Annotated in this window: 77 protein-coding genes and 2 tRNA genes (2 of these 79 cut by a window edge); 35 read left to right on the top strand and 44 right to left on the bottom strand. The window is 48.9% G+C overall.

Annotation, left to right across the window (positions count from 1 at the left end; translation table 11 throughout):
* Positions 1–14, top strand: partial view of a 4Fe-4S dicluster domain-containing protein gene (locus tag NGAR_RS19130; RefSeq protein ID WP_015020350.1) — the 3' end only. Its footprint begins 526 nt before the window's first position; the window shows 14 of its 540 coding nt (coding positions 527–540); the start codon falls outside the window, past its left edge; the stop codon is at positions 12–14.
* 61 nt (positions 15–75) lie between these two features.
* Here NGAR_RS19130 and NGAR_RS13585 read toward each other — a convergent pair whose 3' ends face one another.
* Both NGAR_RS13585 and NGAR_RS13580 read right to left on the bottom strand, forming a co-directional pair.
* Positions 76–435: a DUF488 domain-containing protein gene (locus tag NGAR_RS13585; RefSeq protein WP_015020349.1), complete on the bottom strand. Its 360-nt coding sequence runs from the start codon at positions 433–435 to the stop codon at positions 76–78.
* A 61-nt stretch (positions 436–496) separates the two neighbouring features.
* Positions 497–1,906 carry a multicopper oxidase domain-containing protein gene (locus NGAR_RS13580; protein ID WP_015020348.1) on the bottom strand — a complete coding sequence of 470 codons (1,410 nt, stop codon included), beginning with the start codon at positions 1,904–1,906 and terminating at the stop codon, positions 497–499.
* 425 nt (positions 1,907–2,331) lie between these two features.
* On the opposite strand from NGAR_RS13580, the gene NGAR_RS13575 reads away from it, so the two are divergent.
* Positions 2,332–2,895, top strand: coding sequence for a hypothetical protein (locus NGAR_RS13575; RefSeq protein ID WP_228369190.1), 564 nt, complete (start codon positions 2,332–2,334; stop codon positions 2,893–2,895).
* A 23-nt stretch (positions 2,896–2,918) separates the two neighbouring features.
* Here the strand turns inward: NGAR_RS13575 and NGAR_RS13570 are convergent, their stop codons facing one another.
* Entirely contained in the window at positions 2,919–3,302 is a 384-nt protein-coding gene (locus NGAR_RS13570) for an antibiotic biosynthesis monooxygenase family protein (protein WP_148681485.1), read from the bottom strand.
* 492 nt (positions 3,303–3,794) lie between these two features.
* On the opposite strand from NGAR_RS13570, the gene NGAR_RS18905 reads away from it, so the two are divergent.
* The gene (locus tag NGAR_RS18905; protein WP_266190271.1) at positions 3,795–3,923 is read left to right on the top strand and encodes a hypothetical protein; all 129 of its coding nucleotides are present in this window, start codon (positions 3,795–3,797) and stop codon (positions 3,921–3,923) included.
* Between the two features lie 83 nt (positions 3,924–4,006).
* Positions 4,007–4,225: a hypothetical protein gene (locus NGAR_RS13565; RefSeq protein ID WP_015020345.1), complete on the top strand. Its 219-nt coding sequence runs from the start codon at positions 4,007–4,009 to the stop codon at positions 4,223–4,225.
* 356 nt (positions 4,226–4,581) lie between these two features.
* On the opposite strand, the gene NGAR_RS13560 is transcribed toward NGAR_RS13565, so the two are convergent.
* The 8 genes from NGAR_RS13560 to NGAR_RS17840 all read right to left on the bottom strand — a co-directional run bounded on the left by NGAR_RS13560 (position 4,582) and on the right by NGAR_RS17840 (position 9,566).
* Positions 4,582–5,232: an ArsR/SmtB family transcription factor gene (locus NGAR_RS13560; protein ID WP_015020344.1), complete on the bottom strand. Its 651-nt coding sequence runs from the start codon at positions 5,230–5,232 to the stop codon at positions 4,582–4,584.
* 69 nt (positions 5,233–5,301) lie between these two features.
* Positions 5,302–6,945, bottom strand: a complete 1,644-nt coding sequence (thsB, locus tag NGAR_RS13555) for a thermosome subunit beta (protein WP_015020343.1) — start codon at positions 6,943–6,945, stop codon at positions 5,302–5,304.
* 89 nt (positions 6,946–7,034) lie between these two features.
* Positions 7,035–7,409, bottom strand: coding sequence for a response regulator (locus tag NGAR_RS13550; RefSeq protein WP_187147522.1), 375 nt, complete (start codon positions 7,407–7,409; stop codon positions 7,035–7,037).
* A gap of 72 nt (positions 7,410–7,481) precedes the next feature.
* Complete coding sequence (locus tag NGAR_RS13545; RefSeq protein ID WP_015020341.1) at positions 7,482–8,021, bottom strand: MEDS domain-containing protein; 540 nt, start codon at positions 8,019–8,021, stop codon at positions 7,482–7,484.
* Positions 8,022–8,124: 103 nt separating this feature from the next.
* On the bottom strand, positions 8,125–8,535 hold the full coding sequence (locus NGAR_RS13540; protein ID WP_015020340.1) for a response regulator: 411 nt from the start codon (positions 8,533–8,535) through the stop codon (positions 8,125–8,127).
* A 114-nt stretch (positions 8,536–8,649) separates the two neighbouring features.
* A complete protein-coding gene (locus NGAR_RS13535) occupies positions 8,650–8,859 on the bottom strand; it encodes a hypothetical protein (RefSeq protein ID WP_228369189.1) in 210 nt (69 codons plus the stop codon).
* Positions 8,860–8,981: 122 nt separating this feature from the next.
* Positions 8,982–9,194, bottom strand: coding sequence for a hypothetical protein (locus NGAR_RS13530; RefSeq protein ID WP_148681482.1), 213 nt, complete (start codon positions 9,192–9,194; stop codon positions 8,982–8,984).
* Between the two features lie 213 nt (positions 9,195–9,407).
* Entirely contained in the window at positions 9,408–9,566 is a 159-nt protein-coding gene (locus NGAR_RS17840) for a hypothetical protein (RefSeq protein WP_015020337.1), read from the bottom strand.
* Positions 9,567–9,923: 357 nt separating this feature from the next.
* On the opposite strand from NGAR_RS17840, the gene ahbA reads away from it, so the two are divergent.
* Complete coding sequence (gene ahbA, locus NGAR_RS13525; RefSeq protein WP_015020336.1) at positions 9,924–10,922, top strand: siroheme decarboxylase subunit alpha; 999 nt, start codon at positions 9,924–9,926, stop codon at positions 10,920–10,922.
* Here ahbA and NGAR_RS13520 read toward each other — a convergent pair.
* The 8 genes from NGAR_RS13520 to NGAR_RS13485 form a co-directional block, all read right to left on the bottom strand.
* Entirely contained in the window at positions 10,919–11,467 is a 549-nt protein-coding gene (locus NGAR_RS13520; RefSeq protein WP_015020335.1) for a hemerythrin domain-containing protein, read from the bottom strand. The two genes, ahbA and NGAR_RS13520, sit on opposite strands and share 4 nt — an antisense overlap.
* On the bottom strand, positions 11,464–12,462 hold the full coding sequence (locus tag NGAR_RS13515) for an aldo/keto reductase (protein WP_015020334.1): 999 nt from the start codon (positions 12,460–12,462) through the stop codon (positions 11,464–11,466). Before NGAR_RS13515 ends, NGAR_RS13520 begins: the two co-directional genes overlap by 4 nt.
* Entirely contained in the window at positions 12,459–13,013 is a 555-nt protein-coding gene (locus NGAR_RS13510; RefSeq protein WP_015020333.1) for a DUF1802 family protein, read from the bottom strand. The genes NGAR_RS13515 and NGAR_RS13510 overlap by 4 nt, the downstream gene beginning before the upstream one ends.
* A gap of 172 nt (positions 13,014–13,185) precedes the next feature.
* A complete protein-coding gene (locus NGAR_RS13505; protein ID WP_015020332.1) occupies positions 13,186–13,896 on the bottom strand; it encodes a chlorite dismutase family protein in 711 nt (236 codons plus the stop codon).
* 108 nt (positions 13,897–14,004) lie between these two features.
* A complete protein-coding gene (locus NGAR_RS13500; protein ID WP_015020331.1) occupies positions 14,005–14,226 on the bottom strand; it encodes a hypothetical protein in 222 nt (73 codons plus the stop codon).
* Positions 14,227–14,341: 115 nt separating this feature from the next.
* Positions 14,342–15,109, bottom strand: coding sequence for a Fe-S cluster assembly ATPase SufC (gene sufC / locus NGAR_RS13495; protein WP_015020330.1), 768 nt, complete (start codon positions 15,107–15,109; stop codon positions 14,342–14,344).
* A gap of 338 nt (positions 15,110–15,447) precedes the next feature.
* On the bottom strand, positions 15,448–16,164 hold the full coding sequence (locus NGAR_RS13490) for a hypothetical protein (RefSeq protein ID WP_148681481.1): 717 nt from the start codon (positions 16,162–16,164) through the stop codon (positions 15,448–15,450).
* Positions 16,165–16,506: 342 nt separating this feature from the next.
* The gene (locus tag NGAR_RS13485; protein ID WP_015020328.1) at positions 16,507–16,893 is read right to left on the bottom strand and encodes a response regulator; all 387 of its coding nucleotides are present in this window, start codon (positions 16,891–16,893) and stop codon (positions 16,507–16,509) included.
* A 371-nt stretch (positions 16,894–17,264) separates the two neighbouring features.
* On the opposite strand from NGAR_RS13485, the gene NGAR_RS13480 reads away from it, so the two are divergent.
* Complete coding sequence (locus tag NGAR_RS13480) at positions 17,265–17,522, top strand: hypothetical protein (RefSeq protein WP_228369188.1); 258 nt, start codon at positions 17,265–17,267, stop codon at positions 17,520–17,522.
* 298 nt (positions 17,523–17,820) lie between these two features.
* On the opposite strand, the gene NGAR_RS13475 is transcribed toward NGAR_RS13480, so the two are convergent.
* A complete protein-coding gene (locus NGAR_RS13475; protein ID WP_015020326.1) occupies positions 17,821–18,591 on the bottom strand; it encodes a hypothetical protein in 771 nt (256 codons plus the stop codon).
* A 4-nt stretch (positions 18,592–18,595) separates the two neighbouring features.
* Complete coding sequence (locus NGAR_RS13470) at positions 18,596–19,273, bottom strand: hypothetical protein (protein ID WP_015020325.1); 678 nt, start codon at positions 19,271–19,273, stop codon at positions 18,596–18,598.
* A gap of 654 nt (positions 19,274–19,927) precedes the next feature.
* On the opposite strand from NGAR_RS13470, the gene NGAR_RS13465 reads away from it, so the two are divergent.
* Entirely contained in the window at positions 19,928–20,110 is a 183-nt protein-coding gene (locus NGAR_RS13465) for a response regulator (protein ID WP_148681480.1), read from the top strand.
* A 23-nt stretch (positions 20,111–20,133) separates the two neighbouring features.
* Positions 20,134–20,265: a response regulator gene (locus tag NGAR_RS18900; RefSeq protein WP_148681479.1), complete on the top strand. Its 132-nt coding sequence runs from the start codon at positions 20,134–20,136 to the stop codon at positions 20,263–20,265.
* Between the two features lie 154 nt (positions 20,266–20,419).
* Here NGAR_RS18900 and NGAR_RS13455 read toward each other — a convergent pair whose 3' ends face one another.
* The 3 genes from NGAR_RS13455 to NGAR_RS13445 all read right to left on the bottom strand — a co-directional run bounded on the left by NGAR_RS13455 (position 20,420) and on the right by NGAR_RS13445 (position 23,081).
* The gene (locus tag NGAR_RS13455) at positions 20,420–21,343 is read right to left on the bottom strand and encodes a cupredoxin domain-containing protein (RefSeq protein ID WP_148681478.1); all 924 of its coding nucleotides are present in this window, start codon (positions 21,341–21,343) and stop codon (positions 20,420–20,422) included.
* A gap of 111 nt (positions 21,344–21,454) precedes the next feature.
* The gene (locus tag NGAR_RS13450) at positions 21,455–22,663 is read right to left on the bottom strand and encodes an ATP-binding protein (RefSeq protein ID WP_187147521.1); all 1,209 of its coding nucleotides are present in this window, start codon (positions 22,661–22,663) and stop codon (positions 21,455–21,457) included.
* Positions 22,664–22,868: 205 nt separating this feature from the next.
* The gene (locus tag NGAR_RS13445) at positions 22,869–23,081 is read right to left on the bottom strand and encodes a hypothetical protein (RefSeq protein ID WP_148681477.1); all 213 of its coding nucleotides are present in this window, start codon (positions 23,079–23,081) and stop codon (positions 22,869–22,871) included.
* 1,036 nt (positions 23,082–24,117) lie between these two features.
* Between NGAR_RS13445 and NGAR_RS13440 the strand changes: the two genes are divergently transcribed.
* Both NGAR_RS13440 and NGAR_RS13435 read left to right on the top strand, forming a co-directional pair.
* Positions 24,118–24,384, top strand: coding sequence for a winged helix-turn-helix domain-containing protein (locus NGAR_RS13440; RefSeq protein ID WP_015020320.1), 267 nt, complete (start codon positions 24,118–24,120; stop codon positions 24,382–24,384).
* 26 nt (positions 24,385–24,410) lie between these two features.
* Positions 24,411–24,665: a hypothetical protein gene (locus NGAR_RS13435; RefSeq protein WP_148681476.1), complete on the top strand. Its 255-nt coding sequence runs from the start codon at positions 24,411–24,413 to the stop codon at positions 24,663–24,665.
* 236 nt (positions 24,666–24,901) lie between these two features.
* On the opposite strand, the gene NGAR_RS13430 is transcribed toward NGAR_RS13435, so the two are convergent.
* Positions 24,902–25,405 (bottom strand): cupredoxin domain-containing protein, encoded by a 504-nt coding sequence (locus NGAR_RS13430; RefSeq protein ID WP_148681475.1) that lies wholly within the window; start codon positions 25,403–25,405, stop codon positions 24,902–24,904.
* A gap of 82 nt (positions 25,406–25,487) precedes the next feature.
* Between NGAR_RS13430 and NGAR_RS17835 the strand changes: the two genes are divergently transcribed.
* Entirely contained in the window at positions 25,488–25,658 is a 171-nt protein-coding gene (locus NGAR_RS17835) for a hypothetical protein (RefSeq protein WP_015020317.1), read from the top strand.
* Positions 25,659–25,692: 34 nt separating this feature from the next.
* Complete coding sequence (locus tag NGAR_RS17830) at positions 25,693–25,863, top strand: hypothetical protein (RefSeq protein ID WP_015020316.1); 171 nt, start codon at positions 25,693–25,695, stop codon at positions 25,861–25,863.
* 29 nt (positions 25,864–25,892) lie between these two features.
* Here the strand turns inward: NGAR_RS17830 and NGAR_RS19435 are convergent, their stop codons facing one another.
* Genes NGAR_RS19435 through NGAR_RS18540 form a run of 3 tightly spaced genes read right to left on the bottom strand, consistent with a single transcriptional unit; the run spans position 25,893 to position 26,983 of the window.
* On the bottom strand, positions 25,893–26,171 hold the full coding sequence (locus tag NGAR_RS19435) for a zinc ribbon domain-containing protein (RefSeq protein WP_407637207.1): 279 nt from the start codon (positions 26,169–26,171) through the stop codon (positions 25,893–25,895).
* Positions 26,152–26,808, bottom strand: a complete 657-nt coding sequence (locus NGAR_RS13420) for an RNA-guided endonuclease InsQ/TnpB family protein (RefSeq protein ID WP_015020315.1) — start codon at positions 26,806–26,808, stop codon at positions 26,152–26,154. The genes NGAR_RS19435 and NGAR_RS13420 overlap by 20 nt, the downstream gene beginning before the upstream one ends.
* Positions 26,714–26,983: a transposase gene (locus tag NGAR_RS18540; RefSeq protein WP_266190415.1), complete on the bottom strand. Its 270-nt coding sequence runs from the start codon at positions 26,981–26,983 to the stop codon at positions 26,714–26,716. The genes NGAR_RS13420 and NGAR_RS18540 overlap by 95 nt, the downstream gene beginning before the upstream one ends.
* Before the next feature lie 155 nt (positions 26,984–27,138).
* Here NGAR_RS18540 and NGAR_RS13415 point away from each other — a divergent pair, with 155 nt between their 5' ends.
* On the top strand, positions 27,139–27,387 hold the full coding sequence (locus NGAR_RS13415) for an Lrp/AsnC family transcriptional regulator (protein WP_015020313.1): 249 nt from the start codon (positions 27,139–27,141) through the stop codon (positions 27,385–27,387).
* Positions 27,388–27,408: 21 nt separating this feature from the next.
* Here the strand turns inward: NGAR_RS13415 and NGAR_RS13410 are convergent, their stop codons facing one another.
* Together NGAR_RS13410 and NGAR_RS17825 are read right to left on the bottom strand one after the other, a co-directional pair.
* A complete protein-coding gene (locus NGAR_RS13410; RefSeq protein ID WP_015020312.1) occupies positions 27,409–27,603 on the bottom strand; it encodes a hypothetical protein in 195 nt (64 codons plus the stop codon).
* Complete coding sequence (locus NGAR_RS17825; protein ID WP_015020311.1) at positions 27,603–27,758, bottom strand: hypothetical protein; 156 nt, start codon at positions 27,756–27,758, stop codon at positions 27,603–27,605. The genes NGAR_RS13410 and NGAR_RS17825 overlap by 1 nt, the downstream gene beginning before the upstream one ends.
* 107 nt (positions 27,759–27,865) lie before the next feature.
* Here NGAR_RS17825 and NGAR_RS13405 point away from each other — a divergent pair.
* The 3 genes from NGAR_RS13405 (at position 27,866) to NGAR_RS18895 (ending at position 28,757) form a co-directional block, all read left to right on the top strand.
* Positions 27,866–27,940 (top strand) — tRNA-Arg (locus NGAR_RS13405).
* Positions 27,941–28,014: 74 nt separating this feature from the next.
* Positions 28,015–28,161 (top strand): hypothetical protein, encoded by a 147-nt coding sequence (locus NGAR_RS17820; protein ID WP_187147520.1) that lies wholly within the window; start codon positions 28,015–28,017, stop codon positions 28,159–28,161.
* A gap of 470 nt (positions 28,162–28,631) precedes the next feature.
* Positions 28,632–28,757 (top strand): hypothetical protein, encoded by a 126-nt coding sequence (locus NGAR_RS18895; protein WP_187147519.1) that lies wholly within the window; start codon positions 28,632–28,634, stop codon positions 28,755–28,757.
* Positions 28,758–28,809: 52 nt separating this feature from the next.
* Here the strand turns inward: NGAR_RS18895 and NGAR_RS13400 are convergent, their stop codons facing one another.
* From NGAR_RS13400 to glmS, 4 genes are read right to left on the bottom strand one after another with little or no spacing between them, the layout of a single operon-like run.
* Positions 28,810–29,778, bottom strand: coding sequence for a 2-oxoacid:ferredoxin oxidoreductase subunit beta (locus NGAR_RS13400; RefSeq protein WP_015020310.1), 969 nt, complete (start codon positions 29,776–29,778; stop codon positions 28,810–28,812).
* Positions 29,768–31,738, bottom strand: coding sequence for a 2-oxoacid:ferredoxin oxidoreductase subunit alpha (locus NGAR_RS13395; RefSeq protein ID WP_148681474.1), 1,971 nt, complete (start codon positions 31,736–31,738; stop codon positions 29,768–29,770). The genes NGAR_RS13400 and NGAR_RS13395 overlap by 11 nt, the downstream gene beginning before the upstream one ends.
* A 43-nt stretch (positions 31,739–31,781) precedes the next feature.
* Positions 31,782–31,925: a hypothetical protein gene (locus NGAR_RS17810; RefSeq protein WP_187147518.1), complete on the bottom strand. Its 144-nt coding sequence runs from the start codon at positions 31,923–31,925 to the stop codon at positions 31,782–31,784.
* 38 nt (positions 31,926–31,963) lie between these two features.
* A complete protein-coding gene (glmS, locus tag NGAR_RS13390) occupies positions 31,964–33,739 on the bottom strand; it encodes a glutamine--fructose-6-phosphate transaminase (isomerizing) (RefSeq protein ID WP_015020308.1) in 1,776 nt (591 codons plus the stop codon).
* 225 nt (positions 33,740–33,964) lie between these two features.
* Here glmS and NGAR_RS13385 point away from each other — a divergent pair, with 225 nt between their 5' ends.
* The gene (locus NGAR_RS13385) at positions 33,965–34,948 is read left to right on the top strand and encodes a transcription initiation factor IIB (RefSeq protein WP_015020307.1); all 984 of its coding nucleotides are present in this window, start codon (positions 33,965–33,967) and stop codon (positions 34,946–34,948) included.
* Between the two features lie 149 nt (positions 34,949–35,097).
* Here the strand turns inward: NGAR_RS13385 and NGAR_RS13380 are convergent, their stop codons facing one another.
* A complete protein-coding gene (locus tag NGAR_RS13380; RefSeq protein ID WP_015020306.1) occupies positions 35,098–36,576 on the bottom strand; it encodes a spherulation-specific family 4 protein in 1,479 nt (492 codons plus the stop codon).
* 118 nt (positions 36,577–36,694) lie between these two features.
* Here NGAR_RS13380 and NGAR_RS13375 point away from each other — a divergent pair, with 118 nt between their 5' ends.
* The 7 genes from NGAR_RS13375 to NGAR_RS13345 all read left to right on the top strand — a co-directional run bounded on the left by NGAR_RS13375 (position 36,695) and on the right by NGAR_RS13345 (position 41,921).
* Positions 36,695–37,009: a hypothetical protein gene (locus NGAR_RS13375; RefSeq protein WP_228369186.1), complete on the top strand. Its 315-nt coding sequence runs from the start codon at positions 36,695–36,697 to the stop codon at positions 37,007–37,009.
* Between the two features lie 44 nt (positions 37,010–37,053).
* Positions 37,054–38,994 carry an aconitate hydratase gene (locus NGAR_RS13370; RefSeq protein WP_015020304.1) on the top strand — a complete coding sequence of 647 codons (1,941 nt, stop codon included), beginning with the start codon at positions 37,054–37,056 and terminating at the stop codon, positions 38,992–38,994.
* A gap of 11 nt (positions 38,995–39,005) precedes the next feature.
* Positions 39,006–39,539 carry a hypothetical protein gene (locus tag NGAR_RS13365; protein ID WP_015020303.1) on the top strand — a complete coding sequence of 178 codons (534 nt, stop codon included), beginning with the start codon at positions 39,006–39,008 and terminating at the stop codon, positions 39,537–39,539.
* Between the two features lie 27 nt (positions 39,540–39,566).
* Positions 39,567–40,538 carry a pyridoxal 5'-phosphate synthase lyase subunit PdxS gene (pdxS, locus tag NGAR_RS13360; RefSeq protein ID WP_015020302.1) on the top strand — a complete coding sequence of 324 codons (972 nt, stop codon included), beginning with the start codon at positions 39,567–39,569 and terminating at the stop codon, positions 40,536–40,538.
* The gene (pdxT, locus tag NGAR_RS13355) at positions 40,535–41,185 is read left to right on the top strand and encodes a pyridoxal 5'-phosphate synthase glutaminase subunit PdxT (RefSeq protein WP_015020301.1); all 651 of its coding nucleotides are present in this window, start codon (positions 40,535–40,537) and stop codon (positions 41,183–41,185) included. The genes pdxS and pdxT overlap by 4 nt, the downstream gene beginning before the upstream one ends.
* A gap of 72 nt (positions 41,186–41,257) precedes the next feature.
* Entirely contained in the window at positions 41,258–41,500 is a 243-nt protein-coding gene (locus NGAR_RS13350; protein ID WP_015020300.1) for a hypothetical protein, read from the top strand.
* 55 nt (positions 41,501–41,555) lie between these two features.
* Positions 41,556–41,921, top strand: a complete 366-nt coding sequence (locus NGAR_RS13345; protein WP_015020299.1) for a hypothetical protein — start codon at positions 41,556–41,558, stop codon at positions 41,919–41,921.
* Here NGAR_RS13345 and cax read toward each other — a convergent pair.
* Together cax and NGAR_RS13335 are read right to left on the bottom strand one after the other, a co-directional pair.
* Entirely contained in the window at positions 41,918–43,027 is a 1,110-nt protein-coding gene (gene cax / locus NGAR_RS13340; RefSeq protein WP_015020298.1) for a calcium/proton exchanger, read from the bottom strand. The two genes, NGAR_RS13345 and cax, sit on opposite strands and share 4 nt — an antisense overlap.
* A 325-nt stretch (positions 43,028–43,352) precedes the next feature.
* On the bottom strand, positions 43,353–43,586 hold the full coding sequence (locus NGAR_RS13335) for a hypothetical protein (RefSeq protein WP_228369185.1): 234 nt from the start codon (positions 43,584–43,586) through the stop codon (positions 43,353–43,355).
* Between the two features lie 143 nt (positions 43,587–43,729).
* Here NGAR_RS13335 and NGAR_RS19430 point away from each other — a divergent pair, with 143 nt between their 5' ends.
* From NGAR_RS19430 to NGAR_RS19425, 3 genes are read left to right on the top strand one after another with little or no spacing between them, the layout of a single operon-like run.
* On the top strand, positions 43,730–43,954 hold the full coding sequence (locus tag NGAR_RS19430) for a winged helix-turn-helix transcriptional regulator (protein ID WP_148681471.1): 225 nt from the start codon (positions 43,730–43,732) through the stop codon (positions 43,952–43,954).
* Entirely contained in the window at positions 43,902–44,225 is a 324-nt protein-coding gene (locus NGAR_RS13325; RefSeq protein ID WP_015020296.1) for a hypothetical protein, read from the top strand. The genes NGAR_RS19430 and NGAR_RS13325 overlap by 53 nt, the downstream gene beginning before the upstream one ends.
* Positions 44,226–44,255: 30 nt before the next feature.
* Positions 44,256–44,369 (top strand): winged helix-turn-helix transcriptional regulator, encoded by a 114-nt coding sequence (locus NGAR_RS19425; RefSeq protein ID WP_187147516.1) that lies wholly within the window; start codon positions 44,256–44,258, stop codon positions 44,367–44,369.
* Positions 44,370–44,864: 495 nt separating this feature from the next.
* On the opposite strand, the gene NGAR_RS13315 is transcribed toward NGAR_RS19425, so the two are convergent.
* Positions 44,865–45,110 carry a hypothetical protein gene (locus NGAR_RS13315; protein WP_148681469.1) on the bottom strand — a complete coding sequence of 82 codons (246 nt, stop codon included), beginning with the start codon at positions 45,108–45,110 and terminating at the stop codon, positions 44,865–44,867.
* 469 nt (positions 45,111–45,579) lie between these two features.
* Entirely contained in the window at positions 45,580–45,909 is a 330-nt protein-coding gene (locus NGAR_RS13310) for a hypothetical protein (protein WP_015020294.1), read from the bottom strand.
* 537 nt (positions 45,910–46,446) lie between these two features.
* Here NGAR_RS13310 and NGAR_RS17805 point away from each other — a divergent pair.
* Genes NGAR_RS17805 through NGAR_RS13305 form a run of 3 tightly spaced genes read left to right on the top strand, consistent with a single transcriptional unit; the run spans position 46,447 to position 47,310 of the window.
* Entirely contained in the window at positions 46,447–46,596 is a 150-nt protein-coding gene (locus tag NGAR_RS17805) for a hypothetical protein (protein ID WP_187147515.1), read from the top strand.
* 10 nt (positions 46,597–46,606) lie between these two features.
* Complete coding sequence (locus tag NGAR_RS17800) at positions 46,607–46,771, top strand: hypothetical protein (protein WP_187147514.1); 165 nt, start codon at positions 46,607–46,609, stop codon at positions 46,769–46,771.
* A complete protein-coding gene (locus NGAR_RS13305; RefSeq protein ID WP_015020293.1) occupies positions 46,768–47,310 on the top strand; it encodes a hypothetical protein in 543 nt (180 codons plus the stop codon). Before NGAR_RS17800 ends, NGAR_RS13305 begins: the two co-directional genes overlap by 4 nt.
* A 206-nt stretch (positions 47,311–47,516) precedes the next feature.
* Here NGAR_RS13305 and NGAR_RS13300 read toward each other — a convergent pair whose 3' ends face one another.
* Both NGAR_RS13300 and NGAR_RS13295 read right to left on the bottom strand, forming a co-directional pair.
* A complete protein-coding gene (locus NGAR_RS13300) occupies positions 47,517–47,717 on the bottom strand; it encodes a CDGSH iron-sulfur domain-containing protein (protein ID WP_015020292.1) in 201 nt (66 codons plus the stop codon).
* Between the two features lie 255 nt (positions 47,718–47,972).
* Complete coding sequence (locus NGAR_RS13295; RefSeq protein WP_015020291.1) at positions 47,973–48,164, bottom strand: hypothetical protein; 192 nt, start codon at positions 48,162–48,164, stop codon at positions 47,973–47,975.
* Between the two features lie 64 nt (positions 48,165–48,228).
* Between NGAR_RS13295 and NGAR_RS13290 the strand changes: the two genes are divergently transcribed.
* The 3 genes from NGAR_RS13290 to NGAR_RS17795 all read left to right on the top strand — a co-directional run bounded on the left by NGAR_RS13290 (position 48,229) and on the right by NGAR_RS17795 (position 49,590).
* Positions 48,229–48,408: a hypothetical protein gene (locus NGAR_RS13290; protein WP_015020290.1), complete on the top strand. Its 180-nt coding sequence runs from the start codon at positions 48,229–48,231 to the stop codon at positions 48,406–48,408.
* A 254-nt stretch (positions 48,409–48,662) separates the two neighbouring features.
* Positions 48,663–49,115: a hypothetical protein gene (locus tag NGAR_RS13285; protein WP_015020289.1), complete on the top strand. Its 453-nt coding sequence runs from the start codon at positions 48,663–48,665 to the stop codon at positions 49,113–49,115.
* Between the two features lie 316 nt (positions 49,116–49,431).
* Positions 49,432–49,590, top strand: coding sequence for a hypothetical protein (locus tag NGAR_RS17795; protein ID WP_187147513.1), 159 nt, complete (start codon positions 49,432–49,434; stop codon positions 49,588–49,590).
* On the opposite strand, the gene NGAR_RS13280 is transcribed toward NGAR_RS17795, so the two are convergent.
* The 3 genes from NGAR_RS13280 to NGAR_RS13270 form a co-directional block, all read right to left on the bottom strand.
* A complete protein-coding gene (locus tag NGAR_RS13280) occupies positions 49,571–50,602 on the bottom strand; it encodes a site-specific integrase (RefSeq protein WP_015020288.1) in 1,032 nt (343 codons plus the stop codon). The genes NGAR_RS17795 and NGAR_RS13280 overlap by 20 nt on opposite strands.
* A complete protein-coding gene (locus tag NGAR_RS13275) occupies positions 50,599–50,853 on the bottom strand; it encodes a hypothetical protein (RefSeq protein ID WP_015020287.1) in 255 nt (84 codons plus the stop codon). The genes NGAR_RS13280 and NGAR_RS13275 overlap by 4 nt, the downstream gene beginning before the upstream one ends.
* Before the next feature lie 82 nt (positions 50,854–50,935).
* A tRNA-Leu gene (locus NGAR_RS13270) sits at positions 50,936–51,082 on the bottom strand.
* A 151-nt stretch (positions 51,083–51,233) separates the two neighbouring features.
* Here NGAR_RS13270 and glmM point away from each other — a divergent pair.
* Together glmM and rpl7ae are read left to right on the top strand one after the other, a co-directional pair.
* Positions 51,234–52,607: a phosphoglucosamine mutase gene (gene glmM / locus NGAR_RS13265; RefSeq protein ID WP_015020286.1), complete on the top strand. Its 1,374-nt coding sequence runs from the start codon at positions 51,234–51,236 to the stop codon at positions 52,605–52,607.
* 70 nt (positions 52,608–52,677) lie between these two features.
* Positions 52,678–52,796: the beginning of a 50S ribosomal protein L7Ae gene (rpl7ae, locus tag NGAR_RS13260; RefSeq protein WP_148681467.1), read on the top strand. It continues 268 nt past the right edge of the window; only the first 119 of its 387 coding nucleotides appear in the window; the start codon lies at positions 52,678–52,680; its stop codon lies off the right edge, out of view.

Genomic DNA, 52,796 nt, shown 5'->3' with positions numbered 1-52,796 from the left:
CTCATGCGCACTGACCTCCAAAGCGAATCATACACGAACCGGCGCAATAGTAGTAGAGTAGGTAGGTAGTAGTAGTCACGCAGTTCTTTCCAGATACTCTTTCAGAGCCACAGCATTGTTGTACAGCTGGTCTTTAGCACCATACAAAAGGGTCACAACGCCGACCTCCGCTTCTTTGGTGCGTATCTGTTGTAGGAGGTCTTTTTTATCATGCTTTGCAAATTCTTGAAAATATCTTGATTTGAACTCGCCCCATCTTTCAGGCCGGTGGTTGAACCAGCGCCTCAGACTATCGCTTGGGGCAACATCTTTGAGCCACATGTCTACTTCTGCGTCACTTTTGCTGATGCCTCTAGGCCAGAGCCTGTCCACTAGGATCCTGTACCCGTCATCTTTTGAAGGCAGGTCGTACACCCGCTTTGTGAGGATCGTCAACCGGATCACTTAATGCTGCTCAAAAAGAAAAATATTTTTGGAGGAGTACTTAGTAGCCTCATTACTTCTTTTCCTCGACCTGAACGGTGCCCTCCATCCATGGATGCAACGTGCAGTAGTATTCGTACGTCCCGGCCTCTGTGAACGTGTACTTGAAACTCTGGCCTTTCATGATATAGCCCGAGCTAAAGGTTCCGTCCGTGGAATCCACAGTATGGGGGATGGAATCGTTGTTTGTCCATGTGATGGTGTCGCCTGTACGCGCTAAGACTGTTTCCGGAGTGAACGTGTTGCCAGAAGACCTTACTCCTGAGTCCTGCGAGATGAGTATCTCTGTGGTTTCTGTCGATTCACTGCCTGCGTCTTCTGCGGCTGGCAGCCCGTGGTGGCCTACTCTTTCATTGCCGCCAGCGGCTGGGCTGAACGAGACCTTGCCGCCGGCGTCTGCCTTTTGCAGATCCTTTATCAGCTTGTTCTGCCACGGCACCATGTCGATAGATTTTGATCTGGCGACGTCCACGCCGTCCACCGCGTCCACGCCTGCATCCGTCACATCAAAGTAGGCCATCGTCCCCTTCTCTTCAGGCATGCCGTGCAGGTGGAAGAGGTACCTGCCTTCCCACGGCCACCTTGCCTCAAATATGGCAGCGTTGCCCGCGCCAACCTCCCATGTCTGCACCTTCAGTGGTTGGTTCTCCAAGATTCCAGAGGGGTACGTGTCAAATATCGTGCCGTGTATGTGGAACCCAAACGCCGGCGAGCCTCCAAGGTTGACGTAGTATATCCTCACCGTCTCGTTCGTCCTTGCCGGGAGCGGGTTGTTCCAGTACTGGTCAGCATAGCCATTGAACAGTATGTATTCCGGCTGATCTGTCATCTGGTTTTCAGTGTCGTATTCGCCGGTTACAATGACGTACTCCCTTGCTGGCGGCAGCGGGGTCTCTGGGTCGACAATGAATGCGCCGTACAGCCCCATTCTTATGTGCTGCGAAACAGGCATCACATGGCAGTGGTACATGAGCGCGCCGGCGGGCCCTGCAACAAAGTCATAGGTGTACGTTCCGTTTGGCTGCACTTCTTGAAAAACACCGTCATCCTGCTCGTCGTGGTCGCCGTGCAGGTGGATGGTGTGCGGAAGCGGCGTTTCATTGATAAAGTGCAGGACTACCCTGTCTCCTTCAGTGGCCCTGAGGGTGGGGCCGGGGATCGTCCCATTGTATGTCCACGCAGGGACGCGGACATCCGGCGCAATCTCTAGTGTAGTCTCTTGCGCTATCAGAGTGTAATGTATTGTCGTCTTTTCTTCGCGTGCGGCTGCGTGCATGTGATCATCGTCGCCATTTCCGGCGGCGGTGATTGCGCCAGCTATTGATACCAGTGCAGCGGCGATTCCTGCCATAACAAGCGCGGACGCCAGCGCCGCGGATATGACCAGCTTCTTGCTCTTTTTCCCATAATATCTCCATCCCATGCGGGTTTGTCGCAGGCCTGTCCTTTTATGGAGGACGTTTATGTTGCAAATGATGCAGGTGCACCGGGTACCGACAGCTTCGCCGCGGTGCGATCAGATTGCAATGCAATGTGTGTTCGTTCACCAAGACCTCCTTCGAGTCCTGAGCGGAAGACCGCAGCACGGGCACCTGACGCCAGGTTCCCGGATATAAAGCTCACAGACTGCGCACCTCTTGTATCCTCTCTTGTACGCAGATTCCTTTCCACCGCCCATCGTATCATACCGTGTGCAAATCCCTCTACAGGTTGAAGCCAAGAACACGATCTTGATGCAGGCCAGGGTTCTTATCGGTTAGGTACCGGTTGCAATCGCTTGCAAACACAATTTCCTTCGCTTGTCGGATCATTCTTATAATTGCAAACGAAAATAGTGGATGAGCCTACGTGCCAAACAACACCCGATCTGATATGTCCGGCGATACTACCAAGCATTCTACAGTGACAATGACATTTAGGATAGAGGAGGGCATCATGGACGTGCTCCGGTCTGAATCTGAAAAGCGCGAGGTCAGCCTGAACACAATGGTGAACCAGATCCTCAGGAGATATGCTGAGTGGGACATGTACGAGCCAAAGGTAGGCATGATACCTATTGCAAGGCCGCTGGTTTCAGCATTGTTTGAGCACATGGACGAAAAAGAAATCGTGGAGATAGCCTGCAAGGTCGGCAAGAATGCGGTGCACGATATCGCCTTGTTCATGAAGACCAGAATGGACCTCCAGTCGTTCCTGTCCTGGTTTGAGATGCGCATCAAGACATCCTCGATCGAGTTCAGCCACAGCAGGCTGGCAAACGGCAGGCACACATACGTCATAAAGCACGATCTTGGCTACAACTGGTCGCTGTACCACAAGACCCTGCTTGAGCTAATATTCAACGAGATACTGCAAAAGCGCATCGATATAACAATAACACCGACAACAATGACTTTGATGTTTGATGAATAGTAGAGTCGAGCCTGCTGCTACTACTACCATGCGGCTATGCTGTAGAACGAAAGTGACGGAGGCTTTGTCATGAATGTAAGCGCTTTTGCGTGTAGCTCTCTGTGTTGCCGGCTTGCACGCATCGCCAGAAACGATTCTTTGTCTGCAGCCATGATGATTATTCTGTGCCTGCCGTCAGGCGATTCTATCAGGACTCTTCCGAGAAAACCTTTGTAGTGCGAAAGGATTTTGCTGTTGACCTCGGAAAACCACTTTTTGAACTCTGCAATACATTCTCTTTTCAATTCAACATCTGCTATGGCAACAAAAGTACATTTCTGGTCTGCTCCTATATGCTGCATAATTATGGGTATTAGTTTCAAGGGAGCTTTTGTAGTCTGCGGAGTGGTTACGTCACGCCTATCCACCGCCGTCACCAGCCACCAGACATGTTGACGTCATGATCAATTCACTTGAGTTGTTCTACTACTACTTCAAAAATTGTTTTCAATATATATTAACTGGCGAGTATATAGTGCAATCAATAGCAATCGACTGGAATTATAAAATCAGGCCGAGCTTGGCATCAAAATATCGTGTCCAAAGTTGCAGATCCTTCGTGAGATTAGCCATCAGCGCAGCAGAAACCACAATCGCAGATTTGGTCTCCATAAGATTCACATGTTGTCATTTCTTGCATAGTAGCTTTTCTTTACAGAAATTTGTAATATTAGTTGCTCAAACCTTCTTATGATTAGTCAAAAGAAATTCTGATGCGTTTTTCAGAGGTCAGCGTATTGACGTATATTAAAGTCATCTCCATCAATTGCAGATCTTTGCGATATGCTGCAAGAAGTTACAAACAATGCTTTTAGGTGGATAAACGTGGTCAAGCCAACCAAAGAGGAGACAGGCTGGAAATGAATGATGACGCAAAAGTGAACAGCAATTTATCAAAGGTCATAGAGGAAATACTTGCAGCTGATGCCCAATCGCACTGCATTGTAATATACAAGGATCTTCTTTCGTTCAGAGAGATATACACTTAATGCACAAGAGAATTTCTTGGAAGAAACGAAATTGTAATATTGTGGCCGTTCTATGAAGCAGTAGAGAATACAAATTATTCTGGTTGGAAAACTGTGGAATAGATGTACCAGAATATAGCCGAAAGACGCAGCTCCTGATAATTGATGCATTGGATGTCTATTCTAACAAGGAAGAAGACATTGTTGACCTAATCGAGCAATTTGCCCTGTATGCAAGAAGGAATGGCAAGGGCAGAGTAGTAATCATAGGCGATTTGGGGGCGTTCCGCCTCATACAAAAGATAGACAGGTTGATATCATAGGAGGGATGGATTGGAAAGAAAATCATGAGCAACGTCAAGCTATTTTGCTGCTATCCTGCAGGCGACATTAGGGATTTGAATTCTGATCAAATAGCACATCCATGTGGTGCCCATTCACGCAAATTGTATATAATAAGAGATAATATCTGCGAGAGTGAGAATCTAGCTCCTGCTTAGCAAACAGGCAAAAATAAAGCAACAGTAGTGCCTGATAATTCAAAAAATGATCTTTGAATCATGTCAAAACATGATCTTGGCTGCAACTGGTCGTCGTTGTATGTCACAATTCTTGAACCAATATTTTGACGAGATACTACAAAAGCGAATAGAGATGTCACGATGACTTGAGTGCGCAGCTAGTCCAAGTCCTCGAACAGCAGCCGCGCGCTCTTTTCATCTATCTTGTTTGCAATGCTGGCAAGCATGGCCCGGAGGCTGGACTCTTTTTCATCGACCAAGTCTGAAAGTTCAGCCACTGACTTGGGCGATTCTTCAATTATCCTGTAAAGCACCCTTCTTTCAGAACTGTCAAAGTTGTCCCTGCCCACCTGGTGCAGCCTGTGCAGTATCTGCTGCCTGAGCGCGTAAAGGTCGCGCAGGCGGTCTTCAATGCTAGATATCTCTTTCTCCACGTCCAGCAAGCTTGTTTGCAGGTGCGACAGAGCTTCGCCTGCGGATTTGGGCGTTGATTCGTACCTTTTCTGCCGGGTTTCTGAAATAGCCTGATTCTCTATCGTGAAGTCGTCTTCTGAAAGCGATATCCTCAGCATGAACGAGCTGTTGAGCTTGTAGTACTTCCTGTCCGGCGCGCCAAGGTCGCTTTTCTTAGAGTACGTCTCGATGATCCCTCCCTGCTCTAATGCTACAAGGTGTCGCAGTATTGCCTGCTGCCCTACGCCTATCTCTTTCGCCAGCTGGTTGAAATACATCGGCTCTTCAGAAAGCAGCTGCAATATCCTCCGGCGAGTATCGTTTCCCAGAATGTCCAGAATTACCCCGGAATCCAACTGTCGCTGTTCAGCTATAGCAAATCACCTGTCAAAATAAAAAGGGATTGTTGTTGGACATTTTCCTTATTACATGTCCATATCGCCCATGCCGCCACCACTACCACCATGGCTGCCGGGCTTGGGCATGTCCTTTGGCTTTGAAGCGGCTATCACCTCGTCTATCCGCAGTATCATGCATGCTGCTTCTGTTGCAGCATTTATGACCTGCTCCTTGACTGCAAGTGGCTCATAGATGTCCTTTGCTGCTAAATCCGCTACCTTGCCATTAAAGACATCGATACCAAAGCGCGCCTTTCCAGTTGCCGTGCTCTTGGACCGGAGCTGCACTTGCGTATCAAGCGGATCCATGCCGGCGTTCTCTGCCAGCACCAGTGGGATGGTCTCGATGCCGTCTGCAAATTTCTCGGCCGCCAGTTGCGCCCTTCCAGACAGGCTGCTGGCCCACTCCCTCAGCTTCAGCGATGCCAGAGCTTCTGGGGCTCCGCCTCCTACCAGCACGTATGGGTATTCTACAACATCTTTGACAGCCATGATTGCATCGTGCACCGAGCGCTCTGCCTCATCAACCACTCTCTGAGAGCCTCCACGCACAAGGATGCTTACAGACTTTGGGTTTTTGCACTCTTCAACAAAGACCCACTTGTCGGTCTCTACCTTGCGCTCTTCAACTACTCTGGCAAAGCCCAGATCTGCTGCGGACAGCTCATCAAGGTTGTTGACAATGCGTGCCCCTGTAGCCCTTGACAGCTTGTACATGTCGCTTTCCTTTATCCTACGTACTGCAAGAATGCCTGCCTTTGCCAGATAGTGTTGCGCAATGTCATCAATTCCCTTCTGGCACAGCAGGACATTGGCACCTGCCGCTATCACTTTATCGACCATCGATTTCAGCATGCGGTTCTCTTCGTCAATGAATTTCTGCATCTGGTCAGGCGAGTTGATGTTTATCTTGGCGTCAAACTCGGTCTTTTCAATTTCAAGGGCACTGTTAATTACAGCTATCTTGGCGTTCTCAATCCTCTTTGGCATGCCTCCGTGCACGACTTCTTTGTCCAAGACGATGCCATGAATAAATTTGGTATCGCGTATGCTTCCACCTGCCTTCTTTTCTACCTTGATATTGTCGATGTCTACCCTGTATTGGTCTCCTGACTTCTCTGCGACTGCCAACACCGAGTCGACTACAATGTCGGCCAGCTCTTGCGAGTTTGCAGAGACCACCTTGGACGCCATTGATGTTCGTGCAATTTTTCTGAGGAATGCCTTATCTGTTGGGTCCACCTTGATGGCGATCTCTTTGAGCGTCTCGATCGCCTTCTCCGATGCCTTCTTGAACCCTTCTACGACCACCGTCGGGTGCACGTTCTTTGTGATCAGCTCCTCAGCTTTTTCAAGCAGAGACCCTGCAAGCACCACGGTAGAGGTCGTGCCATCTCCAACTTCATTGTCTGTTGCCTTGCTTATCTCTACCATCATCTTGGCAGCAGGATGCTGAACATCGATTTCTTTTAGAATTGTAGCACCATCGTTGGTGATGGTCACATCACCAAGGGTGTCTACAAGCATCTTGTCCATTCCCCGGGGTCCCAGCGATGTGCGGACTATCTCAGCGACTGCCTTTGCTGCAGTGATGTTGTTTCTCTGTGCTTGGTTGCCTTTTGTTTCAGTTGTCCCTTCTTTTAAAACGACTATAGGAACTTGAGCAGACATAGTTTGTTTCACCTATGTTAGTAACAATATGTGTGTAAGTGGATATTTATCTTTTTCTCAGGATCGCCCGACGACAGACTACTTGGTTCCTATTTTGCTATCAGCGCCATGATCTTGGCCGCCACAACATCGGGTGAGAGCGGCTTTTGTATAAATTCGTCTGCGCCGTATCTCAGGATATTGACTCGATCGTCATCTCTATCCGCTACAACAATGACCCTGACGTTCCTGCCAATGGTTCTTGCCCTTGAAATCAAAAGCCCACCCCTTTCGGACGCAAGCCTGCCATTGATGCAGACAAGGTCGATTGCCTCCTTGTATTTGTCAAGCAAATTCAAGAGTTCCTTAGGAGTGTTTGCTGCAACAACGGCTACTCCTTGCCGTTTCAGCATGCCCGTAAGGGCAGCATCCATCTTCTTGTCGCTCTCGCCCAGAAGCACAAGCGGCTTCCAATCCAAAGGCATATGATATAAAATAATCATATCCAGTATCTGTAATAACTCGGAACTAGCTTTTTTGTAGTGAAATCCTAAACGCTACTTAACTACCTTGTCGTGCTTGTTGATTACAAAATCCTGATCTTCTTTTGAGAGCGCAGCAAAACTCTCGGCGTGGTACATGCATATTATCGAAGTGTTTTTCAAATTCTTGGACAGCGAAAGATTGTTCTCATATTCCCTCAGGTCCTTGACTTCCCTGTGAAGATGGAACGCGTCAGCGCTTGCCAGCACGCAGACTCCTTTCTTTCCCTGATGGATCGCCCCCTCATCAAGGATCTTCAAAAACTTGTAAAAGTCCGAGCTTGTGCCAAAGAACTGTTCGACAGAATCTTCCACAAAGAGGTTGTGGGCTTTTTTGTACCTTGCCACGTCGATGCCAGCGTTTTCCAAAAACGCATAGACGTTCTTTACAGGCTCGTAGTAAGACAGCAGCACCACGACATCGTTGTCCTCAAGCGCACGCTTTGCAAAGCGTGAATAAAACTCCCTGAGGATATCTAGTGTCCCAAAGATTAGTACATTGTGCTTGCCATAGGCGCAATCCAGCTGCTGCAAGATCTGGTCGGCCGAACTCATGCGCCTTTCTCCGTCATTTCACGTGACAGGATTACGTTTCACATCCGATATTAAATAACTTTCCTCCACTTTTTGTACATACATATATGTATGTGTGCGTGACTCACTGGCTGGCAAGTTGCCTTTCCACGGCCTTGCAAATGGAGTTTAGAGCAAACGGCTTTTTGACAAGCTCGTCGTATTTCATCACTGGAAGGTCCTGGCGGCTCTTGTCGTCATCTATTTCAAAAGCAGTCATCAGGATCACCTTGATCTTGGGATCGATCGACTTGGCCTTTTTTGCAAACTCGTATCCCGATATGACGGGCATGCGGATATCCAGAATCAAGAGGTCGTACCTGTTGTTGTCATAAGACGAGCCATTCGCGCCTTCAAATTCATGGAGAGCCTCGATCGGGTTCGTAAAAGAGTCGACATTGTTGTATCCATACCTTTTCAATATGTTTTGAATTATTGCGACAATGTCGTGCTCATCGTCCACCACCATTATGCGCTTGGTAGCAGGAGAGAGCATCTTTCTACTGTCCTAGTAAAGTGTACTTATATATAAAAATCTCCGCAATCAGTAATTGCCGGCCTTGCGATCCTTAGCATCCTATGCACTTTTTGCAGGGCTTCTTTCTTTATATTATTTCTTGCCGAAATTAAAGTAGCAAGAGTAGCAGTATTCTTTGCCGTATATCACGCCTGAAGAGCCGCACTTGGAGCAGTGCTTGTCATGTTCTATAGTGGAATCCAGCGACTTGGCCTTTTGCAGGCACTTACCACAGATGGGCGCTTCGAGGTTGTAGCTTGACAAAAAGCCGCTGCCGCACTGGTTGCACTTCAGGCTGTACATCTTGCCTTTCGGCTTCCAACCAAATAACCTCATATACTTCTAGTTTACCATTATTCCACGCTTCCGGCTTAAAAATTAACAGTAACCTTGTTACTCAAGGGCCAAAAATATAAAAGGAAAAATCAGGGCTGGGCCTTTGCCTGCTCTTCTTTGTCCCTTCCATACGATTGGAAGAAAAGCCCGCTAAAGATCAGAGTCGCAGTCATTGCGGCGGACACGATCACCTGCGCCGGCGGCAGGCTGAATACGAACCCTACCACGAACGATATCGCAGCGCCGACCGAGCTGTATGGCATCCATTTTGTCACTGCCATTCGCGCTCTATCTACCACCACTCTGTTTTTTCGCCTCCGACTATATTGTTCGCAGAATCGACAATTAAATCATGCTTACCTTTGTTACCTGAGTCATTGTAAAAGGGGAAGCGCCTGTAGAGCGTGCTTCGGGGGAGCAGGGCCAAAAACATTGGCATAGCCCTACAGGCTGTTACAACAAACAATCCCCACCTTATAACCAGACAAGCACCTTTAGGGGAGGGAGAGGGGTCGTCACCTGCCAAGCCATGACCTAAGAAGGTAGAGTATTGCAAAGGTTACACCTACAGACAGCGCTATCACCAAGGCCAGCCACGACACGTCGCCTGCCGTAATCGCCAACATCTGATATACGCAGAGGTAGGTTTTGGCTCTATTGTTGTCGTTTGACACTCGACTTCTGCTCATCTGCTCACGGGATTAGCGTCAGTCTCACGTTCCCGCTCATAACTTCACTTGCGCAGCCTTTTGAACCATGGAGCACATCACGGTCCTTCGCCGCTATCACGGCTTGAGCTTGACTATTGCCCATGGGCTTTCTGCCTTGTCATTGGCGACCTCTTGCCCGCCACATCATCAGACTACTTGGCTTGTTATCAGGTTATCTCTCTACTCATTTGCCTTTTCGCAGTCCTCATCGATTGATGGCTTTAGGTAGTGAATCCTTGAGGTACCTAATAAATTGCAACAACCGCCAATTTTGGGATGCATAAGTTTTTAATGGATTAGCAACCACTTTTACCCCGCCCGATGCAAGCAAACCAACAGCAACTTGACGAGATTGATAAAAAGCTGTTAAATGAGATCCAGTGGGTCTTTCCGCTTGTTGACAGGCCGTATCTAGAGATTGCAAACAGGTACAGCATTTCTGAGCAGGACGTCATGCGCCGTATAAAGGCTCTTAAAGAGATGGGCCTCATACGCCAGATAAACGCAATTTTTGACACGCGCAGGCTCGGATACAAGAGCGCGCTGGTCGCCTTTGCCGTAAGGCCGGACAAGCTCGATCAAGTAGCCGACAGGGTAAACGAGCACCCTGGTGTCAGCCACAACTATGAGCGCAACCACGAGTACAACATGTGGTTCACGCTTGCAGTCCCTCCCGGCTCTGACATGAAAAAGGATCTGGATAGGATGGCTGCGCTTGACGGCGTGATAAAGTACCGCGTCCTTCCTACGCTAAAGCTCTACAAGATCGGAGTCAGGCTCGACATGGTGAACGACGACGCCGAGAAGCCCAAGCCAACCGATGAGGTAAAAGAGATGAACCCAGAAAAGGTGCAGCTGACCGAGCGCGACAAAGAGTTCATCCGCGAACTGCAAAAAGACTTGGCAGTAGTGCAAGAGCCCTTCAAAGAGGCTGCAGACAATCTGGGGATAACGACAGGCGAGCTGTTCGCCAAGGCCAAGGAATACGAGAGTACTGGCATCATGAGGCGTTTTGCCGCCATATTGCGCCACCGCGACGCCGGCTTTGTCGCAAACGGGATGGTGGTGTGGAACGTGCCGGAGGACAAGATCGACGAGGTCGGCTTCAAGCTGGCGGCATTCCCACAGGTGAGCCACTGCTACAGGAGGCCGGTCTATCCTGACTGGCGGTTCAACCTGTTCAGCATGGTCCATGCCCGGTCGCTTGAAGCAGCTGAAAAGATGGCAGTCGAGATGTCAAAGACGATCGGCATTAATGACTACAAGATACTATTCAGCTCACGCGAGTTCAAGAAAGAGCGCGTGAAATATTTCGTCTAGCGCGCCCACTCGGCGCTTTCCAGCTGCGCCAAGACTTCGACCAAGTTGCCGCTTCTGCGTACGCACTCGTGCTTCATGTGCTCAAACTCTCTTTTCAGCTCTTTTTCTTCACTCTCGGACAGCGATCGCCTTTCCTTGACGTCTGTAAAGAACCGATCTTCCTTTGAAGTGTGGTCAAGGATGAACACAGAGTATGCTTTGAGGTAGCGCGCAAGGGGCTCTCTTGCATCCTTGCCCTGCAAGAACTCTTCAAGGTGTATCCTGGCCCTTTTTGCGATCCTTCTTCCAAGCTCGTGCTCGACTAGGAACTTGCGGATCTCCTCGGAATAATAGTGGTCCTTGCCTTCAGTTTCAGGGAAATAGCCGTTCTCCTCCTTGCCGTGGTGGAACTGGTCGACGAACTGCTCCATAATGTCCGCAATCTTTACCAGGTCGCCGAAAGGCACATCCTTATTATCATACAGGAGCGTGTAGCACCTTTCAATGACTGCTTGCAGCCGCCTGATGGTGACATGATCTTGCAGCAGGTCGTCGGTTGCGCTCATTTGTTGTTGGAAGAAGCAATAGGCTGGACATAAAAGTTCTTTTCGTACATCTGCTCGACGCTTGCTGCCTCTGAGGCGCTGAGGTACTTGCCGTCAGAGATCGACGCAAACATTTCTATCTCTTCGATGCTGATCATCGTCGGCAGCACGACTGAAATCTTCTTTTGCGAGAGTATGAACTTGATCGCAAGCTCGGTGATGCTCCATCCCTTTTCCTTGGCGATCGGCTTCATGTTCTCTATCTTTTGCATAGCCTCCACGATGAACTCTTGCTTTCTGAAGCTGCGGTGGTCATTCTTGTCAAATTTCGTGTCCGCGGTGACCTTGCCTGTCAAGAGTCCTGATGCGTCCGGAACCCTGACTATTATCCCCACATCGTGGCGATCGGCTTCCCTCATAAAGTCGCGCCCCGGATCCTGCTCCAGTATGTTGTAGACGGTCTGCAAACATGTAATGTTTCTGTTCTTGATCGCCTCGAGGCCCTCGTCCTTCCACCCTATCGCCGGCCCAAGCGCGGCGCCGTGGCTCTTGATCGTGCCCTTTGCGACCAGATCGTCAAGCGCCGCAAACAACGCGTCGTTCCTGATGGCCGCCATCTTGGGGTTGTGCAAACTGTAAACGTCGACATAGTCTGTCTGCAGCCTTTCAAGGCTCTTTCCAAGTGCAAACTGCAGAAATTCCGGATCATGCTTTTGCGGAAGCTCGCTATGGCCGATCTGCTCTGCACCGTACATGTCATAGCCCCACTTTGTGGAGTAGATCACTTCATTGCGCATGTCCTTGAACGCCTGCGCCATAAGCCTCTCGCTCTTGCCCTTGCCGTACATATCGGCAGTCTCGTAAAAGTTGATTCCAAGGTCGTAGGCGCGTTTTAACATCCTTATCGCTTCGTCGTCGTCGATCTTTTTGCCCCACCAGTCAAGGCCGATCGTCCACGCGCCAAAGCCGATCTCGCTTACCTTTATGCCGCTCTTACCAAGTGTCCTGTATTTCATGCCGCTATTGACAGCACTCCTTTTACTTCAGACGCTAACTTTTCAAATTGCAAATCATCCAGCACCGGTCTTCCGCTTGCGTCCATGTCAAGCGGTATCCACGACTTACAGCCGGCCCATTCGGGTCTGCTGTCGACCATGATGGGCTGGTCGAGCTTGAAAACGCGCAGCAATATCACGCTCATAGGCTTCTTGGGGTTGTAATCCATCCTCGCATTAACATAGCTTTCGTTCCACACATGGTATTTTGCAAGCGAGTGCAACGCAGTGCGGTTGCTTACCTCCTTGACCTCCACTACCTGCGCATATGCGGTTATCCTGTTGCTGCCTGCCGCAGGCTGCTCTTTTAAAATTTCGTCAAGTTTAGCTGCATAGTCTGGCTGCAAATGATCCTTTGATTGGTGCTCAAACGTCGGAAAAAGCAAGAACTTGTCATGCTTTACTTCAAAGCCCTGCCGGTATTCCAGTATGCCGCCCTTGCGCAAAAGCACGACCTGCCGGCCTTCTTCAAGAGCCCTGCAGACGACGGCCCACTCTTTGAGAGCCTGCATTATCTGGCTCTTTTAGCGGCCTGCGCCTACTAATTATCTTTCGGTTTTGGTGCATTGTGACTCATCTCGGGCATAAAAAATGGTGCAATTGCAGAGCCTATCTGAATAATCAATTAGACTGTGCAGATGCATGAAACAACAACAACTGTCGCGACAGCTTCATTTGACCGCTTTATCCAAGGCTTTTTATTATTTCCTCAATTTCCCTGTGAACGCAGACAATCATGGGAGTGTCCCTGACTACGTACTTGCTGACCTTGGTCTCGCGCAGCTGCATTATCAATTCCTGAAATGCCATTAGATCCTCGGTTTCAAATGCAAGCATGAAATCCTGATCGTCAAGCCCGAACGAAGACGTAGTGTTGAGCCGGACCTGCGGGAATTTGCGCCCCACGGCAATGTGCTCGTCCATCATCTTCTTGCGCTCCTCAAACGGCAGTAGGTACCATTCCCTTGATTTTACAAATGGGTAGACTATGCAATATTTCAATGGCTGCGCGTCTGTCATAAAACTGGGAATCACCTTTGACGAATAGACAGACGGCCTCATTGCCGACAAAAAGACGTACGACTGCGTAAGGTACTTGCCAAGCACGGTAGAATAGATCTTGGAAGCCATGACCTGCGTCTTTTCGACCGTGTCTGAAATCATCCAGAACATGATGTCGGCGTCTTCTCGAAGGCCGAGAGTAGAGTAGGTGCGCACCTTCATCTTGGTGTTTGCCACATCGACCAGACTTGCAAACTCTTTGGCCGCTTCCTCCTTGCCAATCTCGTTCAGCCAGCGCCACTTTGGATCGACCTTGAAGAACGAAAAGTTGAGAAATATTGTTACTGCCGCCTGCTTCTCGGGAGCCGGTGGTGATGATGTTTCAGAAGACATCTCTGTGGCTGCAAGTTTGCCTGTACCCTAATTAAAACTAGACTTTGGGGCGACTGCCTCCACACATGCCGCATATATTCATTCATTCCTCGCAACGACGTGCGCGCCCTAGATCTTTTCTGTGCTGTGCTGGTACTTTATGTGAAGGCGAAAGTCGCGCCGGTTGCTGAACTGTATCTTGTGGGTGTAGCAGACAACTGGTATGTCTTTTCTCAGGTTTCTCTTTCTGTGCTCAAACGCGTCGTCCAGCTTTGCGTTGCCTCTCAGGGGCGGAGCTGGCATGTTTACCTTGGCGTCCTTTACAGCCGCTTTAACCATTTCTGCCATCATCAGTTTTTGAACTGAATTGGATAATGACATATATGCCCATTTTGGGAATTGGTAGTGACATAAGTGATTGGGTGTAATGCAAGATTACAATAGGAATGAAAAATGGCAGGGCTAGTTACTTGTCGTCCTCTATTCCAAGCCAGCCGTAGCCCTTTGCTTCTAGCTCTTCTGAGAGCTCTTTGCCGCCAGACTTGATAACCTTGCCCTTTGCCACTACATGGACGTGGTCGAGCTTTGTGAGGTAGCGCAAGATCCTTGCGTAGTGTGTGATCACGATCACGCCGGCTCCTGTCTCTATCAGTTTGTTTATCGCCTCTGCAACCGCCTTTACTGCATCGATGTCAAGCCCCGAGTCCGGCTCGTCGAGTATGGCAATGTTGGGCTTGAGAACCAGCATCTGCATTACCTCGGAGCGCTTTTTCTCTCCGCCGGAGAATCCCTCGTTGAGGTAGCGGCCGAGGAAAGACTTGTCAAGGCCAACCGCGTCGAGGTTCTTTTTAACGTACTCGTGGAACTCGCGCACTGTGAGAAAGACTTCGCGGGTCTTGTCCTCTTTGTTCAGGGTATTGTAAGCGTTCCTCAAAAAGTGGCTGTAGCCGACGCCGGAAATCTCTGTCGGGTACTGGAATCCGAGAAAGATCCCCTTCCTTGCGCGCTGGTCTGTCGGCAGGTCAAGAATGCTCTCGCCCTTTACGAGGATGTCGCCTGATTCAACGTTATACTTTGGGTGCCCCAATATGGCATTGGCAAGTGTACTCTTGCCAGAGCCGTTTGGCCCCATGATCGCGTGGACCTCGCCCTTTTCTACCTTGAGGTTGAGGCCAGAGAGGATCTCTTTGCCGTCGATGCTCACATGCAGATCCTTTACCTCTAGAAACGTCATATACAGTATAACGGTGTTTTATGAACTTAATATAAGTATTAGGATTTGGAGTTCTGTTGCGTACTCGGGCGATTTCCATGCCCGTTGCAGCGAGGGCGATTCTGTTACGGCGCGGGCGATAAGGTGATCTTGGCTGACCAAAACCAGACTGCCAATAGCATTTTGGATTTGTCTCAGTGTGCCATTGTTATCCCTAGCTATTCCAATTACATACCTTACACTAATCCGATAGACTACTTTAGAACTAATAATAACGTCGAAAATTTGATGGTCATTTGGCTCTTTATTGGAGGTATCTTCGGATGGGTATACCTGTTCAAGTTAGAAAAGCGAATCGGTCAGAATGAGTCCTTATTCATCCCTACCCGAATTATGAGCCAATCTGCTAGCATACACAATGATGCAGCAAATACTTCTGAATCGTAGATTATGAACTGGTTTTGAGCTTCGTTAGGATAGCTTACAAATCCATACAATTGCTCAAAGGGCACGAAGGAAAGAGTAACGGTCAAAAAGATTATCTCAGAGACATAGATGAGGACAATTAGAACACCAATATTCGTATCAATTATGGCTAAATCCAATTTTGAAAGTACCCGCGCGACAACCAGTATAGTGGACACGACAGGAATTGTTATGATGTAAGCTTGGTAAAGATTAATCTCTTGAAGTCTAGATTGTACTTCCCAAACCTGTTCAGCTATAACTGGATGAAATATGAGAATTGAGACAAAATAGCCGATCATGAAATGCCATCCATGTTTATCCTTGATAATGAGATGGCGCAGAAAGTATTTCCAGTACCACTCGTGCTGAATGTGTACAAATGTAGAGCTTGTGATGTTGATTTCAAAAAGAAATGCTGCTGAAATTACAGATGCGATGATTGCAGCAGCTGCAAGAGTCCAATATCTAAGAACATTGCCTGTCATCTCAGGATTTATTAGCTGTCTGAATATCTGCGAAATCGCGTTTCCTAAATCGAAATCATCAAATGTGCCAGTGACAACCAGAATAACGAGCGAAAATAGCATTATCCCGGCAATGCTAATCATGAAGTAAACCGTCTGCCTTTTTTGGAATTTGAAACTACGACTTGTGAGTTTAGATTCTGTTGATTGAGTTTTGTCAGCTTCGGCGGCCTCCTTTTGCCGCCTTAATCTACGCATTAGCCTGTGATGCTTACCCACTTGTTTTTGATCTCAGGCAGTCACCTATTACGTTTATCGATTCTATCACTGATTCATCCTTATCCAGCAGCTATCCTTTCCGTTAGCCAGTTGAATCCTTGCACTCTTATAATATGTCGTGAATTTCACATCATGAGATGCATCAAGCGGCGATTTTATGCAAAAGATGGATGTACGGGAGTCGCCGACTGTAAAGGGTTTGCTAGATCAAGATGATGTTATCTTGAGTATCTTTTTCACAGCGCCACATATTTCCAAAGCTCTAAAAGGCTTGTGTACAATTTCCTCTTTTGCGATCCAAGGTATTGCTCCGACAATTTCATCATCAGAAGCAGAATATGCAGTCATTACCAAGATTGGAATATCCGGTCGTATCAGCTTTACAACATTTAGAAATTCCATTCCAGACATGCCGGGCATTCTAATATCGCTCAGAACAAGCGTGTACTCATTTGCATGTTTTTCAAAATGAGCAAGTGCCTTTATCGGACTGGTAAAAGGGTCAACGAGAAAATATTTCTGCAAAGTGCGAACTGTGATGTAGAGTATATCAGGCTCATCGTCAACAACCAGAAGCTTATGCTGTTTCTCCATTCATGGTCAGATACTAAGCATCACACGATCATCCTATTAATAAACAGTTACCTAATAATGTTCTATAGCAACCTAAATGCAGCAGCGTGCATTCTTCTAGCAACCGACTGCTGTGCAACGGAATGGGATTTAGATATAGCTAGCTGTTAGGCAATAAGGGTGATGACTTGATGCGCTCGAATAAATAATGATAACATGTGTGTTATGTTCCCGCAGTAGCAGCAGCCTTTTGTTAGGCAATTGTGGAGTTTTAATCATAATCAATTAATGCCTACTGAGCTACGTTTTGTAGTTACCTTTAGAATTACTCTTTAGTTTCTTGCTCTAGAATCATCTTTCTAACAGCAACAAATAGCATGGATGAAATACAAATGAAAATAGCAACACGTGACAAAATTGATATGGCAAGCATCGTGGACTCAGCTCTTGGCGTTTTAGGTGAGTCCAATAAGAGGAATTTGTATCACTACCTTGAGAAAAATTACAATATACGCATAAAGCCTGGCGAACCCATAGTGCCGATAAAGCAATTGGAACAAGCCTTTGCAGACCTGCTAGGTCAGGGCGGCGCAGAAGTTATCTTGGACATGATAAACCGTCAGTATCAAAAAATAAGAGTCACAACTTAGACTATATGGCTTTTTTGCCGCCGCTCCACATTCAGCATTATCACCTGCGACCTGCAGCCTGTAAAACATCAGGCTATGGTTCTACTGCTCGACAGAACTGGATTTTGGAGTTCTACTTCAAACGCGGGTGTGTACTCTCTTTTACTGTTGAAGCGCAGAGGAATTATTGTCAAATATATCGTGCGTTGATGCAGCAGCGGCACCACCACCATCATTTTATGATGATGTTGTTGTTGCCAGATAAAAGAAGTAACTTTTGCAAATAAAAAAAGAAGGAATGAGGAAGAGAGGGGGAAGGTTATTCTTTCTCGTCATTTTTCTTGTGTTTCCACTGTCTTATTCCTAGGAATGCCGCAAGCCCCGCTACCGGCAGGCCCATCGCAAGCAATTGGTACTGTTGCTGTTGGCCTCGGCCATCTTCTTCTAACGCCGTTGGATTCACGCTGGATGATGACGATGAGCTCTGAACAGGTCTTAGCGGGAACCGGATATCGTTGATGTTTTCAGGGCAGCCGAACCCTCCACCCCATCCTTCGCTATTGAACTTTGACGTGTCTCCCTCTGCGCTACTGCAAAATACCGTGCTGTCTATTGGAACCTCAGCTACTCCAAAATAATCAATTGTACCATAGACTCTGTAGCCGTAAATGCCCTCTCTTACTATCTGCCTATTCACGTAATGGCCGGGCTCTCCAAATACTTCTGACAGTGTGGCGTTTTCTTCGACCCTATCAGCGTTGCTTGGTGAACTTGCTCTGTTGAACGAATCTATGTTGGCAAAGTAGTATTTGTCAACCTTGAGAGTCGCCCCGGAAAGTGGAAGTGCTGTTGCCGCATCCTCCAAAAGCACTTCTACATTGTGTTTTCCATTATGAATTGCCGTGCGCACTCCGTATGCGGGCTCGTCTGAATGCCCAATGACTACCGAGATTGGATTGGCATTTTCCTGTTCTGGATCGATAGTCATGTGTGCGTGCGGAAAAGCAATTGCATTGTATGCAGCCGGTACCGCTAGAAGCATTGCTATAGCTGCTGCCATTGTTATCGAACCAAAGAGCGTCGCTTTCATTCCTTTATTCATCCTCCTCTTCCATTTCGTGGACGAATCCCAGTCCATCGTTGTTTGGATTGTCGTCATTTAGGTCAAATACTGGATTGCCGTGCTCCAGGCTTCCAGGCAGTTTCATTTCGTCATAAGGCGCGTCTGAAATGCTGCCAAGCACACGCTGCACGTTGACATCGACAACATCTCCAGCGTTGAATGTAACATTCTGCCCTGAGAGGTTGATCAGCACGATGTCTGTCACCCGTGCTGCGCCACCATTCAATGGGTCAGGTATGTGAGCATGAAACACACAGCTTCCTGCGGTCGATGCATGTGCGATGTAATACAGTGGGACTTTGTCCACATAGGTCCCATGCTCACTTTCGTCAATGTGTCCTGCTATTACCGTCACATATGGAACATGGGTTTCAGGATCGCATGGCGCTCTCAGCAAGAAATGTCCAGAAATAAAGTTTGGACTTGCATCATACACTGGGAGGACGCCAGCAGGTGGCAGCGTCAGTCCATCTAGCCTAATGTGAGTGTTGTCAGGGATATTATCCCCGCTCACGCCAGCTTCAAAACTGTGGCTTGCAAAAACTGTCGTGCTGCCATAGATCGTCAGCAGTATCGCGGTAGAAGCTACTGCAATAGCTACCGCTGCCAGCTTTAGGCGATCTCTGGTTATGTTAAAAGAAGAAGTCATGCAAGACGATTAGTGAGAAGACAACAAAAAACACACTGGTACATTCGCCGAATGTACTATGAGATGATGCCTGATCAATAGTGGTTTCATCCACAGCAGCTATTCTTTCCGTTAGCTGACCAATTAAAGCCTCGCACTCAATCCCTCGCCAAGTTCTATTGAGCAATAGGGTAAGAGCAGCTATTCAGTCGCGTGCAATTTTGTCTAGGATATGGAGTTGTTGCATATAATCTCTATTACTATTATATTATTTTTCTAACAGTCCCCTGTACAGCTTTGCAAGCAGCCTTATATCTCGAAGCGAGTTGTTACTGTCCATTCATTTCTGATTCTTTGGCAAGCTCTTGGTAGTAGGTAACGTTTGCCTCCAAATTGTTTTGCAGAGCATCTTTGACTATCTGCAAAGCCTTATCGCCTTTCTCCTCTCCACCTTCATTAAGCCACTTATACAAAATGACAAACGTCTGTGCGCAGTAATTAGATAATTGATGATGACCTTCATCGTTTATTTTGCCTAATCAGATGAAGAGAAAATGAGCATATTATTAAGCAAAACTGGTGCAATCTTCCAGTTAATTGTGGCATTAAGATAACATGAATGGAATTGCCTGCTTTCTTAAATAATGCTAGTGTTTGATAGTGTATGTCAGCCATGTGATAGATAGGGATTCTCAGATTAAAATTGATCCCGGCAAAGGCATTATTCACATTGTATATGATGAGCCTGATATCGTTTCTGTTGCCATTTCTATCGAGCGCGAAGGTTATGCCGTTCATTCATTCACAAATCCTCTAGAAGCTCTTGAAGACATTGAATTGAGGTGCAGAAAAAAGTAAAGATGCTTATCACCGATGTGTGAATGCCAAGGCACAGCGGCTTTGAACTTGCAAGAAGAACCCGGGCCATCGTGCCTGATGTTCCAATAATATTCATGACAGCCTTTGAAATCGATCAGATTGAATTTGAAAAGTATTTCCATCGCTTGAGATAAACGGCTTTCTTCAAAAACCGTTTCATGTAAGGCAACTAATAGAAATGATACAAAGATGCGAACGTTAGAGAAGAAGACTTGCGGGCCTGCTGCTTGATCCAGCAGCTCTACTGCTACCTTTCCATTAGCCAGCGGATGTGGATGATACGAATGATTATGAAGAAGGCGCTATTATCAGCGTCCCCCTCATGCCTTCCTCTGCGTGGATCGTGCATAGATAGTTAAAGACTCCTGCTTCGTCAAAGCGGTACTGCCATGATCTACCTGGCTGGATAAACCCGCTATCTATTGCTATTACAGACGGCGATTGTGCATCATTAGTACTACTACTTGTTGAATTGTTATTATCGGGGATCAGGCCAGTACTGCCTTGGGCATCTGGTGCGGCTGTCTTGTTGAATATGCCCACTACGTTGTGCGGCAGGTTTGAAGAGTTGGGCCACCTGACCGTAGAGCTGGCATCTACCATAATTGCATTTGGCACAAACATGTTCACGTCCGCGCGTACAAGGTTTGGCTTTACCACGTCAGAAATGACGCGGTCCGCTTGCTGGACAACCTGCGTAACCTGACCATCGTCCACGTCAACAAGGACATGCCAGATCTGTTGACGCGACTCTAGTTTCTTGTTTGCAATCTCGGCAAAGTTCTTTGGCTCCGAATAGGGCGCCCCGTCAACCACCTGCCAATTGGCTGTAATTATTACTTGACCTATCGAGCTGTAAAGAAGCTCTCCGCTTTGCCTGTCCTCCATGACCGTGGGCTGGACGGCAGCAATCGTCACGGCAGCCTTTCTATCTGTTGTCTCATCAAGTATCTGCCTTACTCTTGCATCTCTTTGTGCAATGTCAATACCGCGCTGCGCAACATCGTTGATTGCGTAAATGAACACATTTTCATCAAGGGTTGGTTCTTGTATCACCTTCATGTCAGACGGCATCGAGACATAGGTGAGAGGACGAAATTCCCTCGCCCTTTCTTCAGGAAGAATACCCGAGCTGATAAGGATCGCGCCAACTACTAGAAACCCGCCAACGATGGCAAAAAGGGGCAGCAAACCTCTGATATTTTTTCGCAATAGTATCTCGTGTACTATTTGGCCTATATTATCATTCCAAAACTTGCTGCCCGGAACAAAATAGTCTGTGCAAACGGGCAAAAGCTTTTTCAGGCCAGAAACTGAATCCGGCTATAGTAGTAGTGGCAGAGTAAACGAAAAGGTTGCGCCCCTTCCATCCTCGTTGTTCTGCGCCCAAATCCTGCCGCCATGGGCTTCAATGATCTTCTTGGATATGTAAAGCCCAAGCCCCGTGCCCTGCTTGGATTTTGTGGCAAATTTTGTAAATAGCTTTGGCATAATTTCCGGGTCAATTCCAGAGCCCGTATCTCTTACCTGCACCTGAACATCTCCGCCCTGCTTTTCGGCTTTTACAGTAACCGTGCCTTCATCAGTGAACTTTATTGCATTTCCTATCAGGTTAGACACCACTTCAAATATCCTAGTCTTGTCTGCCTCGACAAAGAGGGGTTCGCCGGCTTCAAACCGGATTTTCAATTTCTTGCCGAAACTTGATAGGCCCTTGATATCTCTAATGACATTTCTTATCTTCTCATTTATGTCAAATCTCTCCTTGTTTAGACTAAACGAGTTGCTTTCAATCCTCGCGACTTCAAGAATGGACGTGGCCAGACGTTCCAACCTTATTGCATTGCGAGCAATGAGCTCGAGCTGCTCTTTTGTAATCTTAGATTCTTTGCTCCCCTTTTCGAACCCCGCCTGCAGCAGGTCTATCATACCAATGATGGGCTGTATCGGAGTCCTAAGCTCGTGCGCTGCTATGTTGATAAATTCCCTCTGCATCTTGTCATGCGCTTCCAGCTGCTCATAAAGTTCCGACTGTTCCCATAGACTTTCAAACAGGGTGATGTAAGAGTTGGCAGTGGATTGCGTGGTTGAGTAGATCGCCAACCGTACAGCATCTACAAACGTTTCCTTTGAATCGTCCTTTAGTTCTACCACCAGGTACTCTTTTCTATCAATGACTAGTATCTTTGTCCGGGCCTCGTGAGAACCTCTGATTGCTGACTTGTGTCTTATGGTCCTGACTTCGATATTGCCGTCCTTATTGTGAAACATGGCTTCCATTGTGGGCGGGATTTTTTCGTTGGTTGGCGTAAGGACTTTGACGCTGACCCCGCGCGTGGCCGCATTCTGAAGCGATTGGACTATCCCTATCTTTTGCTCTCTCAGGAACGCGCTAGTGGTCGGAAGTAATAACAGAATCTCTTCTCTGGCAGACTGGACAAGACTGGTGTATAGCCGCTGTATATCATGAGGGTCTTGAATAACTTCAATCCCAGTTATCACTCTGGCAATCTTATCATTTGAGGATTCCAATGATAGGTTGCGATTGCAAGGCTGCACGACTATATAATACGCGATGAAAAATAATACTAGAAAATTTGACCGTTTCATGATTCTCTGTCTTTGTCAGTCGCTTGCCGGTTTTGGTGGCCAGGCTGGCGACGCCGCTGAAACTTTGCCCTCTTCCTATCCAGAAACGACTCGGTCTGCAATAGCATGTCGTTGACATGATGCAAGATTATGTAGGCGATATAGGTTTCATTACTACGACGCCTGCACCTACCCTCATCGCCACGGCTTTCACAATATCCTTCTCTACCACTACCATGATTCTTTGATCAAGCTTTATCCTCATGATATTGATTATTACTTCTACTCTACTATTGCCAGCAATCGCGTCATCCATCAATATCATGTCCACGTTATCCTTGAGGTCGCTATAGAGCGCCAAGCATTCCTCGGCAGAAGTAGCCGTGTAAATGGTAAAGTTGTTTAGTTGAAAAAGTGCCGGCCAGCAGATTAAGGATGCAGGAAGAGGTATCGCTATCAGGATCACCGGCTTGGTCTCTGTTTCAGCGCGCGCCTTATCGAGCAGCCTGGTACTTTTCTTCTTTCCTCGCTGCTGTTTTTGATTTCCTTATGCATCATCATGACGTGCATCATTTAAAATGGTAATAACATTTTCATCCATCAGCAGCAGAGCTACTACTGCGCCGGTCGGATAAAATAGAATTGAATTATCATTATTATGCCAGCAGAATATTGGGCATTTCTTGCTTGCTTAGTATTATAAATGTGTCTTCCAGATCACAGCAGCTGCATTTCCTGCTGATGCAATCTGTCAGCGTATGTGATTTGCACTCTGAACAGTTGCACCGCACGACAAGATTCATTTATGATACAGCTCGTACATTAAAAAGAACATACTCTGTTTCTCTGTCTCTCTTCCAGTTGTAACTTCACTGTCCTGTTCAGATCCTTCATCGATGCGAGCTTTGAAACATTTTGAGTCGTAGTACGGAAACACGCACCCAAAGTACGTAAATTTTAAACACAGTCATGAAGCAGACCCGTCACTTCTGTTCTTCTTCCTTATTTCCGGTACAGCTGGAACTCGTTCATCTTGGGCATCTTGATGTCAAGTATCACATCATAACGTCATAGTGGTTTGATTTGAAATGATGTAGCGCCTACTCAGGCCTGCTGAACGTATTAACGCTCAACCTGGTACCGCCCTGCTCAAACCTGCGCTTGCTTTATAACTATAAGTATGCCAGACTCGTCGTCTACAACAGACTCCTCGCCTTCTGGCTAGCTTCATCGCTATAGTAGTTACTGTGTTATTTAATTCGGACCTAGAAATCTTGCTATGAGTGGCTGTCTATCTGGTCTTGTAAGAACGAGTTCTTTGGCTTGGAGTATAGAAAAGTTCTATAACAATCTTCTTCAAGTTCTTTTATACTAGAGGACTGTTCTAGCTCCCAGTCTTGGGCAAATACAGAAGCAGGACAGAGATCGTTTGTCAAATTCTGGTCACGGCAAGGGAGATCGACGGCGTCGCCAAGACAAAGATCATGTACAAGGCATATCTTTCATTTACGCAGCTCAGGGAATACCTTAAACTGCTGATGGACAGCGGGCTGCTTGAGCACATTCCGGAAAGGAACACCTACAGGACGACTGACAAAGGCATCAAGATGCTTGAAACCTGCAATACAATGAACCAATTGGTTGGAAGAGAAGCTCCCACTTGATTACCAAGAAAGATCTAGACAAATTCATGGCAGACCTCCAGGACACCGAAGAGCTGGACAGGAGGACAAAAGACAGGGCAGAGACGTCACTGGCTGCAGCATTTGCCGGCTTTAGGCAGCGCCTTGCCGAGAGGATCGCGCAGCAAAAGAGCACGGCCGAAGAATGCCGGAGGGTGGGCGACGACGTAGGCGCAAGGTATCACGAAGCGCTCGTTGAAATTTACAAGTCGCTCTTTAACATTGGCGACAAGCCTGTTTCAGACGACAACAACAAGCAATGATGCTGTTGTTGCCGCTGCCCTAGCGCTTTTTCTAAATCCTTTGCTTTGCTCGACCTTTTTCTTGCCCTTGAGACTTCTGGCGACTTTTGCTGCTCAACGCCCTAGCGCGCCTTGACTTTTGCAGATCGGTTTTCTTGAAGAATATGTCTGTCTTATCTTGATTCACGCTTTGTCCAAAACTAGATAAAACTAAAATTAAAGAGATCGCGGCGGCTATTGCTTTACTATTGTTACTATTATTGTACGGTTACTGTGCTCACCATGTATGGGTGGAGCTCGCAAAAGTATACGTGTTCGCCACTGCCAATGTCTGCTGCCGGTATGCTGTACTCGCCGCCTGGCTGCAGGTACGAGGTATCAAACAGCTTGCCCTTGTCAGGGTCGCTCATGTCTTTGCCGCTTGTTGCCGTGTGGAGGGTGGTGTCCTCGTTCACCCATGTTATCAGGGCGTCAGACGGCACTACTGCCGCGTCCGGATCATAGTCCGGGCTTCCCTGCGCAGCTGCTCCTTGAAGGATCCTGATAGTCACCACGTTTGAGAACTTGGTTTTGTCGACCTGGTCGCCAGCGGCTTGGCCGGTGCCTTCGTCTGTTGCAGATGCCGACAGCTCTTTACGGTACGGCGATTCCACGATCCCTGCCTGCGGGATTGCAGCGGTGAAATATGTGTACGTCAGGTAGCCCGTGATTGCACCCAGCACGAGGAGTACGGGAAAAGCGATTATTCCGGGTTTACCCATTCGCTACTCGTTTGCCTGTTTCCCCTTAATAATCCATTCTGGATTAACGCTATTTATTCTGGTCTATTGCAACAACACCCTAGTGGCGCAAAAATCGGTGATCTGCAAGAGCTGCAAGCGCAAGTTCCTTGCCCCGGCAGTCGACACTGGCAGGCAGGAGATATCATCTGACATTGACGAAAGCGCAGCGTTTGCCCTCATTTGCCCCTTTTGCATGGCTCACGCGCTCTACACCGCAAAGGACTTGGAATAACTTTTATTCCAGACATTGGCACACGTGTGTGAGGATGGGCAACAAACCTTCGAAATGCGCGCTGTGCGGCAGCGACCTTGGGGCCTTTACGTACAGGCCTATGCCGCAATGGAACATTTCAGGAATCATTTGCGGCCAGTGCTACGATAAAAAGCTCACCGAGCACTATATTGCGCCTGATAGGCGCGATGTTACAAAGAGGTAGCAAAGAGTGAACTGCTCAGGCTGTGAGCTTCATACCTCCTCAAAGCAAACTTGCTTATCCGTTTGACAAGTAGAGGCGCTCTGCTGCTTCTCAGCATAGGCCTGTTCCAGACCCAATTTCAGAATATTAATAGCTGCATTCCAGTCCCTATCAATGACTAGACCGCAGCTATGACATTCAAAGATACGTTCGTCAAGGTCAAGCTTTTCTTTAGCAACTGTCCCGCATCTTGAGCATTTCTGCGAGTACCATTTGGATTGACAAGAATAACTTGTCCGCCGCGCTTTTCTACGTTGTAGGCAGTGTATATTCGCGCAGCTTTTTCCCCAAGTGGCATATATCCATTATTGCTGATGCTAGAGAATGGTTCTTGACCATGTTATTGATGTTCAGTTTTTCAAATACAATGAGCGTGTATTCGTCTGCTAGCAGCTTTGATGCTTTGTGTACAAAATCATCTCTTTGCCGCCTGATTTTTCTACATGCTTTTGCAAGAGATATCTTTACCTTCTCTCTGTTCTTGGAATCCTTTTGCTTTCGAGATAGACTCTTTTGCAGATGCTTAATTTTCGTTACTTGAGCTTCAAAATCAAGTGAATTCTGTATTACTTTGCCATTACTCAGAGTGAGCGAGTTCAGTAAACCAACATCTATTCTGACAGGCTTGTTCGTATCTGCTTTGACATCAATCTCTTCAATACCATCATCTGTAGCTATGTAGCAGTACCATTGGTCTATATCTATAATTATGGTGCATGTTTTCAGCTTACCAATTGGTATTCTGTGCATCTTGAACTTTATTGCGCCTATGTGGGATAGTGCTAGCTTGTTATCTCTAATTCTAAAACCTCTATATTGTGGGTATGTGGAAGAATGTACCTCTCTTTTCGCTTGAATCTTGGATACCCAGATATTTTTTGAAAAACGCCTGATATGCCTTGTCAAGTCTAAGTACGATATCTTGCAGTACTTGGCTATGTACCTGCTTGTAGTATTTGTTATCCTGCCTCCTCAAAGTCAATAGTTGTTTCTGTTCGTAGAATCCAACACTCCAATTGCTACTTCTTTCCCCAAGTGAATCATTATATAGATGCCTACAAATTTCAATGGTTTCATTCATGACTTTGATTTGCTGTTCTGTTGGATACAGTCTGAACTTGTATGTTTGCAAATCCTTTGTGAAACAAAACAACCAGTATCATTTAACAGCTGAGGCACCTCTAGGAGAGGGGACTCTTAGCAAAGACTAAATACCAACTTTCGCCTTCATCAACCATGCCAACTGCATACATCCTCGTGAACTGCACGCTGGGTTCCGAAGAAAAGATAATCAACGAAATAGCCAAACTGACCGACGTCAAGGAAGTGCGCGGCACCTACGGCGTTCACGACATATTTGTCAAGGTAAAGTCAGAAAACACTGAAGCAATGAACCACACGATCACAAACAAGATACGCAAAGTGCCCGGCATTACTTCGACGGTGACTCTCGTAGTCATTGAAGAGCAGGGCGGCAAGGGTTAGATAAGTAGGTTAGGTAGTAGACTAGGCCAGCTCTTTCTTTCTGTCTTCTGCCCTGATTCTCTTTATTTCATACAGTATCAGGCCAGTGCTTGCGCCGACCGTTATCCAGCCCACGACCCCCACGATCACATAATCAGAGTATACGGGCATGAAAAGGGCGACTGCGGCGGTTGCAATGCCGACAAACCAGATCGCAATAAGGATGTAGATGTGCATTAGCCCCTCATATCCTCATCAAAGCCCTGAAGGCGCTTGAGGGTCTTGCCGCATTTGGCACAATTGCTGAACTCTACAAAATAGAACTCGCCATACTTGCGGTATGCAAACGACTCTTTGTGGCTGCAGAACATCTGGCGTACCGCTCTGAGCATGTTATATGCTATATATTGGTAGGATGCTGGGCTTCTTTACTATTTCGCTATTCGCATGAGGGCTTGTTTGATATAGAGGAATCCCGATTAACAACACAACCGTACGGGGGCCCGTAGCGTAGTCAGGATATCGCGGCGGTCTTCGGAACCGCAGGCCAAGGGATCGAAGCCCTTCGGGCCCGCTTTTGTCTTATGATTATGACATAGATCATAAATCCATCTATTTTAAATATCATTATTCGCATTATGAAAAGCGATGAAGAGCTGCGACAACTGCTCAAAAGAGCTCTCTAAATTTGCGCTGTTCAGCCCGGGCAAAAAGATCTATATGTACAACAATGCAATGCTCTGCCTGGACTGCTTTACAAAGATAAACGCTCGTGAGCAGTTAGAAGAAGCGTAAAAGCTAGTCCGTGGATAGGCATTTCCTTCAGGATAAATAATAAAAAATAGTGTGTAGAGACGGCATGGGCAACTGTTGTGTATGTGTGCCCAAGCTCTCTTTTTAGAATACTTCCTCTAGCATCTCTACCATTGCTGCAGCCAGCAGGACAAAGAACATCTTCTTGCTAGAAAGTAAGAAGAATCGACTCTTGCTATCCAATACATGCGATAGGAAGGTCTGCAGCGCAGGGTAGCCAGATGCTCCTAGCGAATTCACAATGGGCATGGCCAATGCGGAAAAAGACTGCATACTCCATCATCTTCTTTTTCTCTTCAGGATGATATTGGGCGAAGCGACATATAACATTGCTGGAGCTGCAACTGTCCTAGTTCTGCATTAAGCGAAAAAGTCTTCCATGCTTGCGCCCAATAATGTTATGTAACAATCTGGTTAGCCCATTAAATCAAATGCCGGGATAACCTCTGTGCATGTCGTCAACTACAACTGCGCCGTTCAAGTGCAACGCATGCGGCATGATATTTAGCACTCAGGACGACCTTACCCAGCACAACCAGCAGGCGCACCCCGGCGAAGCAACCACGCAGCAGAGATAAGATAAATTGCAGCGGGCGCTTACGTGTTGTGCGTCCCTGTAATTTCCTCCCCTTATTTGTCCACTTGGAGGTCTGCAAGCAGCCTGTCGATGTTTGTTATAGTCCTGCCATCGCTGTCAGCGATTTGCTGGATCGCCGGCGCATTTTCCATATAATCTGGGATCCTGGCGGCAATCCTTTCCTGGTACGTTGGCACGTGCTCGTTCTGGTAGAACACACCAATAGGGATCTTGTCGCCCCACTCATTTGATTTTTCAACCACCTGCGCCATTTTCTGCATAATCTCGCTTGGGTCATGCACCACGCCGTCGTAGCCTGTCTCTTCCAGCTTGTACATCCTCGGCATCGCCTTGTGGGTTTCCGGGTCAATGTTGTCAAGCCCTTGGAACCACTCTTTTGTGTTGATGTCGTTGTACGTTGGGCACGGCTGCAGGACATCAATGAACGCAAGCCCCTTGTGGGTTATTGCCTTTCTTATGAGGTCCTTCAGGTGTCTGACGTCGTACGAGTAACCCCGTGCAAGGAATGTGAAACCCGCGACAAGAGCAAGCGCTATTGGGTTGACCGAATTGTTGACGTTTGGCTGCGGAAGCGACTTTGTCTTCATGCCCAGCTTTAGCGTTGGCGACGCCTGACCTTTCGTCAGTCCATAGACTGCGTTGTTGAATATGATGTAGACCATGTCGACGTTCCTGCGACCCGCGCTCACAAAGTGGCCTGCGCCTATGCCGAGACCGTCGCCGTCGCCGCCTACAGCTATTACCTCAAGGTCAGGGTTTGCAAGTTTGGCACCCTGAGCAAACGGAAGCACTCTGCCGTGCAGCGTATGGATGCCGTACGTCTTGATATAGTGTGGGGTCTTGCCAGAGCATCCGATGCCGGAGAATATCGTCGCCCTGTATGGCTGGACCTGCATGTCTGCTAGCGCCATCTGGATGGCGTTCAGTATGCCAAAGTCGCCACATCCCGGGCACCAGTCGTTGTGGACGTCAGTCTTGTAGTCTGACAGCTTAAGCGCCACTTTTCAACACCTGCCTCCTTGGAGCATTTCTTCCTCCATCATTCATTATTCGCTTTACGGCATTATAAATCTCGTCAAGCGACATCGGCCTTCCATTGTACTTCACTATCTGATAGTCGGCTTCAATGCCTGTGTGCTGGCGCACGAGCGAGCCCAACTGGCCCGAGTAGTTCATCTCAATATCTATCACCGTTTTTGCGCCTTTGAGCATCGACTTTACCAGCTCCGATGGGAACGGGTTCATGAGCCTTACTTGGACAAATTTGATCCTGATCCCCTCGCCTGCCAGCTTTTCCTTCATGTCAAGTATTGCGCCCTTAGTCGAGCCCCAGCTGACAATTGCGATGTCGCCGTCTCCATACGCCACCGCCTTGTCTTCATCAGGGATTTCCTTTAGCGCGACTTGCAGCTTGTCCATCCTCTTGTCCATCATCTGCACCCTCAGCTCGGGGTCCTCAGTGATGTGGCCCTCCTCGGTATGCTCGTCGCCCGTGTTCCAGAAAATGGCGTCCTTTGTGCCAAGCACCACCCTCGGGCTTATTGGGCCGTCTGATGACAGCTTGAACCGGAGGTAGTTGCCCGCAAGCCCCTTGTCCTTCTCAGTTATTACCTGCCGGACAATCGCGCCCCTGTCGATCTTTACTTTGCCCGGGTCGAAATTCCTGCATGTGGTGACGCTGTTTGCTATCGCCTTGTCAAGCATGTGGATGACTGGCATCTGGTAGCGGTCTGCGAGGTTGAACGCCTTTATTGTATCGTAAAAGCTCTCTTCAATGTCGCCTGACGCAAGCACTATTCTTGGGAACTCCCCATGGCCGGCGTTTATCGCAAAGTTCAGGTCACCCTGCTCGTGGCGCGTCGGAAGCCCTGTCGACGGACCTGCCCTCTGGTAGAGCGATATGACCACTGGCACTTCGTTGATGCCGGCCCAGCCAAGCGCCTCCGCCATCAGCGAAAATCCCGGGCCAGATGTTGCAGTTGCAGACCGCGCGCCGGTAAGCGCGCTTCCAATCGCCATTGCAATGGCGGCGATCTCGTCCTCTGTCTGGACTACAACAGTCGAGCCCTTTTTACCAGAGTCATTGAGGTCAAGTATCTCGTTTGCCTCAAGGAACTCGCTGTCGTCTGACGCTGGCGTTATCGGGTAGTATGTCTGGAACCTGCAGCCTGCCACCATCTTGCCAAGGGCAGACGATTGGTTGCCCTGCACTATTATCAGATCTTTGGCAGTCGGCCTTGTCTTTAGCCTGTATGCAAAGTTGTTGCTTCCGGCAAATTTCGCCTTGGCGTAGTTATACACATGGATAGATGCGCTGACGTTTAGGTCTGCGACCTTTTTCTTTGCGCGAAAGATGAACTGTATCGCCCTTGCAAGCACTTCACTGTCAAAATCCATTATTGCCATCGAGGCAGAGAGCGCCATGACATTGACCATCCTAGTCAGCTTGCTAAGTGCAGGGTCGTTCGTCTTTTGCGCAAACTCTTGCAGGATCTGGAAAAACGGTATCGGGAACAGCACCACGCCGCGCTTTCTTGCGTGCTCTAGCGCGTCCTTGACTGAGAGCCCAAGACCGGCCTTTTCAAGCGCTTTTTTAATGCGCGCCATCGCGTGGTCGTCTATGGTCGGCACTTCTGAAAGGAGAGTGTCTGCGACATCAGTATCATATATTATCGCGCCGCCCGGCGTCACCTCTTCAAAGTGGCGGAAGACGGTCTCGGCGTCAAAAGAGACAAGCACGTTTATATCATTCACGTGAGAGTGCACGGGCTTTTCGCTCACCCTCACGGTAAAATAGCTGTGCTCGCCCTTGATGTTGGAGTAGTATTCCCTCTTGCCAAAGACATGGAGCCCGCCGGCTGCACAGGCGCGGGAAAATATGTTTGCGGCTGAATCGACGCCGCTTCCCTGTGCTCCCCCTATTACCCAGCTCAGCGAATTTGTTACTGTTTTTTCCAACATGGATTCTTCACCTGTCCTTCTTTTAATGCTTTAGAACCAAAAACTAGCCACCCGTTGCCGCGTCGTAGAGGCAGCACTCACACGCGTCCTTCTGGCCGCAGTAGGGGCAGACGCACATGCAGGCATCGATTGGGTTGCCGCAGTTCTCGCAAGTCGTTTCTTCTTCGGTAGCGGTGCCTGCTGCCATTCTTGGGAGATGTTCATGCAGCCAAACTAATTATACTTTTATTTGACTGTGACCGACTTTGCCAAGTTGCGCGGAAAGTCCGGGTCTACGTTGTTGCGCAGCGCAAGGTAGTACGAGAAGAGCTGGAGAGGTATGACCTCGACAAGCGGGTACAGCAGCTCGTTTTCCATCTTGGGGATCTCGATCATGGCGTCATAGATATCGTTTGACACGTTGGAAATGCCAATTATCTTGGCTCCCCTTGTCTTTACCTCGTGCGCACTAGAGAGCGTGTCCCCGTACGTCTTGTCGTCCGGGTTAAGCACAAAGACCACCGCGTTCTTGTCCATGAGCGCAAGCGGCCCATGCTTTAGCTCGCCTGCCGCGATGCCTTCAGCATGAACATAGGCAAGCTCTTTCATCTTGAGCGCGCCTTCCAGCGCGATCGGGAAATGGATGGACCTGCCAAGGAGGTAGATGTCGTTCACCTTTGGCATGGTAACGTTAACCAGCCGCTCAATGGCAGCGCTGCCTGCAAGCATTTTTGTTATCTTGTCTGAAACGGCGTCCCTGTCAAAGCCGATCCTGCCTCCGCTTATGCGGTCAAGTACAGAGTATGCAAGCGACACCTGCCCAGTAAAGCTCTTTGTAGCCGCGACGCCTATCTCGGGGCCGGAGTTGATTGCAAGTGAAACGTCTGCAGCCCTTGCGAGCGACGACGTCGAGACGTTGACTATTGACAGTATCTTTGCGCCTGCCGCCCTTGCCAGCTTGGTGGCCGAGAGCACGTCTGCCGTCTCGCCACTCTGCGAAATCGCGAGGACAACCGTGTCTTTGTCGATCGAGTCCATGTTGTACTTGAATTCGCTAGCCATCACCGGCTCAAACCGCTTTTTGAGGGCGCGGCAGCCTGCCATCGACGTGATAAGTGACGTATGGTAGCTCGTGCCGCTGCCAGTGACAATGATGTTGCCGGCGGCCGCTATGGTGTCGCAGAACACTTTTATCTTGTGCTCTTCCTGGTACGTCGCGGCCTTGACGCTTGTCCTCTGCTCGAATATCTCCTTGATGGTGTAATGCGCAAACTCGCCCTTGTTGACGTCGGCAAGCTCCCATGCGACCTTTGTGACGCCCCTTGTTACAGGCTCGCCTGCAAAAGTGAAAATGTGGGCGCCGTCCCTGTCGATTATCGCAATATCGCGGTTGTCAAGGAACATCGCCTGATCGGTGTACTGCAGAAAGCCCAACACGTCGCTTGAGGCATAGTATGCATTGTCTGAAACTCCGATCACGAGCGGCTCGTCAAGGCGGGCACAGGCAAGGCTCCCGTTTGCAAACATGGCCACAAATGCGTACGACCCTTCAAGCTGACTCACCGTTTCCAGCATCGCCGCCTTGATGTCTCTGCTCGCGTTGTAATGGTCTTCAAGCAGATGCGCAATAACTTCGGTGTCTGTTTCGCTCCTGAATCGGTGACCCTTTTTCACTAGCTCTTCCTTGAGCGGCAGGTAATTTTCAATGATGCCGTTATGGACAACTGCAATGTCCTCGGTGCAGCAGGGGTGCGGGTGGGCGTTGTAGTCTGTGACGCCCCCATGCGTGGCCCACCGGGAATGGCCGATCCCGACGAAACCCTCCATTTCGGTCAGGTTAAGACTGCTATTCACCTGATTCACCTTGCCGATGCCTTTTCTTACTGAAATCCTATTAGTAGTTGCAAGCGTGGCGACCCCGACGCTATCGTAGCCCCTGTACTCCATCCTCTTGAGGCTGTCAACCAGCGCTGGCGCTACAACATTCTTGCTGCTAATGATGCCGATGATAGAACAACACATCTAAGTCAATGTCTGGACGGAGAGTTTTTATCAATTGAGTAGTTGTACTCTGGCTCTAAATGACTGAAGAATCAAAAGACATTTTTTCTACGTTGTATCGAGCATAAGATTTTTCGACCTGCGAAATGTAGCGCAAATCCAGAATCTCTTTTTCTTAGAATCAAACGTAAGACGCCATTGCACAATTCTTGCTTCCGGGTTATTACGCCCGGATATTTGGTTAATATGTTGTCAAAACATTCTAGTAGGCCGGACGACGAGCAGTGCTCAGCATGCGGCAGCCCGCCAATCACAGATAACTTTACCGGCGAGCTTGTCTGCAGCTCGTGCGGCGTGGTCCTCAAGGAGAGAGTCGAGACGCTGTCGCCAGAGTGGAGGTCGTTCTCTTCGGCCGACAACAGGGCAAGGGGAGGCTTTCCATCGTCGCTTCTGATATATGACACGGGACTTTCCACCTACATAGGCACTACGTTCGTGCAGGATCAGAAGCAACAAGGAGGCGATCAGGAAAACAATAATAACAACAAAAATGAAGGCGGCTCCGTCTATGTGCACCGCGCCTCCTGTCCGATTCCGGTGAACAGACTGCGCAAACTGAACGCCATGTCTGTTTCAAGCGCGCCTGTTTCAAGGAACCTCAAGAAGGCGACCTGGGAGATAAACAGGATATGCAGCAGTCTCGGGCTTGCGTGGCAGGTGGCCGAGAGGTCCGCGTATTTTTACCGAAAAGCACTACAAAAGAACCTGATAAAGGGGAGATCGATCTCGGGGTTTGTCGCCGCTTCTGTGTACCTTGCATGCAAGGAGAGGATGATACCCCGGACCATAGACGAAGTTTGCCGGGCCACGGGCGTCGACAGGCCTTTTGCAACCCGCTGTTACAAGATTCTGGTAAGCGAGATGCACATCGAGCCCCCTCCTATCACAGATCCGTTCAGGAACATTGCCAAGATTTCTACAAGGGCCGGCATCGAGGAGCGAGTGTCAAGGAGGGCGATGGAGATCCTATCATCCGTCACAAGCCACACCACGATAATGGGCAAGAACCCGCTTGTCCTGGCCGCGGCCGCGCTGTACCTTGCAACGGTAGAGCACAAGCTCAACATGACCAAGACAATGATAGCCGACGCGGCAGAGGTCAGCACGATTTCGCTCCGCAAGAGGCTTGCGGACATTACCTGTGCGCTTGAAGACCTCAGTCGGAGATAAGGCCGGCCCGGGCAAGAAGGAACACTGCAAGCAGGGTCAGGACGGGCAGTAAAAACAAGAGCTGGATGCGATTCTCCTCTTCTGTCATCTGAAGCAGGTTCTTCATGTCCAAGCGACGCAAATTCCCCTTTTAACAACTACAGAAGATTCTACTGGACGGGGCAGCCTGCCAAAGCCATCGCGCTCTTTCTCATCTGAAGTTCAAGCAGGCCGGCAAAGGGCCCGGATTTGAGCATCGAGTCGGCCACCTGCTGCTGATACTTGGGGGGGCAGCTAAAGATTTCAGCGCCAAGCTTATCTGCAAGCATGTTGTCGTAATAGGCTGTTATCTTGGCGTCACCAGCTAGGCTGGTCGTCCGCACTTGCGAGCCATCATCCCACCGGGCAAATTGGTAATGCTCAGAATCCGAGGCGACGACTGAATATTGACCTAGGGTCAACCGCAGGTTAAGCGGCGTAACGCCCTCTGCCACCACGCCTCCGTCGCTACCGCTGACAGTCACCCGCATTTCTCTGATGCTGTTGCCGAGGTTGTCGTAGCTTTCCACTCGAAGGTTTGCAAGCTCGCTCCTGTACACTGCGACAAGCTCGGCGGTGGAGGAATCTGCAAGCGTCGTGCTATGATAGGGCGACGTTTCGCCGTCCTGCCACCTGTCAAAGATAAAGCTCTGATAATTGCCTGCTCCTACCTGATATTCGCCCTCTGGGAGCAGGAACCTAGTAGGGCTAAAGCCGGTCATGACCACTCTATCATTTTTTCTGACTTCGATCCAAAGCCCGTTTATCTCACCGCCTTCAGAGTCAATTGTCCTGACGCGCAGCTCGCCCAGCTTGCTGCCTGAAACGGCATAATCTTCAAGCGCCTTCTGGTATTCCTCGAACCAAGGCGCGAGGGTGGTGTAGGTGTTGGTTGAAAAGTGGTAGCTGACCCCTGCCTGCCACGCTTCAATTGTGTCCCTTGCAGATGACTCACTGTCAACTGTGTACCCCATCACGTTTGTAATGTCGTTGCTCGAGATCCCCATAAAGCGCGTGGCCGGGTATTTCGAGAACCAGTCAATATGGGACGCAAAGCGCCACTGGTGCTCAAACGACACAATGTCGCTCACTGACATCACCTTTTCGTTGACCAGCACGCTGCCGGGGTTGGCAATGACCACCTTTTCGCTGCCAAACGACTTTGTGTAGTCATAGATCCTTTTGTAATAATCCACCTGCCAGTCAGAGTGAAGCATCGCGACTTCGTCTAGCATCACGCCGTCTGCCCCGTTGTCAAGGCCGATCTTGATCTCTTGCAGCACGCTTTCAAGCTTTTTGTCCGCGTTGCCAGTGGCGACGTAGACCAAGACCTTGATGCCGTTCTCATGGAACCTGTCCATCACTTGCGGCGTGAGATTTACCTGCCCTGTAGAGGTATAGTAGGGGCTTATGACAAACTCAGGCTTGGCCGCGATTATCCTTTCTATTTCAGGGCCAATCTGTCCCCTGCCATCAGTGTACCATCCATAATAGACGACAAATTTTCTATACGCGGTCGTCGTCGTTCCCTGCTCCGGGGCAGCAGCAATTACAGTAGAAGATGAAAGAAACGACAGGAATAGCATAGCTAGGAATCCTTTTAGCTTCAACTACTGGTAGCTTCAACTTTTTGAGCTCATTTAAGGCGGAAGGTATTGTCTTGCAGAAAAAATTATCAACAGCCTGACATGTTTTTATTCAGAGCGCTCCCATAACTAGAGAGCGCATGTGAGAGTCTACAGCTTCAAGTGCCCTACGTGCGGGTACGGGTCAAGGCATCAGCTTGGGACGCCGGACATGGACCAGATCCTGACCGATGTCAACACCGAGTTTGCCCAGTACCGGCTGTTTGTGTGCAAGAAGGAGAAAAAGTTTGTTCACGCCGACATGCTGGATGTACATTTTGACGGTAAGTGCCCATCTGATGGAACCGATCTTGAGGAGGTACAAGACCCAAGGCAGACGAAATGCCCCCGCTGCGGCAAAGAGCTGGAGATTGAAGAGATCAAGCCGCTTGCCACGGCAGACACTTCTGCAGAATAAGGTATTAAATATCCAATCCTTGCTAGAAACCTCTGGTAATAATAATGGCTTCCCTAAATCTCGCTCAGAAGATAATATCGGCACACTTGGCGGACGGCAAGATGGAGCCGGGCCAAGAGATAGGCTTGAAAGTAGACCGCGTGCTCATGCAGGACGCCACCGGGACGATGGCGTGCCTCCAGTTCGAGGCGATGGGCATACCGCGAGTCAAGGTAGAACATGCAGCAATCTATGTCGATCACAACATTCTGCAGACAGGGTTTGAAAACGGCGACGATCATCGGTTCTTACAGACTTTTGCGGCAAAGTATGGCATCCATTACAGCAAGCCGGGCAATGGCATCTGCCATCAGGTGAACCTTGAGCGCTTTTCGATACCCGGCAAGCTGCTGATCGGCTCTGACAGCCACACCCCGACTGCCGGCGGCGCTGGCATGATGGCCATAGGTGTAGGTGGCCTCGACGTCGCGGTAGCAATGGCTGGCGCGCCGTTCTACACAAAGATGCCCAAGATCGTGGGCGTGAAGCTGACTGGCAGGCTCAGGCCGTGGGTCACAGCCAAGGATGTCATACTGGAGATGCTCCGCAGGCTGACAGTCAAGGGAGGGGTCGGCAAAATCTTTGAATACTATGGCGAGGGCATCAAGAGCTTGGGCGTGCCGCAGAGAGGCACGATATGTAATATGGGAGCCGAGCTTGGCGCCACCACATCGCTTTTTGAGTCTGACGAGATCACACAGGACTACATGACCAGGCAGGGTAGGCCGCAGGACTACAAGCGCATTGCCGCAGATCCGGGTTGTTCGTATGACGAAAACATGGAGATCAACCTGAGCGAGCTTGAGCCCATGATCGCGCTGCCCGGCTCGCCAGATGCAGTGCACAAGGTGCGCGATGTGCAGGGCCAAGATGTCCATCAAGTGCTCATCGGTTCCTGTACGAATTCCAGCTATATAGAAATAATGACGGTCGCGCATGTGCTCAAGGGCAAGAAGGTGCACCCAAATGTCACAATGGCCATAAACCCCGGCTCAAAGCAGGTGCTAGAGACAGTGGCCCGCGACGGCTCTATCTACAACATAATTGCGTCCGGCGCCCGCCTGCTTGAGAGCGGCTGCCAGGGCTGTATCGGCATGGGATCTGCGCCGGGCACCGACTGGGTCTCGATAAGATCATTCAACCGCAACTGGCCGGGAAGGAGCGGCACAAAAGATGACAAGGTATATCTCACATCGCCCGAAGTGTGCGTCGCATGCGCAATCACTGGCAAGATAACTGACCCGCGCGACCTTGGCGAGTATCCGAACATCCCATGGCCGGACAAGTTTGTGATCGACGACTCGGGCATTGTGCCGCCAGCGCCCGCACAGTACGCTGACACTCTTGAAATTTCAAGAGGCCCCAACATACGGCCGCTTCCGCTACGCCAGCCGATGGAGGCTATATTGCAGGGCGAAGTGCTCATCAGGGTCGGCGACAACATCAGCACCGACGCGATAATGCCGGCGGGTGCCAAGATACTGCCTCTCAGGAGCAATGTGCCGGCGATAAGCGAGTACGTGTTCTACTGGCTCGACCCTGACTTTGCAAAGAGAGCCAAGGAAAAGCACGGCGGCTTTATCGTCGGTGGCGAGAACTATGGACAGGGCTCGAGCAGGGAGCACGCGGCGCTTGCACCGATGTACCTTGGGGTCAAGGGAGTCATCGCAAAGTCGTTTGCAAGGATCCACCGGGCGAACCTCATCAACTTTGGCATAATCCCGTTCGAGTTCCAGAACGCCTCAGACTTTGACCTGCTCGCGCAGGGAACGCCAGTGACGATAGAAAACATTGTTGGCAACCTGAAGCAGGGAAGCAAGACCATGGAGGCAACAACAGACAAGGACAAAAAGATCACGCTCAAGGTTGATCTGACGCCAAGGCAGAGGGACGTGCTTGTAGCCGGCGGGCTCTTGAACTACATCCGGTCTACTACTACGCAATAGAGATCATAATAATGGTCAACAAGTTCCTGATAGCAATAGCAGGCATCGTTGTAGTAATGGCCGTGCTCGTAGCCATGCCCAGCATTGGAAGCAACCAAGACGCGACCGAGCTCAGAATTAAATATGTAAGAGATCACATCGCCAAGATGGAAAGCGGCATACTTGATGTAACGACCAGCGAGGTTCTTCGTATTGAAAATGACGGCTCGGCAACTTATAGCAGGACTGATTCTTACCCTACCATGATAACAACGGATGAACGCAGATTTTCTTTAAACAGCGACGAAATAAAGCGTCTGAAGGCTCTGATATTTGAAACAGGCTTTATGCAGATACCGGTATCAAAATACGATGAAAGAGAAGGGCTTGCCAACTATACAAGGTACCAGATCGTAGTGCATCAGGGTGACGACAATGATCAAAAGCCTATCACTTGGTTTAATCAGGAAGCCTCCCAAGTCCCAGTTCCATCCATAATAACCAACATCGGCTCGCAACTGGACGCCATCATTGAAAGGCACATACGTCTGACAGAAAATATATAGAGCATTTGAGCGTACGAGTTGTATATAATGACGATATCCCTCGTGGCCACTGAGCCAAAACCAAAGGGCGTCAAGGTAGAAATTGTAGAGAATGCCCGCACGGTTCGCGGCACTACTTTGTTAAAGCGCGGCTTTGCGCACATGTGCAAGCACGGCGTGGTAATGGACGTGACAAACGTCGAACAGGCAGTGATAGCAGAGGAAGCAGGCGCAGTAGCAGTGATGGTGCTTGACAAGCTGCCATACGACGTCAGAAAGGCAGGCGGCGTTGCAAGGACTGCCAGCATCAAGGTAATCCAAGAAATAATGGATGCAGTCACGATCCCGATAATGGCCAAGTGCAGAATCGGCCACATCGACGAGGCAAAGGTGCTCGAAGCGACCGGTGTCGACATGATCGACGAAAGCGAAGTGCTGACGCCAGCGGACGAAGAGCGTCACATCTGGAAGTGGGATTTCACTACTCCGTTTGTTAACGGCGGCAAGAACCTTGGCGAGGCCCTTCGCAGGATCGAGGAGGGCTGCGCGATGATAAGGACAAAGGGCGAGCCGGGGACGGGCAACGTGGCAGAGGCAGTCACCCACATCCGCATGGTCAACGGCGAGATACGCAAATTGCGCTCGCTCTATGAGGATAACGACAAGCAGGAGCTCATGAAGGCTGCACGCGAGCTAAAAGTATCGTACGCGATTGTTGAAGAAACAGCGCGCCTTGGACGGCTGCCGGTTGTCAATTTCGCAGCTGGTGGTATCACCACGCCGGCCGACGCAGCACTGCTCATGAACCTTGGCTGCGATGGCGTGTTCGTCGGCTCTGGCATATTCAAATCAGACGACCCGGCGCAGAGGGCAAGGGCGGTTGTGCTTGCAACGACTTTCCATGACGACCCCAAGATAGTCATGGAGGCGCAAAAGATGGTCGATGAGAAAAAGTCGCTCCTTGGCATGGACACCAAGAACCTAGAGCTTCGTATGCAGGAAAGGGGCCAGCACGCTTGAGCAGCAGCAAAAAGAAACCGGTAGTTACAATCGGAGTCCTCGGCTTTCAGGGCGACATTGAGGAAAACATTGCCGCTACAAAGCAGGCGCTGCAGGAGATGCAGGTGGAGGGAAACGTTGAGCTGGTGCGCTACCCTGAAGAGGTGGAAAAGGTAGATGGCCTCATTTTGCCGGGGGGCGAGAGCACCGTCCAGAGCACACTTGCAGCCATCCAGCGGTCGCTGCCAGTCATAAAGAAGCGCATATCGGAAGGCATGCCTGTGATGGGCACCTGCGCTGGCATGATAATGCTCTCACGCAGAGCGTTTGATAGAGTGGTAGGCGACACAAAGCAAAAGCTGATAGGCAACCTCGATATCGTCATCGAGCGCAACGCCTTTGGCAGGCAGAACGACTCGTTTGAGGCAGACCTTTCAATAGGCATGCTTGGCAAGGAGGCATTCAAGGGAGTATTCATCAGGGCTCCTGCTGTAAGCGAGGTTGGCAAGGATGTAGAGGTGCTTGCAAAGCTTAACAACAAGGTGGTGGCGGTCAGGCAAAAGAACATCATTGGGACAGCATTCCACCCAGAGCTCTCAGGCGACTCGAGGATGCACAGGCACCTCGTCAAGATGGCCATCGACTTTAAGCACAAGAACAGCTCCTAGCAGCATTTATATGACGAGTTCCCAAAAATAGATACTTTCTTATAGTAGTTACGTCTATAGTAACGATACAAAATGATGCCCAGAAACGGCTACAACTACAACCTGCTCAGGATATCACTTGAACGGGCGCTGAGCGTTCTGGGAGAATCTTCAAAGCAAATCCTCTTGTTCTACATGGCCGAGCATTGCGGCATATCGTTCGACAGAAAATGCTCCCTCGCCGAGATCGAGTCAGCCCTAAGGAGCGTCCTTGGTTCGGGCTCTGCGATAATCACCAAGCGGATGTACAAAGAGCTGCAGAGCATGACGGAATAGTAATATCCCATCTAAACCTATTTTTATCGGCTGCAACAGGGAAACTCTTGGGTTGATGGAAGGGACCGACCAGTGCAGGAAGGTGTGCATGCTAGACGACCGCATCCTGCTGGTTGCAATCATTGAAAATGCAAACCTGCTTGGAATGTATTCCAAAAAGCCGATGGCCCCTCCAAACGAGCGCCGCTTCAAGGTTCTCCGCATCCAGACAGAGCTGATGGTCTCTATGGCAAAGAACAACGAGGATTTTTTCGGCGAGCTGGGTTACCTGATGTTCCACAGCCGGCACCTTGACATGTTCCTCTTCCCTATGAGCCGGGGCCGCAAGCTCCGGATCATGGCAGTAGCAGCCAAGCAGCCCTACGACCACGAAGACATCGTGGAAAAAATCACAAATTACCTGAACGGGGCGAAGGACTAGCCAGCGAAAAAGAACGCTATCGCGATTATGATATAGACTGCCGTCAGCATCACACCCTCAAACCAGTTGCTTCTGCCATCATGCACTATGAGGTTTAGGATTATCGCGGCGAGGAAAAGCACAGCAAGCTCTAGGAGCGTGAATACTAGTGTGAAGGGTTGGCCCAGCGCAATGCCGGCAAATACCAGGATCGGAACCACAAAGAGCGCTATCTGCGTGCCCGAGCCGGCAGCGATTCCAATTGATAGGTCGATCTTGCCCTTCCTTGCAAGCAATATCGCGCTACTGTGCTCCGCCGCGTTGCCTACGATTCCGACAATGATCGCACCGACAAAGAGCTCGCCAAAGCCAAGCTCTTCGCCAGTCTGCTCTACAGAGGCTACTAGTATCTCGCTCACCACTATTACGCCGGCCATGCTGGCTGCCAGCAGCAGGAATGACTTTTTCTTGCTCCAGTGCCCCACATGAACATCTTCCTGATGTGCGCCTTCGGCAGTCGTCGGCTCTTCTGGAGTGACAAACAGGTGCTTGTGCGTAAAGAATGTGAACACTATGCCCAGTGCATAGACAATTATCAGTATGATTGCAAGCGAGTCGCTTAGCAGCTGTACCGAGCCTTCGTTTTCTGCACCTGACAGCACAGTGGCTGTAAGTATCGTCGGAACTGCAAGACCAATAATCGCGATCAGCAGCATCGACGACTGGATGCCAATATTCTCTCTGCTAAAGCGCTGCTCCTTGAACCTAAAGCCGCCGGCGACAACGCTCAGGCCAAATATGAGGAGAATATTGCCGATAATCGCGCCTGTGATCGACGCTTTGACGAGATCGAGAAGGCCCGCGTTTATGGCTACCACCGCGATAATTATCTCTGCCGCGTTGCCAAAAGTGACATTCAGAAGCGATCCCGTAGTGGCTCCATAGTGAGTCGCAAGATGCTCCGTAGAGTCGCCTATCAGTTTTGCCAGCGGAATGAGCGCGATTGCAGCTATGATAAACAAGACAATGTGGTCGGCGTGGACAAATTCAAGTGCGATTGCTATCGGTACAAATATGAGCAGAAAATAGATGGCCGATGACTTTGATATCTTGACCGATTTGAGCAAATGCGTCCTTTCACAAACCAATGTCCAGCATGCTTTAATTGTTTTTACAAAGCGCTGCTGAGTAATTGCAAGCGCTCATTAGTAAAAAGAAGGTGTGAAAGCGAAGGAGAGATTTTTACGCCCGTTTGGCTGGCAAATCCGTCATTCCTTACTTCCATTCCCAGAACTTTGCGTGAGTATTGCCGTTGCCATCAACATTTACTTCAAACAGCACTACAATGCTATTGAGCCTCTCAAGCTTGTGGGAAGAAGAAGTCTGGACAAACAAGCTTCCAACTCCTGTAGTGGCGCCTTGGTCTAAAGGCTTGAATACGGCTTGTGCAGTCTATGTTGCCATTTCGCCATCTCTGGTCATTATGTTGCCAAGACCTTCTCCATAGGGCAGCCCATTTTTTCTTGCCTCGACCCAGAATGTTACTGTCTGGTTGACTTCTACTCCAAGCAACTTGCCTGTTTCTTGCACTGAAGTCTCAATTCTTACTTCTGAGGATGCTACTCTCTGACCTGTCACCTTTCCTTTTAGTTCTCCAATTATTTCTCCTAACATGTTGATTAACAAAACAATTTCCTTCTTTCGTATGATAAAATGAATGGCTCAATCGAAGTGTACATTAAGAAAAACCGATAGAGCTAGTTTTTCATTTTATACATTGCAATTGCTATTTTCAAAATAACCTTCAAGAAGTTACACAGGGTGCATTAATGATAGAGTGCGCTTACCTATGTATGGATATATTTGACATCAGAATATTTTGCGAAATGGGATTCAAATATCATCCACCTGGCGGCCTACCGGATCGCCGACCAAGTATCGGCAGCATCGCCAAGTACCTAGATATTGATGCCAGTACAGTTAAGGCAAGAATAAAGCGTCTTGAGCAAGATGGCTTTATCAAGTATTACCAAGCAGTTCCAAATTACCGTTAATGTTGGCTATGAATGCACAACATTTGTAGTGTACTTCTCTGAGATGGCTGCGAAAAAGGAGGCCATCAGAAAAGTCCAACTCTTGGATGAGATCGTTAGGATAGACGAGAATTTTTATTCAATGGTCTTTTCTGTTCTCTACAAGACAAAGCAAGATCTCGAAAAAAAGCTAGCTTTGATAAAGGAACTATTAGCAATTCCCAAAGAACCGCTGAAGCTCTATGACCTATCGTTACCAGATCCAAAGCTAAAGCTCTCAGAAACAGATTAGCACATAATAAAATCAATAAGATACGGTGCTTTGAAACCTTCAAAGAGGATATCTGAAGAGCTGGGTCTAACACTTCCTACAATAAACAACAGACTGCAAAGAATGATACGCTCAAGAGTACTATATTCAATGCACAGCAGGTGAGCAGGCTGATTTTATACGCGCTAGCATTCTTCATTGACGAGACAAAGAGGCGAAAGACGGTAAATGAAATACATGGGAAGTTTAAAAACAACAGCTATAGCCGCATTGTAAACCAAACAGACCAATACGTCATCATTTGGTGATCGAGTGCTCGGCAGGCGAAGGGAAAAAGAAGAAGTTTTCTTTCCGCTTAAACTATGGTGATGAAGATGATAGTGACAGCAAAGGATACTGCTGTGCAGGGTCTTCTGCAGGCGGTCGGATGTGGCTGTCCCAAAATCTGCCGTTCTTGGTATTCATGCTTACAGGATTCTTGGTTGTCATATTGTCTGGAGACATGTTATTGCGAGTGCTGCAGCACTAGCTAGCGTTCAATACTATCTATCATGGCTATTTGATAAAGCTTGGCTTGGTGTATTATGAGTCAGAGAAAGAAGAGAAAAAATAGTCGAGTGACTGGCCTGTATGAAGGCTAGGCCACAATAATCACTCTTTCTACTTCTTCTTGCTTGCCGGCCGTTTCTTCTTTTTCTCCTGTTGCGGCTTCTTCTGCTGTTCTTGTGGTTGTGCTGGTGGTGTTGACGATGGCGATGTCCGTGTTGCTTCTTTTGGCGTTGTCGCCTGTCCTCCTGCCGCCTGGGCCTGTTGCTGGGCCGCTGCTGTTGTTGTTACTGTTGGTGCTGCTGCCGCCTGATCTGTCCCTGTCGTATTTTCAGGAGATGGTGATGGCGATGAAAACATCCCTGTTGGTTTTCACCTCTTGCCCGAAGGGCAGCCCCGGTTTCAAAAATGAGGGTTAAAAGGATATGGATGTGTAGATGTGGAAAATGCCGGGTTATCCGGAATTCTAAGTTCTGTTACCGTCATTATCAAGTAAAAAATGGATGGGTATAGGGTTGTTGGCTGTGACTAGTTCATTGAGGAGGATCCCATCTCCATACATTATCTAATGAACAGACATGCCAATGCGTTCCCATACCCGGCGGATGCTCATGTGGACCACATATCCCATCATTATTGAGGAATGCTTGTGGCGGAATTATCTCTCCGGAAGTCCCGTTCACCACCACCGTCATCTGGTATAGGGCCTTGTCGTCGGTCTTGGTCAGCTGGAATATGTAGGCAGGTGTTACCTGATCCTGTTCCGTACTGTTATCTACACCTGCTTCTTTATGCCAAGGACTCCCTGATGGATGACTCTTATCCCTGATTACAATGTACTGCCTCTCACCGCTTGCAATTTTGCTATCGGGAACTCTTTTTCAACGGTTGCAGCAGCCTGGGAGAACGGCACCAAGAAGGGCGGATCTTCTATTGGTGGGACTATTCTAGCTGCATCAGCCTTGGTCAATTTTCCTGTACTTGTTGTTTCTGCTGTCGTCGTCGCATATGCTGCTATGTTGTTTGTGTTGGCAGTGGCTGTCGTGGCAAAAACAAAGCCCAGCAATAGCGCTGCAGCTGCAGCCACGCCGACGACCGTCACCAACTTTTTCTTTCTTCTGTCCGACGTCATGCTGTTTCCAAAGCTATCTGGAACCATAGTTCGGTCGGCAAAGTATCGCCTGTAGGGGTTTATTTTTTTCGGGATAACGGCTTGTTCATCATTCTCTGATAGAGAAAAAAGAGGGATATTAGACGGACACAAGAAAGAAAAGGCGGCACGCAGTTAGGGCAAAAGAGGAGAAGCAGCCATGTGTCGAGTTACATGTTCTGATCGCAAACAGGCAGGTTGATGGTGTGGCCCCATAGCGTCATCTTTGATTCTTGCTCTGCTGTCGAGGTTTCCAGTCAACCTGTGAACGAGGCATGTAATACAACACTGAATAGACCGGGACAAAAACATATCCTATGTAGAACACATACAATATCGCCTTCTATCAAGAATAGATAGATGGATGATGACGAAGAAGAAATAATGTCAAGTTTAGTTGTTTTGACATTTCCTGCACGGTTTCAAATTGTTTGTTATTAGCTCTTTGCTACAACACTAATCGCTTATGACTACTCTAAAACAGTTCTGAGCAGTAAAAAGCAAAATACAGAACAATTAATCATTAATTTTTGCAACTTTACTTCCATGATGAACAACGCTTTCGAATCTGTTGTTTGGATAGCACTTGGTTTCGTACCGACACTTGTAGCCATGGAAGTAGCTTTGAGGCTTGCGCAAAAGAAGAAGATGCACGGCCACGGAGAGCTGGTCGGAGAGGTGAAAGGTGAGAGGTGAATATTCCGCGATGAACATCGTAGACACTGTCTCCGTCGTTCTCGGGTCTACAATTCTGCTTGGATTGTTAACCTTGGTGGCTATCAACGGTGCAAGGAGGCGGCATGAAGGTAGACAGGTCGTCTCTGCAGTTGACAGCAAGTGGCAAAAGCTGAAGGTAGAGATGCCTGTATGACAGCCCGCGAAACTGTCAAGAAGACCGGCGTATGGTCCAGCAGATTCATAATAGCTGCCATAGTTCAGGGCGCAGTTGTAATGGGACTGACCATATCCATAGTAGTCGCCCAGATGCTCGTTTCTAACATCAACATTATCCAGTTTCTGTCTCTCTCCTTTGAAGGACCTGCCAAGTGGTTCTTTTTAGGATACATCTTGTACCTGATTCTAGTTATAGCGATAGCAGTAACTGCGGTTTTTTACAATCATCTTGAAGCGAACCTGGGAAAGGGCATACATGGCTTTAGGTCTGTTCTGGCATGGGTACATCTTATTGGGATGAATGCTGGCGGAGCTGCGGCAACAATTGGCATGATATTTGCCGGCCTTGCAGGTTCGGGGATGCTCGATGTTGTTGCAGGCGGAGAAGAACTACGGCCCAACCCTGCCATCATGGATCAGTTTATCGTTCCAATCGCAACTTCTGCGGGCTTGCTCAGCATAGGGGTGTTGGCAGGTGGCCTTGCATACATCTCTACATATCTGAAAAAGAGCTAGAGAGTGTGCTTTTTTTCAATATAGATAGAGGGCTGTGAATAACTCCATTGTTACGGCAAATGTCAACGTAGGTGATCTGGAACGGTGCTCAGTATAGTACTGACAGGACAGAGACGTCGAAAAGAGCTTTTAAAGCCAATTATTCCAGCCCTCTATAGATAGAAAATAATATGGTATTTTAGAACAGCCACTACCAATCTATACTACTAGGTCATCTTGGCCTCTGTCCTTGTACCGTCCTTGTTGTAGATGTATACCTTGCCTTCCTGCTCGTCCAGTGTCTTTTTGTGCGAACCATCGCAGAACGGCTGGTTTGCAGAAAGCCCGCACATGCAGATCCATTTTGTCTCGCTTCCTACCTTGACAGCCATCGGTCCTTTGTCTTCTTTTCTCACTAGTCTTGCCATATGATAATCTATCACTCCTTTTGTGGTGTATGTAGAACATGGCAAGGTGGAGATAAATCCGGCAGTTATGCCGTGCTGACCAAGTCTGCGTAGACTGACCGGCGCCAGGCATCACCACTTTTTTCTTTTGGTGCGCTTCATCAAGGACAGACAGTCTTGGAGCAGAGCCGGCGCGGCAGTCGTGCCTCTCCTTTCCTCGTTCTTGCTAGTGAGCGTGCATTCTCCAAGTGTACCGATGGTGAAAAATCTGGAATTCTATTTTCTGTTGCCATCCTTGGATGTCGTTTCTGCTTCCTTCAATTGTTTCAGTGCAAAATTTATCGTATGCGAGTAGCTTCCAAACCTCAATCTTTCGATCTCTTTTGTGACCCATTGGTACAGATCGTCTTCCAGCGTTATCTGCAATCTTTTCATTTGTTTGTGTATGTTTGTGTATGAATGTATCATAAAGGCATTGTTCTACACAATCTTTATATTATACAGCTATTGTGTAGGATTGTGTATAGCACATATGCCCAGAATCAATCTCACAGTAAACGACGATAACTATCAATTCCTCAAACAGATGAAAGATTCCGGCAGGGCCGCTTCGCTGAGCCATGCTGTGAGGCTGGCCATACAGGAATATCGAAAGTCGGTTGCACGAAAAAGCAGGGACGGGGAAAACAAGAGGAGGTTTGACGAAGGATGACGGACGCTGAAGGAACTGTTTCACAGCCACGCCGCCTCTGCTCTGCATTGGAGAAGGAGATGGAGAAAACCCGTACAAACTGCGAAGCTGAAAGGGAAGGCATTTTGAAGTTCTTGCTGAGAGGACATCGTGAAGCGTGTTATGGCTCCAGGTAATAATCATGCCAGTTATGCAGCTATGTTATGAAGACCCAAATATGGCAAGTACTAGAAACAATCTCTATAAATGGGAGACTGTGAAGGCGTGAACTGAGCGTGTTCTCTTCCGGCCCCAACATACGCAAGATACAATTCTGGTCCGATATGCAGGGAAAAGAGTTTGCCGTCCGCCTTTCAAGTGATTACGACTTTAGAGCAGTCTCGAACCCTTCTGTAAAATATACCAAGCTGGTTGAAGAAGCGGGTTATTTCAGCGACATGGACTATGACTGGAACTTCTTGCTGGAACACTGGATGGGTGTAAAAAATGGAAGTGTCAGGCTGTTGGACGACGACGGGCGTGGTGGAAGGAGGCCACTACGCCCTGCTGCATTTGACCTGCCCGACGTGGATAATGATGTTTCTGCAGTCAAGAAACCCAATGGGCGGGGAGCAAAAAGAGAAAAGCCCAAACCCCTTCTGAAGTGCCGGTACTGCATGCTGTCCTACAATTCTGAAAAGGAAAGGCATGAGCACGAAGTGACCTGGCACGCTGAAAAGATGAAATAGAATTCGAATCAACCCGACTAACTCTGCACCGAATGAATTGATATCGGTCGCCGTCATTTTTAAGCCCCTGTGATCGAACGGTGTATGTATGTGCGCGCGCTCTATGCCATCAATATTAGAGCGACGAAGCTCTCTGCATTTAGTACAGAGCTCTGTTGACTTCATGGACAATAACGAGACATAGAGGTAGTAAGGCATCATCAGTCGCCAAATGTAACGATCCATCCGACAAATATGGACGCCTGCCAAAAAGTCAGATGTAGATTTGCCAACGTCCTGTTTTACCGCTTTTTAGCCGTGTGTAATATTTGCCATCGTGGAAGAAGAAGTGGAGGGAGAGGAGGACGAGTATGTCATTGTCAGAAAGAGCAAGCTTCTGGAGCTAAAGCAAGCTATGGACGAATACAGGCTTCTTCTTGAGAGGCTGAGAAATGACCTGGAGAAGATAAAGGAGATCAGGCAGAAGGAGAGCTGATGACTGCCTTCTTTGTCGTTGTTCCGGTCATCATCAGCTCTTCCAGCATCCGAAATATCTTTTTCTGTACGTGTTCGTGCTCCTTTACCGTTCTAGTCAGTCCTTCAAGCGTGCTCTGCTCCCTCTGTGTTATTTTGATTGCCAGCTTCTCGTCGATTATGTAGCCGCATTTGGTACACCTCTTTGCCCCTGCATTCTGTTCGCCGCACCTTGGACATGTCTTGAGGGCCAGCCCGTTCTTTTTCCCGCCTTCTGGAAGCAGGCCATGCTCCTTCAAAACGGCTTCCTCAAGGTCCGATTCGCTGAGGTGGATGTATACGTCCATCATCTCCGTTCCTTTCTTCCAGTTGCCAAACCTCTTGAGTATCTGGTCAGGATGCTTTTTTGCAACGTCTGTAAGCTTGGTATGCCTCAGCAGATAGTTCCAGACCTTTTTCTTTATCCCTGCCTCTAAAGCCGCCTTCTTTACCACTTTGCGGAGGTACCCGTAGCCAACGCCCTTGCCTGTTGCAAATGACCACCACAAGGGAGCGTCCAAGTTGTCCTTGAAGGGGTGCTGCTCTATCCAGTCAAGCAGCAGCCTGTACGACAGCAACAGAGGCACCGTCTTTTCGCCTGTCTTGCCTACCGTCGTTACCACGGCGACCTTGTCTTTGAATAGTACTCCGCCAACAGTCATGTTCAAAAGCTCGCCGGGCCTGAACGCCCCTTCATAGAGGCACATCACCATGGCCCTGTCCCTGCCGGGAAACCTGCTTATCTTTGGTATGGCATCCAGCAAAGCTTCGATCTCCTCCCCGGTGAGTAGGTCCCCGGGCCTTATCTCCCTCTTCCGGCCGTTCTTGACATATACTTCTGGCCTTATCCACGATACTTCGGGGACATAGTCTCTTCCATCCCTCTTTTCCCCTATCTCCCCCGCCTTGGCAAAATGTACAAGCCTCTTTATCGCCTCTGCAAAAGCCCTGTTTGTCTTGCCGGCATATTTTTTATCAGATATTATGCTCCTCACGCAATCTTTGCAATCGTCTTTAGTAGCATTTTTAATATTATTCGGCGGCTCGCAAACCATTGCATGATAATTGGTAGCCTTGCGGCATAATAGACGACCCTGCCCTTGGATAGGCCGTGGTCGCCAAGTGCGTCTAGGAACTCTGATGCAACTTTACCATTTCCTGTTTTATCATCATCGTCAAACTGCTCTAGCCGCCTCTTGATAGAAAGTATCTTGGTTGTATAGTTGTATATGGAATCGCTGTCCATTCTTTTGCCATTAAAAAAGCTCTGAACAGGCTTTAAGGCAGGTATTTGATCTTGTTCATACCGCACCATACTAGTGTAAAAGTGCGGGGGGTGGGATTTGAACCCACGAATCCCTAAGGAACAGGGTTGTAGGAACCAGTCCGGCTCATTCTAAGCTTCGCACTCTTCTTCTCTTTTGCTGTAAAAGAAAAAGAGACCTGCGCCGTTGACCGGGCTTGGCAACCCCCGCCCAAGCTGCAAGAGCTGGCAAGCCAAATTTATCTATTATTAATATAAATTGACGATTCGCGGCGTGACGTGGAGTGAGTCGCAGCCCGCTGACGGCTATGACACAGACTAACTAATATTGATTATATAGTATAGCGGCATTTGAAAACTAGATGCAAGCAGCGGCCAGGCAACGGCTATTTGGGACAAACGGCGTACGCGGGGTCTACGGGCAGGAGCTCACTCACGATCTGGTAATCGACCTATGCTACGCACTGGGCACCTACTTTGGCAGGGGCCCGATCGTAGTTGGGCACGACGGGCGCAAGTCAAGCCCAGTCCTGTCAAGGCTCGTCAGGGCAACTCTCAACTCTGCCGGACTTGACACAGCCAACGCCGGCTTGGTGCCAACTCCGTGCCTGCAGTATGCTGCAAAGCGCCTTGGGTACCGCGGGGGCATTATGATAACCGCGTCCCATAACCCACCCCAGTATAACGGGATCAAGCCTACCGCTTCTGACGGAGTTGAGATTTCCCGGGAAGACGAGTTGAGAGTCGAGGACATTTACTATTCAAAAAAGTTTGCAAAAATAGACGGCACTGGCCGTGATTCCATTGACGACAGTGTCATAAGCAAGTACATCGACGCGGTGCTTTTGCTGGTCGATGCTGACAAGATAAGGCAGAAAAAACTCACGGTGGCAATGGATACGGGCAATGGCGCGCAGGCCGCCGTCGCGCCGCTTGTAGCCAAAAAGCTGGGCTGCAAGGTGATCGTGATAAACGGCAACATCGACGGCGAGTTCCCGGCGCGCGGGTCAGAGCCGACCCCTGACAACCTTGGGGTGCTTGCAGAGACTGTTAGGTCTGCAAGGGCCGACTTTGGAGTCGCGTACGACGGCGACGGCGACAGGAGCATCTTTTGCGACGACACGGGCGCTATATACATGGGCGACAAGACCGGCGCGCTCTTTATCAGGCACCTGCTAGCAGGCCGACATAAGGGATCTGAAGTCGTCTGCCCTATAAACACTTCAATGATTTTGGAAAAGGTGGCAGAGCAGGCCGGCTCCAAGGTAGTCTACACAAAGGTTGGAAGCGTCGAAGTATCAAGGGAGATGGTGAGGCGCAGATCTCCGCTCGGGCTTGAAGAAAACGGCGGCTTTATGTACGGCGCACTCAACGAAGTGAGGGACGGGGTGATGGCCACCGCGCTTGCGCTTGACATGCTTGCCGCGTCTGCCGTCGATATGTCGTTTTCGCAGCACATTGCGCAGCTGCCACAGACGTTCCAGTACAAGAGCAAATTTGCGTGCCCTTCAAGGGAGGTGGTCGACAAGGTTATCCAAGCCTGCAAAGACCATGGGAGCCCGAAAAAGGTCGAGACGCTGGACGGTGCCAAGATATGGATAGACGAGGAGACCTGGGTCATGGTGAGGCCGAGCGGGACTGAGCCCCTTATCAGGATGTATGCAGAATCGACCGACAAGTCGTTGCTTGATTCGAAGGTTGACGAGTACTGCAGGCTGGTCCAGTCTAAAATGTAAGCATGGACAACGTTTTTAATACGCTTACTATCCTACAGAAGAAAGATGATCCCAATGGGTGATACCAAAAATGAGTAAACCATATTACGTCAAGATGGAAGTTTCTAAGGATCTGGTAAACGCGGTTTATGAGGCAGTGCGCGTAGCAAAGCAGAGTGGCAAGGTCCGCAAGGGCACCAATGAGACCAC

The sequence above is a fragment of the Candidatus Nitrososphaera gargensis Ga9.2 genome, assembly GCF_000303155.1.
In the GTDB taxonomy this organism is placed as follows: Archaea; Thermoproteota; Nitrososphaeria; order Nitrososphaerales; family Nitrososphaeraceae; genus Nitrososphaera; species Nitrososphaera gargensis.
Note: the sequence above shows the minus strand (reverse complement) of the source record. Positions and strands in the feature narration are given on the sequence as shown.

Bases quoted from the DNA above. Each gene is read 5' to 3' on its own strand.
- NGAR_RS13515 (WP_015020334.1), bottom strand. From the start codon at position 12,462: ATGAAATACAGGACACTTGGTAAGAGCGGCATAAAGGTAAGCGAGATC.
- NGAR_RS13345 (WP_015020299.1), top strand. From the start codon at position 41,556: ATGGAAGGGACCGACCAGTGCAGGAAGGTGTGCATGCTAGACGACCGC.
- NGAR_RS18905 (WP_266190271.1), top strand. From the start codon at position 3,795: ATGAATGATGACGCAAAAGTGAACAGCAATTTATCAAAGGTCATAGAG.
- NGAR_RS13505 (WP_015020332.1), bottom strand. From the start codon at position 13,896: ATGTCTTCTGAAACATCATCACCACCGGCTCCCGAGAAGCAGGCGGCA.
- NGAR_RS13430 (WP_148681475.1), bottom strand. From the start codon at position 25,405: ATGGGTAAACCCGGAATAATCGCTTTTCCCGTACTCCTCGTGCTGGGT.
- thsB (WP_015020343.1), bottom strand. From the start codon at position 6,945: ATGTCTGCTCAAGTTCCTATAGTCGTTTTAAAAGAAGGGACAACTGAA.
- NGAR_RS13290 (WP_015020290.1), top strand. From the start codon at position 48,229: ATGCCCAGAATCAATCTCACAGTAAACGACGATAACTATCAATTCCTC.
- NGAR_RS17820 (WP_187147520.1), top strand. From the start codon at position 28,015: ATGAAGAGCTGCGACAACTGCTCAAAAGAGCTCTCTAAATTTGCGCTG.
- NGAR_RS13315 (WP_148681469.1), bottom strand. From the start codon at position 45,110: ATGTTTTCATCGCCATCACCATCTCCTGAAAATACGACAGGGACAGAT.
- NGAR_RS18895 (WP_187147519.1), top strand. From the start codon at position 28,632: ATGTCGTCAACTACAACTGCGCCGTTCAAGTGCAACGCATGCGGCATG.
- NGAR_RS13550 (WP_187147522.1), bottom strand. From the start codon at position 7,409: ATGCCTTTGGATTGGAAGCCGCTTGTGCTTCTGGGCGAGAGCGACAAG.
- NGAR_RS13395 (WP_148681474.1), bottom strand. From the start codon at position 31,738: ATGTTGGAAAAAACAGTAACAAATTCGCTGAGCTGGGTAATAGGGGGA.
- NGAR_RS13275 (WP_015020287.1), bottom strand. From the start codon at position 50,853: ATGGACAGCGATTCCATATACAACTATACAACCAAGATACTTTCTATC.
- NGAR_RS13365 (WP_015020303.1), top strand. From the start codon at position 39,006: ATGGTCAACAAGTTCCTGATAGCAATAGCAGGCATCGTTGTAGTAATG.
- NGAR_RS13485 (WP_015020328.1), bottom strand. From the start codon at position 16,893: ATGGAGAAACAGCATAAGCTTCTGGTTGTTGACGATGAGCCTGATATA.
- NGAR_RS13520 (WP_015020335.1), bottom strand. From the start codon at position 11,467: ATGAGCGCAACCGACGACCTGCTGCAAGATCATGTCACCATCAGGCGG.
- pdxS (WP_015020302.1), top strand. From the start codon at position 39,567: ATGACGATATCCCTCGTGGCCACTGAGCCAAAACCAAAGGGCGTCAAG.
- NGAR_RS13470 (WP_015020325.1), bottom strand. From the start codon at position 19,273: ATGACTTCTTCTTTTAACATAACCAGAGATCGCCTAAAGCTGGCAGCG.
- NGAR_RS13545 (WP_015020341.1), bottom strand. From the start codon at position 8,021: ATGAGTTCGGCCGACCAGATCTTGCAGCAGCTGGATTGCGCCTATGGC.
- NGAR_RS13370 (WP_015020304.1), top strand. From the start codon at position 37,054: ATGGCTTCCCTAAATCTCGCTCAGAAGATAATATCGGCACACTTGGCG.
- ahbA (WP_015020336.1), top strand. From the start codon at position 9,924: ATGCAAGCAAACCAACAGCAACTTGACGAGATTGATAAAAAGCTGTTA.
- NGAR_RS17800 (WP_187147514.1), top strand. From the start codon at position 46,607: ATGAACATCGTAGACACTGTCTCCGTCGTTCTCGGGTCTACAATTCTG.
- NGAR_RS13295 (WP_015020291.1), bottom strand. From the start codon at position 48,164: ATGATACATTCATACACAAACATACACAAACAAATGAAAAGATTGCAG.
- NGAR_RS13510 (WP_015020333.1), bottom strand. From the start codon at position 13,013: ATGCAGGCTCTCAAAGAGTGGGCCGTCGTCTGCAGGGCTCTTGAAGAA.
- NGAR_RS13415 (WP_015020313.1), top strand. From the start codon at position 27,139: ATGCCAACTGCATACATCCTCGTGAACTGCACGCTGGGTTCCGAAGAA.
- NGAR_RS17810 (WP_187147518.1), bottom strand. From the start codon at position 31,925: ATGGCAGCAGGCACCGCTACCGAAGAAGAAACGACTTGCGAGAACTGC.
- NGAR_RS13435 (WP_148681476.1), top strand. From the start codon at position 24,411: ATGGCAGACCTCCAGGACACCGAAGAGCTGGACAGGAGGACAAAAGAC.
- NGAR_RS17805 (WP_187147515.1), top strand. From the start codon at position 46,447: ATGATGAACAACGCTTTCGAATCTGTTGTTTGGATAGCACTTGGTTTC.
- NGAR_RS18900 (WP_148681479.1), top strand. From the start codon at position 20,134: ATGCCAAGGCACAGCGGCTTTGAACTTGCAAGAAGAACCCGGGCCATC.
- NGAR_RS13350 (WP_015020300.1), top strand. From the start codon at position 41,258: ATGATGCCCAGAAACGGCTACAACTACAACCTGCTCAGGATATCACTT.
- NGAR_RS13410 (WP_015020312.1), bottom strand. From the start codon at position 27,603: ATGCACATCTACATCCTTATTGCGATCTGGTTTGTCGGCATTGCAACC.
- NGAR_RS19430 (WP_148681471.1), top strand. From the start codon at position 43,730: ATGATAGAGTGCGCTTACCTATGTATGGATATATTTGACATCAGAATA.
- NGAR_RS13305 (WP_015020293.1), top strand. From the start codon at position 46,768: ATGACAGCCCGCGAAACTGTCAAGAAGACCGGCGTATGGTCCAGCAGA.
- NGAR_RS13490 (WP_148681481.1), bottom strand. From the start codon at position 16,164: ATGATTAGCATTGCCGGGATAATGCTATTTTCGCTCGTTATTCTGGTT.
- NGAR_RS13480 (WP_228369188.1), top strand. From the start codon at position 17,265: ATGAAAATAGCAACACGTGACAAAATTGATATGGCAAGCATCGTGGAC.
- sufC (WP_015020330.1), bottom strand. From the start codon at position 15,109: ATGACGTTTCTAGAGGTAAAGGATCTGCATGTGAGCATCGACGGCAAA.
- NGAR_RS17830 (WP_015020316.1), top strand. From the start codon at position 25,693: ATGGGCAACAAACCTTCGAAATGCGCGCTGTGCGGCAGCGACCTTGGG.
- NGAR_RS13475 (WP_015020326.1), bottom strand. From the start codon at position 18,591: ATGAAAGCGACGCTCTTTGGTTCGATAACAATGGCAGCAGCTATAGCA.
- NGAR_RS13385 (WP_015020307.1), top strand. From the start codon at position 33,965: ATGTTGTCAAAACATTCTAGTAGGCCGGACGACGAGCAGTGCTCAGCA.
- glmS (WP_015020308.1), bottom strand. From the start codon at position 33,739: ATGTGTTGTTCTATCATCGGCATCATTAGCAGCAAGAATGTTGTAGCG.
- NGAR_RS13310 (WP_015020294.1), bottom strand. From the start codon at position 45,909: ATGGTTCCAGATAGCTTTGGAAACAGCATGACGTCGGACAGAAGAAAG.
- NGAR_RS13500 (WP_015020331.1), bottom strand. From the start codon at position 14,226: ATGATGGCAGAAATGGTTAAAGCGGCTGTAAAGGACGCCAAGGTAAAC.
- glmM (WP_015020286.1), top strand. From the start codon at position 51,234: ATGCAAGCAGCGGCCAGGCAACGGCTATTTGGGACAAACGGCGTACGC.
- NGAR_RS13580 (WP_015020348.1), bottom strand. From the start codon at position 1,906: ATGGGATGGAGATATTATGGGAAAAAGAGCAAGAAGCTGGTCATATCC.
- NGAR_RS13535 (WP_228369189.1), bottom strand. From the start codon at position 8,859: ATGTACAGCCTGAAGTGCAACCAGTGCGGCAGCGGCTTTTTGTCAAGC.
- NGAR_RS13300 (WP_015020292.1), bottom strand. From the start codon at position 47,717: ATGGCAAGACTAGTGAGAAAAGAAGACAAAGGACCGATGGCTGTCAAG.
- NGAR_RS17825 (WP_015020311.1), bottom strand. From the start codon at position 27,758: ATGCTCAGAGCGGTACGCCAGATGTTCTGCAGCCACAAAGAGTCGTTT.
- NGAR_RS13540 (WP_015020340.1), bottom strand. From the start codon at position 8,535: ATGCTCTCTCCTGCTACCAAGCGCATAATGGTGGTGGACGATGAGCAC.
- NGAR_RS18540 (WP_266190415.1), bottom strand. From the start codon at position 26,983: ATGAATGAAACCATTGAAATTTGTAGGCATCTATATAATGATTCACTT.